The organism is Sporosalibacterium faouarense, from assembly GCF_016765695.1.
GTDB classification, from domain to species: domain Bacteria; phylum Bacillota; class Clostridia; order Tissierellales; family VENL01; genus Sporosalibacterium; species Sporosalibacterium faouarense.
Genome location: NZ_JAETGO010000061.1, coordinates 1 through 43,712, shown reverse-complemented (window position 1 = coordinate 43,712; position 43,712 = coordinate 1). Strand labels below are relative to the sequence as shown.

Genomic DNA, 43,712 nt, shown 5'->3' with positions numbered 1-43,712 from the left:
ATGAATTATCAGAAGATGTAGAAATAGAAATAGATGGTGACGAAGCAGATTTAGATGAACTAGTGATAGGAATGGATGTTCAAGTAAAATTGGAAGATAAAACAATAATAATAATTGATGGAGAAGCTAAAGAAGAGATTATAGAAATAGAAGGAATTATTGAGGAATTAGATTTAATTGGGATATACCATATAACTATCGATAATGAGGAATACTTATTATCTAGAGAGGCAAAAGTATGTGTAGATGGAGAAGAGTCACAATTAGAAGACTTAGAACTAGGTATGGAAGTATCCGTTGAGATGAAAAATGCCGAAATAATAGCTATAAATGGCAACAGTATGGAAATAGAAGTATCAGGAAGTATAACTAGTTTAGGTTTAGAAGAAGGGAATATTGATATAGATAATAGTACATTTATAATAGCTGATGAAGTAGATGTTGAAATAAATGGAGAAAAAGCAGAGCTAGAAGACTTAGAAGTTGGCATGGATATAGAAGCAGAGGTTGTAAATGATAAAGTTACTGAAATAAGTGTAACTGATGAAACTATTGAAAATCTTGAAGGTACAATTAATGGAATGGATTTAGCAGATAGAGTGATTGTAATAGATGAAGAAGAATATTCATTAGCAGATGATGTTGATGTGAAGATAAATGATGAAGATGTAGAATTGAGTGAATTAGAGGAAGGTATGGAAATAGAATTTGAAATATTAAATGATGAAATCTCAGCTATTAAAGTAAATGTGGTGGAAGTAAGTGAGCTTGAAGGAGAAATAACTGATTTAGACTTAATCGGTATCTATCATATAACAGTTGAAGGAAACGAGTATCAATTATCTAGAGAAGCTACTGTAACAGTAGATGGAGAAGAGGTGTCATTGGAGGATCTAGAAGTAGGAATGATGGCAACAATAACACTTAATGACGAACTAGTTGTTGATGTGGCAGCAGAGAATGTTACAGTTGAGAGAGTCACTGGAAAAATAGCAGATTTAGACTTGATAGGTGTATATCATATAACAATAGGTGAAAATGAATATGAACTATCCAAATATGCTGAGATAATAGTAGATGGAGAAATGGCACAGCTTGAAGACTTAGAAGTAGGAATGAAGGTAAGAATAGAGATATATGATGATGAATTAGTTAAGTTTGTAAAAGAAGTAATTGATTCAGTTATTACTGAAGAAGAGGGAAGAGTAACAGAGATAAATCTATTAACTAGATATATAGTTATAAATGATACAGAATATAGTCTGTCAGACAATGTTGAAGTGATTGTCAATGAAGAGGTATCAACTTTAGTTGATATGGAAGTAGGAATGTACCTACAGTTAGAGATTACTAATGATAAGGTTACGAAGATAAATGCTAGAAGTATAGATGAAATAGAGGCACAAGGAGTAGTAACTGAAATAAATGCAACAGATAAATATATTGATATAGATGAAGTAAGATATGCTATTGCAGATGAAGTACAAGTCAAATTAGAAGACGGAGAAGTAGAATTAGCAGACTTAGCAACAGGAATGATGGTTGAAGCTGAGATACAAAATGGTGTAATCACAAAAATAGCTGCTACAAATGTGATTAAAGAGCTTGAAGGAAATATATATGGCATGAACTACTTACTCCAGGGATTAAAACTAACAATAATGGTTGACGAAGATATTTTCAATTATTTGGTTAGTGATGAAGCAAGAGAAGAATATGTTGATGAATTGAGAATGGGAGAAAAAGCTCAGTTCACAATTATGAATGATGTAATTGTAGAAATCTTATTTGAAGATAAATAAATCAAATATCATCTCTTAGAGGTTTAATAGAAAAAATTAGAAATATTCATAAAATTAAGGCTACCGCATTCTAACTCTTATTTGTTAGGTGCAGTAGCCATTTTTTAGTATTTATAAATTTCTGATATTAAGCTATATTAAGTCAATTACATATGCACAAAGTAGTGTCAGATTTAACTTCGTTGTCTATTCTTTAGATATAATAAGAAGTACAAGAATAATAAATATCCGATAAGTGCAAGCATAGTATATAGATACATTATTGGTTGATTATTTACATAGCCTACAATAGGAATGTTAAGCACTAACATTAGAGGAAATCCAAAGGCAAGTGCAACAGCACTACCTATAACTAGATTCTCAGCAGCATCAGAATCAAAATGTGGATCAACTGCCTTTAAGAGAGCCATACCCGTTGAAATAGTACCAGTTTGCATTCCATAAAAACCAACAATATTCTCTAAGGTATTTTCTTTAAACAGCTTTTTACACATAAATATAGTATATCCAGCAGTTATTATACCTCCTAGAGTTGTTACTAGGATAATTGGAACAACGAAAACTTTTAACGTATATATTGATATAGCAGCAATTGATGCTGTAATCATAAAATCAAATGAACCACCAGCAATTCTTTGAAGTAAATAATTATTCGGATATGAGTGCATGATTATTTCTTTTTGCTTAAGTTTGTTAAATATAAATCTCATAAGAATACCGTATACAGCTCCAATATTAAAATGAAATCCCCACAATAATTGAGACAGGGTTTGACCAAATGTTCCCATAGGTTCCAAAGCTTTTGTTATTCCTGTTAAAGAAAGATAGGTTGCCAAATAAACAATACCTATAAGGGATAGTTGGATTGAGATTTTATCTAGAGATTCACTAAGAGGTATTTCTTCAGGCTCCATCTCTTCTTTTATTTTTACATGATTTTTATGAATATTCTCGTCATGCTTCTTTATCTTATTTTTCTTTACTAAATAATTCATCAGAGGAACACCTATGATAGATGCCCATAAGAAACCGAAAGTAGCAATAGTTAGTCCAATATTACCACCATCAGTCAAGCCAATTGCTTCCCAAGAACTACCAATAGAATAAGCCTGTCCAGGTCCTTGTCCAAAACCTAAAGGCAACAACAAACCAAAACTTACAAATAAATCTGGGAATACTGTATAAAATAAAATTAATGCAATACCAAAACCGACAATACCTTGAACTAAATAGGTAGTTACAATATGAATTCCTGAGTTTAAAATCGTTTTGCTTTTTTTCTTTGTGTTTCTATCCTTAAGTGAGATAGCTATAAAACCAATTGCCATAAGATGATAAACTATAGTTCCAAATCTTTCACCATCAAATGGAATTATTTTTAGTATCTCTGGACCTAGAATTAATCCTATGAATCCAGCGATAACAGAGGTTGGGATAATAAACTTTTTTAACGCCTTGATTCTACTTTTTAGAATATTAGCTATAATAATAAACAGAGCTAACCAAGTAAAATCAATTACTATAGTCCATGCATTATTCATACGCCACCTTCCCTTTCTCTTTTAAATTATTAGATAGGATATTTGCCTTAGATATTTCTAAAGCCTTCATCCATTTATATGCAGAAGTCAACCTTTGATTAAAGCCTATTCTATAAAGTATATTATTATAATAGAATTCGATTTTGTTATTAGATTGCACATTTAATCCCTGAATCTTATCAATCATAAATAGTGTGTTATCATAATGTTTGTTTAGGAAGTGCATGGCTTTAGAATCTAAAGATAGATCTCCTTCATGTAATAATTTTAATTTTTTATTATCAAATTTATATAACGAAGCATCCTTATTTGAAAGCTTTACTGAGAAAGGATCATCATCTGAAATCAAAATTGATTCTAAATTATCTAATTGCCATTTATTCCAATCTCTAGGATTATCAAAAACTAAAGAATGGGAATTAGAATCAAAAAATCCTTTTTGAGAATATGTCATTTTATATCCACATTCTTTACAGTAAAACTCGTTGGCTTTAGACTTCAAAGTATCTATTTTTTTGCAGTGAGGACAAGTGAAGAGTAATAGCTCTAGGTTTTCAGCAAGATTCTTGCCTGAGTACTTAAATCTATTATTCCTTTGAAATTCGTATTCATCGTGATACAAGCCTTTTACCAAGTTACCATAAATTTCTTCTTCACTAGAGCTTAAAATAACATCTTTATCCATAATCTTTTTAAAAGATATAAGAACTTTGCCTCTCCTGTGATTATTTGCCCACCTTGGTTGACTTAAGTGAAATCCTTTAAGATTAACAGCCACAACAGGGATTTTCAACATTTTGATTAGCTTTGCTGTTGAGAAAAGGATTTCTCCTGTTGTACCATCCCAATTTCTATTTCCTTCTGGAAATATTCCTATAACCCTTTTATTTCTTTTAGCTTTGATTATTTTTTTTACGGTGGATATATCTGCCATAAATTTGGTTTTAGGAATTGCACCTGTATATTCTAAAACTTTTTTTAAAAAAGGATTCCTGAAAAATCTATCTGAAGCAACATAGCTAATAACTGGGTCTATAAATAAGTTAATTAGAATAGGATCCCAATTATTTACATGATTACTTACAATGATGTAGGGGGGCTTTAGATTTTCTGTTTCATTTATTTCTACCTCTATATCTGAACGATATGATAGAAATGTCTTTAAAGTTGACTTTAATATTCCAGTGGCAAATTTACCAGGTATATTTTCAGACATAATAATTGTCACCCCTTTAATAAAAATTTGATTAAGTATATTATATCGTTAATTTATGTTTAAGAAAGGACTTTTATGTTAAATACATATATTTCAAGGAATAACTACTAAATAAAAACTATATTATGTCGATATATATTTTGAAAGATAAAAGCAGTTTTACTTAGCTGTTAAGGGGTGAAGCATCATGAAAATTACTAATGACCTAATGGGAAAGCTTTTAGGTAATAAGAAAACAAATGTAGAATTGAAAAATAATGATATTTATAGTGCTCAGATAAAAGAAAGATTTCCTAATAATGAGGCCTTAGTTCAGATTAGGGGAAAAGAGTTTAAGGTAAAATTCCAAGATGGCCTACCTAAAAACAATAGAGCATTAATTCAGGTTACTAAGCAGAAAAATGATATTACCTTAGTTAAGAATATAAAGACCGAAAATACAGAAAAAAAAGATGAAAGTGATGTTACAAAGGTATTAACAAAACTTGGAATTAAGCCAACAGCTGAAATGAAAAAAGTAGCTAAAGCTTTGATGGAAAAAGGAATCCCTATTACTAGGGAAACCTTGAAAAATATTGAAAGATTTATAGGCAAGGCTGATGGAAATATTTCTGAAAAAATTGATACTATCGAGAGAATGTCTCAGAAGGGAATTGAGTTGACTGAACCAAATTTACATGCAGCTCATGAAGCTCTACATGGAGATGAAATTCAAAGATTATTACTAGAAGTGGAGCAAGGATTAGAATCAGGTTCTATGGAGGATAATATCAACAAAATAGCTGAAGAAAAGCTATTATCTAAAGAAGCAATTAATGAGATACGTGAACTTATCTTTAAAGGAGAAGATTTAAATAAAATCTTAGAGATAATTAATGAAAAAATAAGTAATAAAGATATGGCAGAACAGCTTGAAAAAGCTTTGCATACTGCTAATGCATTGAAGACTATGGGTTATGAAAAAGAAGGTATAGATAGGTTGATTAAAGTGTTGGATCAATTGGAATCAACTGAAGTCAATTCTGCTGGGGTGTTGAATGAAAGCAGAGATATACAGCCATCATCAAAGGCATTTTTAATGTCTAGAGTTTCTGAGAAAATGAATAAAGCTACAAAAGACTTTACTGATGTTAAGAGAGAAGTTATTAGAAATATAGATACTATTACTCAAGTTACAAAAGAGGCAAAGACTAATGTTCATTCTCATGTTAAGGGATTAATTGAAAATAGTATAGATGTCATTGATAAAACAATATTGAAAAGTGATATAACTTTATTTGCAGACATGAAGACAGAACGAACTTTAATAGGACTTAGTAGTAAGCTAGCAGAGGCAAGAAGATATTTATCTAAGGGACAGAATAATGAGGCAACTAAAATACTTAATGAAGTTAAGAACAAATTAATGAATCTAAAATTTAAGCCTTCAGAAAACAAGATAATTCATGGAGCTACTAAAGAAAGTATGTTTTCACAGAAAAATTCCGTGCAAAGTAATTCTTTACCAGGCTTAATAGATAAAGCAGTTAATAATCTCCAGAACCAACAACCTTCAGCTAGAAATATTATGGACTTGTTTAGGGCATTGGGGTTAAATTATGAAAGTGAAGCGGCACAGAAGCTAACTGGTGGCATGGAAGAGTTAACAAAACAGGATATTCAGAAAAATATAAAAGCTATGATGTTAAAGCTTGTAGAAACAGAAGGAAAGGGATTAAAGGATAGCTCTTCCAATCAGAGTGTTGTGAAGGCAATAAATAATCTCACTGGGCAACAGCTTTTGAGTAAGCAGGATAGTAATCCTCATCACCAGAATATGTTTTTTAATATTCCATTTAAAGTAGATGGTAATATTAATAATGTAAAGTTGTTTGTAAATGGAAGAAAGCAAAATGAAAAAATAGATTGGGAAAATTCCAGCCTTTATTTTTTAATAGATACAAAAAAAATGGGGCCTACTGGAATACAAATTTCTTCAACTGAGAGAAATCTTTCGATTACCATTAAAAATGATAACAAGAATATGGAAGATAAAATAACTCCATTATCTGATAAGTTTAAAGAGAGCTTAGAGGAGATAGGGTATAACGTTGTAGGATTAAATTTCACTAAGCTAAACAGTGTAGAAAAGGATACTGAAAGTAGCAATTCATCAAAAACATTAGTTATACCTCATAGACTCAATAAGAAAGGATTTGATTTCAAAGTATGAGACGTCAAAATTTTAATCTTAAGAAAAAGAGAGAAATAAACGGACCTTCTGCTGTGGCATTACATTATGATGAGGGAAATGGTGATATACCTCAAGTTGTGGCTAGGGGTAAAGGATTTATTGCACAAAAAATAATTGAATCGGCTAAACAAAATGACGTGCCATTACAAGAAGACTCTAGCTTGATTGGAAATCTAATTGATATGGACTTAGGCGAAAATATCCCACCTCAACTTTATTCTGTAATTGCAGAGGTACTATTAATGTTAGAAGAGATGGAGAAAAGTTTATAAAAGATTTAATAAATTATGTCGATATTATAACTAGAAACTGGGGAGGTGTTAAGTAATGGCCATAGAACTTGAGAATCTTACTGAAAAGATACTTTTGGAAAAATCTCCACAGGAAATTACAAGTATCCTTTATAAAGGTTGTATAGAAAAATTAAAGATTTCAATCGAAGCTATTGAAGATAAAGATTATGAAAAGGCTAATAAGCTGCTTCAAAAGTGTAATGATATTATATATAGATTAGGTGCAGGATTAAAATATGAGGTAGGACCTATAGCTGATCAGTTAGATAATTTATATAATTATATGGCAGAAGAATTAATACAGGCTAATATAAAGAAGGATGTTGATTCTGTAAGGATAGTTTTAAGAATTATGAGAGACATATCAAAATCTTGGGATTTAGCCATGGAAAAAGGAATAGATAGAGAGAAGGTTAATAAAAATATTTTAAAATATGACCAAAACTCGATAGGTAATCCTGATAGTGATGAAGGATTTCAATATCAAAAATAATGGGGGAGAGATAAGAAATGAGAATTAATCATAATATACAGGCATTAAATACTTATAAACAGCTTACACTTAATCAAAACAAGCTTTCAAAGCATCTTGAGAGATTATCATCTGGATTAAGAATAAATCGAGCAGCCGATGATGCTGCAGGGCTAGCAATATCAGAAAAAATGCGTTCTCAAATTAGAGGGCTTAAGGTTGCCGACAGAAACTCATTAGATGGAATATCAATGGTACAAACTGCTGAGGGCTCATTAAATGAAAGTCTTAATATACTTCAAAGAATGCGTGAACTGGCAATTCAAGCTTCAAATGGACCGTTAGAACAAAAAGATAGACTTGCAATTCAAAGCGAAATAGACCAACTTACTTTTGAATTGGATAGAATATCTGATACAACTAATTTTAATGGAAAGGCCCTCTTGGCTGGGAATATACAAGCAAATTCGTATATGGTATGTTCAAGTCTAGAAGTTATCCATAATGGTGGTGGAAATTTTAGTGGAAATATAAATAACAATGAAGAGACATATTTAAGCTTTTTAGATTCTCCAGTTGCTGGCGATAATTTGAGTATAGATGATGTAACGTTTAATTTTGCATCAGGCACTTCATCAGCCTATAATATAGGAACTAAATCTGCCACAATTGACATTCAAGGTAAAAGTGTGGCTGATATATTAAATAACATTAAAACTGAAATTGATAGTGCTAAGGCTTTAGATCCAACAGCTATTGACAATATGAATGGATATTCAGTCATGGGAAATTCGTTAGTAGTACAACCAAATAATTTATATATTGAGTATAATGATTCTGATTATGCACCAAGACCTGATGAAGAGCTAGTTTTGGGTATGCAGATTGGGGCTAATGAGAATGAGGACATGTTAATTAAAATTTCCAATATGGATGCTGCCTCATTAGGAATAGCAAGACAGCTAGATCATACAACTGTAATATCTACTGCCGGAGTTAATGCTGAAGCAGGAGTAGACGTTAGTTCATCGCAGAGTATTGCTGGTGATGCTATTGATATAATAGATAGCGCTATTACTAAAGTGATTGAACAAAGATCTAAATTGGGAGCATATCAAAACAGATTAGACCATACTTTAAGGAATCTGAATACTGCTGAAGAAAATTTAACTGCTGCTGAATCAAGAATTAGAGATGCTGATATGGCATTAGAGATGACTGGATTTACTCAAGCAAATATTGTTAATCAAGCTGCTACGGCTATGCTTGCCCAAGCAAATCAAATGCCTCAAGGAGTATTGCAGCTATTACAATAAAGGGTTAGATGCTTAAAAAATTATAATATTCTTGAATGGATGGGATTTATATGAAAATTAATAGGATTGAAAGATCAAGTATAGAAAAAATCAAATCAAAGGATCAAACAGTTTCTGATAAAGTATCATTTAAAGAGTTAATGTCTGAAAAAAGAGATCAGAAGACAGTAGAGAGATTAACGGGGCTTTTAAATGATATTAAGGACCAAGGTAAAATACTATCAGAGAAAAGAACAGTAGACAATTTAATGAAATATAAGAAAATGGTTAAAGAATTTATGGACGAGGCAGTAGATCATGGGTTAAACTTAGAGAAAAGAGGAGGATTTAGACGAGGAGGACGTTCTAGAATTCTTAAGATAGTTTCTCAAGTAGATAAAAAGCTTATGGAAGTAACGGATGCTGTTATAAAGGATGAGAAAAAAGGACTGAATATTCTTAGGCTTACAGGAGAAATTGAAGGTCTACTTATCAATATCTATGCATAGTATCCGAAGGTAGATAGTAGGAATAGAGAGTTGAATTACAAAAGTTAATTACCACCCACGATTTTATGAATTGTGGGTATTATTTTTTGATATTTAGAACAGTTTTAATGTATTATATAATTGTATAGCTCGTATATTGCAATGCTAGGCATATAAATTTGGAATTTATTCAATTTTATTAAAAACAATTGTTTTAGAGTGAAAGTATTAATGGATAAACTATAGAAATGTGAGATAATATAATTAAATCTATTTTCATAGGAGGAGAAATTATGATAAACGTATATGTACTTTGCGGAGGGAAATCAGTAGAGCATGAAGTATCACTTTTGACAGCTTCTGCAATAATTAACTCTTTAGATAAAGAAAGATACAATGTTTACCCTGTTTACATAACAAAGGAAGGTCTATGGTGTAACAAGGGATTAGTCACAGATGAAATAAAAGATACTAATGAATTAAAAGGTGTTTCTAATAAAACCATATTGGGTTCTATGGCTGAAAGCTTAGACGAAATAGCAAAAAATGAAGAAAAAAGTATTATCTTTCCAGCATTACATGGAACCAATGGTGAAGATGGAACCATACAAGGATTTTTAGATCTTATAGATTTGCCTTATGTAGGGAACGGTGTGATGTCGTCGGCAGTGGGATTGGATAAAGTTATAACAAAAGAGCTATTCTCAAAAGTCAATATTCCTCAAACTAAACATATTGCATTTAGTAAAAAAGAGTGGATAGAGAATAAAGATTATCTTTATAGTAATCTAGAAGATGTGACTGGATATCCATGCTATGTGAAACCATCAAGATCAGGATCAAGTGTTGGAATTAATCGATGTGTAAATAAAGAAGAATTGGAACAAGCTATAAACGAAGCATTTTTATATGACACTAAACTCGTTATTGAAGAAGAAGTTGTTGGTAGAGAAATGCAAATATCTGTCGTTGGTAATAATGCTCCTAAAAGCTCGGTAATTGGTGAGTTTATACAAGAGCGAAATTTTATGGATTATGACGCAAAATATTTGGATGGAAAGCTCATACAAGTCATACCAGCTCGAGTTTCAGAAGAAATTACTGAGCAAATGAGAGAAGCTGCTGTAAGAGCCTTTAAAGCATTAGATTGTTCTGGACTTGTTAGGGTAGATTATTTTGTAACAAATGAAGATAAGTTTTATGTAAATGAAGTAAACACTATGCCTGGATTTACTAAATTAAGTATGACACCAGTATTATGGGAAAAGACAGATGGAACCACCTATTCTCAACTAGTTGAAAGGTTAATTAAACTTGGATTTCAACGTTATGAAGAAAGAAAAGCACTGCTATATGACAGGAGGACCAAATGATTAAACGAACATTAAAACAGATTCAAAATATGGTAAAAGGGTCTGGCCTAGATAATGAATATAATGACCGATTAATAGAAGGAGTATCAATAGATACAAGAACTATCAAAAAGAATCAATTGTATATCCCTATAATTGGGGAGAGATTTAATGGACACGATTTTATAGTAAATGCAATTGAAAATGGAGCCATAGCTGCTTTATGGGACAAAAAACAACCGATCCCAGAGGTAGACATCCCTTTGATTCTTGTAGATGATACAGTAAAAGCTATTCAAGAACTATCAAAAGAATATCGTAATCAATTAAATACTATAGTAATTGGCGTTACAGGAAGTAATGGTAAAACTTCAACAAAAGATATTCTAGCTAGTATTTTAAAAACAAAATATAAGACCCATAAAACAAGTGGTAATCTGAACAATCATTTAGGAGTACCTTTAACATTATTAAGAATGGAAGAAGATACTGAAATGGCAGTGGTTGAGATGGGAATGGAGGAATTAGGAGAGATTGAACTATTGTCTAATCTAGCATCACCAGATGTAGCAATAATAACTAATTCAACAGATGTTCATATAAATACATTAGGATCTGTAGAAAATATACTTAAAGCAAAGCTTGAGATAGTACTTGGATTGAAGGAAAATGGACTATTAGCATATTTAGGAGATAGTCCAGCATTAAGAGAAGGTGTAGAGAAGTTGAACTTAAAACAAAAGAAGATAACCTTTGGAATAGAATCAAAGAATGACTATATGGTTAAGTTCCTATATAGTAACGAGGATGGGATTTCTTTTCAGCTAGAGAAACCAACTGACAAAACATTGCATCTTTCCATGCTTGGTAGACATAACATGTACAATGCCTCTGCTGCCATAGCTGTTGCCAGGTACTTAAATGTATCATATGAAGAAATACAAGAAGGGATGGCTGTCATAGAGAGGACTGGAATGAGAAATGAACTTATCCATGCTAAAGGGTTTGACATCTTAAATGATGCGTATAAATCGAATCCAATTAGTCTAAACTCAGCTCTTGAGACAATGTATCTATTTAAGAACTATAAACAAAAGATTTTAGTTTTAGGAGATATGTTTGGAACTGGTGAAAATGAAGTGAGAATACATGAAAAAATAGGAGAAGAAATAAACACAGAAGAAATTGATTATGTTTTTACAATTGGAGAATTAGCTGAAAATATTGCAAAAAAAGCAAGGTTAAAATATAAAGAAAATAGAGTATTTTCATTCACTAGTAAAAAAGAGTTAGTAGAAAAGCTTAAGGAAGTTATTAAGGAAAAGGCTATAATATTAATTAAAGGGTCTAGAGTGATACATTTAGAAGAAGTTGTAGAAGCTTTGGAATCTTTTGAACCTAAGTTAAAATAACAAAGAGATCATTTGAAAGATGAGGAAATTGTATATTTACAAATTAAATGTGATTTTGCATAAAATTTTGATAGTTAATTTCCTCATTTTTACACTTCTTTATTTCCTATTTTAGAGTATGCCAAATTTATTGTTAGCAAATAAATGCATATAGCATATAATAGGAAAGAGAAAACTATTTTTGAATTGAGACTAAAGCAGGTAGAAAATCTCAAAGTGATAAAATCAGGTAAGAAAAAAGGCAAGATAATTGACTATAAGTAATTAATTTAATATGAATCCGAAATTCCTAAAAAAAGAATATTCATCATGAAAAAAATGGAATGAAAAATCAGAAAAAATTTTTAAAAATTAATTGACATATTATCTAAAAGCACGTATAATATACCTTGTCGATAAAAATTTTTAATAACTTTCCATGAAACTTAATTAATATTTGCGGGAGTGGCGGAATTGGCAGACGCGCTAGACTTAGGATCTAGTGCCACTAGGCGTGGGGGTTCGAGTCCCTTTTCCCGCACCATTGAAAAACCGATGGGCATCCATTGGTTTTTTTCCTATGTTTTTTTCATGCATTGTATATTTGCTTTTTCAATAGGTAAAAATTACTTAGTATATAATCATACTTTATTCCTGTTTTTAATAGATATATTATTACATTTAATTCATATATTGGATGTGAAAAAATTATATGGTATAATATAATGACTAGTTTATAAGGAATAATAGCCGTGAATATAAAGTAGGACACTTAAAGATGCATAAGAGTCCATACATAAATATAATTTTCTAAGGAGGAGCTCAAAGATGAAATCAGAAATTTTAAATAAGGAAGGTAACAAAGTATCTCTAAAGATTGAGGTAGACGCTAAGAAATTTGAAGAAGGCGTTCAAAAATCTTATATGAAGAATAGAAAAAGATTTAATCTACCAGGATTTAGAAAAGGAAAGGCACCTAGAAAAATAATTGAACTAAATTATGGTGAAGGAGTTTTCTATGAAGATGCAATTAACATGATTTTTCCAGAAGCATATGATAGTGCTATAAAGGAACATAATTTAGATCCAGTGGATAGACCAGAGATTGATATTGAAGAGCTTGAAAAGGGTAAACCAGTTGTTTTTACAGCTGAAGTTATTGTAAAGCCTGAGGTAGAGCTAGGAGAATATAAAGGTATAGAAGTTGAAGATGTAGAGTATAATGTTACAGAGGAAGATGTAGAACAAGAATTAAAGGATATACAAGATAGAAATGCAAGAGTAATTGAAGTAGAAGATAGAGCAGCAAAAGAAGGAGACATATTAACAATAGATTATGAAGGATATGTTGATGGGGAACAATTTGAAGGTGGAACTGCTGAAAATCAAAATTTAGAAATAGGTTCAGATAGATTTATTCCAGGATTTGAAGAGCAACTTGTAGGCAAAAACAAAGGGGAAGAAGTAGAAGTAAATGTTAAATTCCCAGAAGAGTATCATGCCGAGCATTTAGCTGGAAAGGATGCTAACTTTAAAGTTACTATAAATGAGATAAAAGAAAAAGAATTACCAGAGTTAGATGATGAATTCGCTAAAGATGTTAGTGAATTTGATACATTAGAAGAATATAAAAATGATATAAAAGAAAAGAAAGAAAAACAGTCTAAGGATAAGGAAAAGGCTGAAAAAGAAAATAGAGTTGTTGAGAAAGTAGTAACTAATAGTAAGGTTGATTTACCAGAGGTTATGATAGAATCACAAATAGACTCAGAAATTAATGAACTTGGCTATAGACTACAATTCCAAGGACTTAACATTGATAAGTACTTAGAACTAACAAATACAACAATGGACGACTTAAGAGAGCAAGTTAAAGATAGAGCAGAGCAAGTTGTTAGAACAGATTTAGTTCTAGAAACAATTGCAAAAAAAGAAGGAATAGAAGCAACAGAAGAAGAATTAAGTGAAGAGCTTGAAAAAATGGCTAAGCAATATAATCAAGAAGTAGATAAACTTAAGAAAAGATTAAGAGAAGAAGATTTAGAACAGATTAAGATGGGTATAATTAAAGGCAAGACTGCTGATTTATTAGTAGAAAGTGCTAAATTTGTATAAAATTATAAACGGAGGGATTAGTTTATGGCTTTAGTACCATATGTAGTGGAGCAAACTAATAGAGGAGAAAGATCCTATGATATTTATTCTAGGCTCTTAAAAGAAAGAATTATTTTTATTGGCGATGAAATAAATGATACTACTGCAAGCTTAGTTGTAGCACAGCTTTTATTTCTAGAGGCAGATGATCCAGATAAGGATATTCAAATTTATATAAACAGTCCAGGTGGCTCAATAACTGCAGGGTTTGCAATTTACGATACTATGCAATATATTAAGCCTGATGTTGCAACTATATGTATTGGAATGGCTGCTAGCATGGGAGCATTCTTACTTGTTGCAGGAGCTAAGGGTAAGAGATCTGCGCTACCAAATGCTGAAGTAATGATACATCAACCATTAGGTGGAACTAGAGGTCAGGCAGAAGATATTAGAATTCACGCAGAAAGAATTATTGAAATGCGTGAGAAAATTAATAAAATATTAAGCGATAGAACTGGGCAACCATATGAAAAGATTGCAAAAGACACTGATAGAGATAATTTTATGAGTGCTGAAAAAGCCAAAGAATATGGGTTAATAGATAAAGTTATTACATCCGGGAAATAAGGTTTGAAAGAGGTGTCAGAATGTCTAGATTTGATGATAGTCAGCTGAAATGCTCTTTTTGTGGTAAATCACAGGAGCAAGTTAAGAGACTAATAGCTGGACCGAATGTATACATTTGTGATGAATGTATAGAATTATGTCAAGAAATAATCGAAGAAGAATTTGAAGAAAACACAGAGCTAGAGATGAAGGAACTTTTAAAGCCAGCTGAAATAAAAGAAATACTGGATGAATACGTAATTAAACAAGAAAGAGCAAAGAGATCTCTATCTGTTGCAGTATATAATCATTATAAAAGAATAAGCAAAAAAGTTAAAAATAATGAGGTTGAGCTTCAAAAAAGTAATATTGTTTTACTTGGTCCAACTGGCTCAGGAAAAACTTATATGATGCAAACATTAGCTAAGATATTAAATGTACCATTTGCTATTGCAGATGCAACATCATTAACAGAAGCAGGTTATGTAGGAGAAGATGTTGAAAATATACTTCTTAAACTAATTCAGGCTGCAGACTATGATATTGAAAGAGCTGAAAGAGGTATCATATATATTGATGAGATTGATAAAATTGCGAGAAAATCAGAAAATCCTTCTATTACTAGAGATGTTAGTGGTGAAGGAGTTCAGCAAGCACTTTTAAAGATTTTAGAGGGAACTGTTGCTAGTGTACCACCTCAAGGTGGAAGAAAGCATCCTCATCAAGAATTTATTCAAATAGATACGACAAATATTCTTTTTGTTGTAGGTGGAGCATTTGATGGAATAGATAAAATTATTCAAAAAAGAATTGGTAAGAAATCAATGGGCTTTGGAGCTGAAATACAAAGTAAGAAGATTACTGATATTGGAGAGCTTCTAAAACATATCCAGCCTGAAGATTTACTTAAATATGGTTTAATTCCAGAGTTTGTAGGAAGATTACCAGTGTTAGTTACATTAAATCAATTGGATGAAGAGGCTCTTGTTGAAATTCTAACAAAACCTAAAAATGCTCTTGTGAAACAGTATACTGAATTATTCTTAATGGATGAAGTAGATTTAGATATAGATCACGAGGCTCTTAAAATGATTGCCAAGAAGGCTATAGACAGAAATACTGGTGCAAGAGGTTTAAGAGGAATATTAGAAGAAATAATGCTTGACATTATGTATGATATACCATCTAGAGAAGATATTGAAAAATGTATTGTTACAAAAGAAACAATTGAGAATGGTTCAGAACCTACTTTGGTTCTTTCTGAAAAAAGAAAAAAGAAGAAAACAAAAAAGAATAAAGAAGAAAATGCTTCTTAAATAAAGAGACCCATAATACGGGTCTTTTTATTGATTTTTCCATATCTTGAATAGGATAAAAATACTTCTTAAGTAAAAAATATTAATATAATAGTTTTTATTTAAGGAGGTATAAATGTGGGAGGTATATTAATTACAATACAGTTCTTTTTTGCAATAGTCATTGGACTGTATTTTTTTAATTTATTGAAAAAACAAAAACAAGAAAAGGATTCGATACAAAAAAATTCAAAAAAAGAAATGGAAAAATTAAATAAATTAAGAGAAATAAGATTATCAAAGCCATTATCTGAGCAAACACGTCCGTCAGATTTCAATGATATCATTGGACAGGAAGATGGTCTAAAAGCTTTGAAAGCAGCTTTATGTAGTCCAAATCCTCAGCATGTGATTATTTATGGTCCTCCCGGTGTAGGGAAAACAGCTGCAGCTAGAGTGGTACTAGAAGAAGCAAAGAAAAATATGTTTTCTCCATTTGGAAAAGTTGCTAAATTTATTGAAATGGATGCTACTACTCTAAGATTTGATGAAAGGTCAATTGCAGATCCATTGATGGGATCAGTTCATGACCCTATATATCAAGGTGCTGGAGCTTATGGTCAAGCAGGGGTACCTCAACCAAAGCCTGGGGCTGTTACTAGGGCTCATGGTGGCATACTATTTCTTGATGAAATTGGAGAGCTTCATCCTTTGCAAATGAATAAACTACTAAAGGTATTAGAGGATAGAAAAGTATTCCTAGAGAGCGCATATTACAATTCAGAGGATTCAAATACTCCTGAGCATATACATGATGTATTTAAAAATGGACTTCCTGCCGACTTTAGACTAGTTGCTGCTACTACAAGACAGCCTGAGGAATTAACACCTGCCTTAAGGTCTAGATGTGTCGAAGTTTTTTTTAGACCGCTAGAACCTGATGAAATAGGTAAAATTGCTAACAATGCAGCTGAAAAAGGTGGATTTACAATTGAAGATAAAGCTGTTGAAAAAATTAAAAGATATGCGACTAATGGTAGACAGGCTGTAAATATGGTTCAAAACTCTGGAGGATTATGCTTAACAGAAGGAAGGCATAATATTACATTAGAGGATATAGAATGGGTTATTAATAGTGGAAGGTATATTCCAAGAACTGAGAAAAAAATCCATGAAAAGCCACAGATTGGATTGATTAATGGTTTGGCTGTACTAGGAATAAGCTCGGGGACTTTAATGGAAATAGAAGCTTCTGCTATTCCAGTTATAGAGAAAGGAAAAGGTAAGCTTACAATTACAGGAATAATAAGTGAAGAGGAAATGTCTTCGTCCAATAAAAAGCTTAAAAGAAAAAGTACTGCTCAAGGTTCTGTAGAAAATGTGCTTACTGTTTTAAAAAAGAACTTTAATATAGAATATACCAACTATGATATACATGTAAATTTTCCAGGTGGTATGCCTGTAGATGGCCCATCAGCTGGTATTGCTATTGCAACAGCTATATATTCAAGCATTAAAAGACTAAAAATAGATAATAAGTTAGCACTAACTGGTGAGATATCAGTTAGGGGAAGGGTTAAACCTATTGGTGGAGTTGTTGAAAAGATTAATGCTGCTAAAAGTGCAGGCTGTAATAGAGTAATTATACCGAAGGATAATTACCAAGAAAGCTTTAAAAAAGTAGAAGGAATTGAGATAATTCCTGTATTGGAAATTGAAGAGGTTATAACTAATTCATTGTTTAAGGAAGAAAAAGACAGTTCTTCTGTGAATAATTCTGAAGTATCTGGAGAAGTGTTGATAGCCAAAGGACTAGATATGAAATAAAGTTTGAATATTTAGAGATTTTAAAATAAAATAATACTAGCATATACTTCTAAAGGGGGAAGAAGTGTAATGGAGATTTCATTCGTGTTAGAAAGTTTAATTTCCATAGTATTGTTTGGAATCATATTTAAGCAATATAGTACATTTTGGATTTTTCTTGACCAATTAAAAATGAAATCTCTGAAGTATATCTTGCCTATCTGTGAAATCATACTACTGATTTTTTTTGAAAATTTATTTTTAGCTCCTTCCGTAACATTATTTTTAATACTCATATACAAAGGTGAATTTAAAAGGGATACAAGGTATAGTTTGTATTTTAATATTAGTATAAAGAAATTTAAGATATATCCAGATAAAATACTTCATTCCATTCTAATAACACCTTCGCTAATAATCTTAGTACATTTTATAAATAGGATTATAATTAAGATTATTTCACCTATAGGCATTAGTATGGGACAAAACAATGGAACTATTTTAAGTAGTTATAATAATCTTATTGACTATGGGATTGGATTTGGGTTAATATGTATAATAGCTCCGATTGTTGAAGAGCTTACTTTCCGTGTTATGATATATGACTGTTGGCTTTCTCAAAAATTTAGCAAACGGATTTTTGCAGTTATTATTTCATCTATAATATTTACGTCAAGCCATTTTAATGGCAATACTATTTTGTTTACCTTTATAACAGGAATAGTGTTATGCTTTATATATGATAAATTAGGATACATTAGTTCAGTCATTGTACATATTATATTTAATTTTTATGCTTTTTTAGGTTTTATGGGTATAATAATTGATAAGAAGATATTTAATACTTTAGCGGCAATTTGTATAATTATAATAGTTGGGTTTAATGCTTTAGAATTAAATAATATAGGTATTTTTCGTTCAAGGAGTTGATACTATGGATAAAAAGAATGGGACACAAAAAAGTAAAGTTATGCCCTTGATACCATTAAGGGGACTATCAATTTTTCCCTATATGGTAATACACTTTGATGTAGGTAGGGATAAGTCTATAAACGCCTTGGAAAAGGCAATGATAAATGATTCAATGATTTTTTTAACTTCCCAGAAAGAAGCAAAAGTAGATATGCCTACACCAGAAGATTTTTATCATGTAGGTACAATATGTAAGATAAAACAAATGTTAAAATTACCTGGAGACACTGTAAGAGTCTTGGTAGAAGGAATAAATCGTGCTAAAATTACTGAGATTATAAAAGATGAACCATATTATGAAGCAAAGCTGGAAGAACCTTCTTATAGTACAGAGGTTGAAAAAGATAAAAAAGTAGAAGCTATTATGAGAATGGTGATAGAAAAATTTGAAGAATATACGAGTGCTGGTAATAAGGTGTCTGCCGATGTTCTTATTACTGTTTCAGAGATAGAAGAGCCTGGTCGTCTAGCTGATGTTATTGCATCATATATACAATTAAAGTCAACAAATAAGCAGCGATTACTAGAGGCCTTTGATCCATATGAGAGATTAGAAACCTTACATGCTATATTAGAAGAAGAGTTAGAAGTTATACAGATTGAAAAGCAAATAGCTCAAAGAGTTAAAAAACAAATTAATAAGGTTCAAAAAGAATACTATTTGAAAGAGCAATTAAAGGCTATACAGAAGGAGCTTGGTGAAGATGAGGGTATAGCTCAAGAGGTAGAAGAATATAAAGAAAAAATTGAAGATATTGATATGCCCGATGAAGTAAAAGAAAAAGCGTTAAAGGAAGCAGAGAGATTACTTAAAGTATCACCATCTTCAGCAGAAACAGGAGTAATTAGAACATATCTAGATTGGATAGTAGACTTGCCTTGGGACAAGGAAACTGAGGATAGAGTAGATATTAAAAAATCTAGAGATATTTTAGACCAAGATCATTATGGTTTAAAAGATGTGAAGGAAAGAATTCTTGAATACTTAGCTATAAGAGAATTAGCTAATAGCATGAAAGGTCCTATTTTATGTTTAGTTGGACCTCCAGGAGTAGGTAAAACGTCTATTGCCAAATCAATTGCTAGAGCTTTAAATAGAGAGTTTACTAGAATGTCCCTTGGAGGAGTAAGGGATGAAGCTGAGATAAGAGGACATAGAAGGACTTATGTAGGAGCTATACCAGGAAGAATAATTTCATCAATTAAAAAAGCTGGTTCTAAAAATCCTGTATTCCTTTTCGATGAGATAGATAAATTAAGTAGTGGATTTAGAGGTGATCCTGCTTCAGCACTATTAGAAGTGTTAGATCCAGAACAGAATAATACCTTTACTGACCACTTCCTTGAAGCACCATTTGATCTTTCTAAGGTATTATTTATTACTACAGCAAACTCTTTAAATACTATACCAAGGCCATTATTAGATAGAATGGAAGTAATAAGAATATCGGGGTATACAGAAGAAGAAAAGCTTCAAATAGCAAACAAATACTTAATACCTAAGCAGATTGGTGAACATGGATTAAAGGATAAAAAAGTAAACATATCTGAAAATGCAGTAAGAGAGGTTATTAACAGTTACACAAGAGAATCTGGGGTAAGAAATCTTGAAAGAATGATAGCAAATATATGCAGAAAAGTTGCAAAGAGAATGGTCGAGGAAAATATAGATTCTGCTAAGATAAATGCAGGGAATCTAAATAAATATTTAGGTATACAAAAATATCGTAGGGAAAAAGCAAAAAAAGAGAATCAAATTGGAATTGTAACTGGATTAGCTTGGACTGCTGTTGGGGGAGAGACTTTATCAATAGAAGTAACTCCTATGCCAGGGACTGGAAAGCTTCAATTAACTGGACAACTTGGAGATGTAATGAAGGAGTCGGCAAGGGCAGGAATTAGTTTCATTAGATCGAAAACTGAAGAGTTTGAAATTGATAAGGATTTCTACAAAGAAAAGGATATACATATACATATCCCAGAAGGAGCAATACCTAAAGATGGACCATCAGCAGGAATTACCATGGCAACTGCTGTAATATCTGCACTATCTAATGTGCCAGTTAATAGCAAGGTAGCAATGACAGGTGAGATAACCCTTAGAGGGAGAGTATTGCCTGTAGGTGGTATTAAAGAAAAGGTACTAGGAGCGAATAGAGCTGGAATTAAGAAAGTATTATTACCTTGGGATAATAAAAAGGATATGGAAGATATTCCAAGCAACGTAAGGAAGAAGCTAGAATTTGTGTTTGTTGAAAATATGGAAGAAGTACTAAGCCATGCCTTAGTCAAAGAGGATGAAAAAAATGAAAATTAAAAAATCTGAGCTCTTAGGTACTGTTGTAAGGCCTGACCAATATCCTGAAGAAGGTGTCCCAGAGATAGCTTTCGCTGGAAGGTCTAATGTAGGGAAGTCGTCTCTAATTAATTGCTTAATTAATAGAAAAAACTTGGCTAGGACCAGTGGACAGCCAGGAAAAACTCAAACTTTGAACTTTTACAGTATAAATGATGAGTTTAGATTTGTTGACCTTCCTGGCTATGGATATGCTCGAGTATCTAGACAGTCTAGAAATAAATGGGCTAAAATGATAGAAACATATATAACTTCGAGAAAAAGTTTGGTAGAGATAATTCAATTGGTTGATATAAGGCACACTCCTTCTGAGCTTGATGTTGGAATGTATGAATGGATTAAGTCTGTAGGATTTAATGGTATTGTTGTTGCTACAAAGGTTGATAAGATATCTAGAGGTAAAATTGATAAGCATATATCCGACATAAAAAAGACTTTAGGAGTTGAAAATAGAGACTTCATAATTCCATTTTCGGCATCTAAGAAAACTAATAGAGAAAAAGTGTTAAATACAATAGAAGAAATATTGAGAGTTAACCAGTTGTTATAGACTAAAAAAAGTGGCCTAGGCCACTTTTTTAGCTATGTAAATAGCTAGATTATTATTCTTGTTTTTCAAACATATCCTTTCCAACACCGCACATTGGGCAAACCCAATCATCTGGAAGATCTTCAAATGCTGTTCCAGGCTCTATACCTCCATCTGGGTCTCCTTCAGCAGGGTCATAAACATATCCACATGGGATGCATACATATTTGTCCATAAAAAAACTCCTTTCATTTTAAATATTGGTAAATTATTAATTCTAAGATAATTTTACCCAATAAATCTAAAGTTTAAACTTATTTCTATAATTATTTTATTACTTTTTATGTTTTTTATAACTATAAAATAAAAAAATACTTTATCCCTAGAAAATTCCTATTTTATAAAAAAAATAATTGGTATAATTTACTAAAAATAAATAAGAATTTATTTTTATAATTAGATTAAAGAAAAAAATAGTGGGTAAAATATAACTGAAAAGGGAATCAACATGATAAAAGCTTATTTTTATGATATACTACTAACTGAAATTATATGCATGATTTTTTCACGTTCAATACTATTATTTGTTTAGGTGGGTGTTTTCTTATGTGTTTTATAGTTGACGAGTCTATTTGTAGCGATTTAAATGAGATAAAAGGGTTTTTACAAGATATCCTAAATCAACTTGAGAAAAATATTGATGATGAGACACTTTTATTTGATACAAAATTAATACTTCATGAATTAGTAGCAAATGGGGCTATACATGGGAACTCAAAAGATTGTAGCAAAAATATTAAGATAAGATTAGAATTAAAAAACAATAGACTACAAATAGAAGTTACCGATGAAGGAATGGGATTTTGTTTTGATGAAGGAGCGTATGACCCTATGGAATTAAAATGTAATGGCAGGGGATTAGTTCTAGTGAACGGGTTAAGTGATGAATTCTATGTAGATAAGAATAAAGCCGTTTCCATCAAGTATATATAAAAAATCCAGTATAGGTAACTGGATTTTTTAAATGTTATCAATTATGAATTACCATTAAAAATCTTATGAGTTTTTAATATAGTTTCATAGGACAATACTACAATTTTATTTATTATATCATCTTTAATTTCATCATTATTTTTTTCAGAATTACATACACCTTTCATATATTGGAGAAAACTATCGACTTGTGGACGATAATTTTTTTCGAACTTTTCTAGATATTCATTGGGAATGTCAGCATTCTTTAATTCTTTATTCATGTCTTTCAATTCAATTTCCATTAATGACATAAACTTATAATAAATATGTTCAGAACTTGTATTATTATTATCGTCAAATATAGTTCTAATATTAAAGGCTATAGTTCTCCAGAAGTTAAATTTTATTTTTAATAATTCTCTAACATTCTTATCTTCAAATGTAGGTATTTGATAGTTAATAATATCGTCTATTTCAGTTAAATCTTTTTGTTCATTTCTACCAAGTCTTATAGCATCACTTAATCCCGGTATTTTAATATGTTTAATTAAGAAATTAATAAAATTAGCAGGCAAAGGCACTCCTAATAGAGTAAGATTTTCTAATATACTTACTGTTTCTGTAACCTGTAAAAAGGTCACTACAACCTGAGAGATAAAGATAGTTTCAACTATAGTTAGTATCCCAACCTCTAAGAGTCTAATAGTTAGAATAGCCATACTATAGGTTATTATTTTTTTTAAGAGTTTACATAGGCCCTTACTACTGAACCTATGATACTTTAGGGCTACTGACATACCTGTGAATGTATCAAGGGCAATCAATATTAATAATACGATATAGGATATATTGATCGTACCAAATAAAGACTTAAACAGAGCTAGGACTCCTGATAAACTTGTTATCTCAACATAATATATTAATCTATTCATAGCTAAAACCCCATTAATTATATATTTTATATTACATCATATGATGAAGAATTTAATTTGATAGTAAATGGATAATATTAAAAAATAAATAAAAATAATGGAACATTTTTCTGAACAATCCGTCTTATATATAAAAGATAAAAAATAAGGAGGTATTTTAATTGAAAAGAAAAGTAGCATTATTCATGGCTCTAGTTATGGTTTTAACAGTTGTTTCTACAGGATTTACTTTTGCTGACTATTCAGGCAAAAATTATTCTTCTGATTATGATGAGGATTTAAAGGTGGCAATTGTTAAAGCAAAGAATTTATTTAATATCACAGATGGTTATGACGAATTTAATTACAATGTCAATAGTTATAATGGTAAAACTGAATTTAGATTAGACTGGAATGATAGTGATGGAAAGCTGGGAAGTATAAATGTAACTATAGATACTAATGGAAAGGTTACAGATTTTTATCAACATGATGCTAATCCAGAACAGTATGGTCCAAGACTAGCAAAATTTAGTTTGAATGAAGCTAAAGAAATTGCAGAAAAATTTATTGAAAAAGTTAATCCAGAGTCCAAAGATAATATTAAACTTGAAGATAATGAAGGTATACTAAATGTAAACTCAAGATACTATAATCTGATATACATAAGAGAAGAGAATGGAATTTTGTATTCTAACAATACAATAAGAGTTAACATAGATAATGAATCAGGTGAAGTGAGAAGCTACTACTGCAATTGGGAAGATGACTTGAAATTTCCTAGTCCAGAAAAGATTTTAACTTTACAAGGTGCGGAAAAAATCTATAAAGATAAGATAGGATTACAATTAGTTTATAAATTTAACTATGAAGATAATCAAGTTAAACCATATTTAATTTATACTAATCTTACTGATAAAAATGCTATAGATGCAAAAACAGGTGAAGCAATTACTAAAGGTAATTACTATAGAATGTACGCTGGATCGGAAAAAGCGGTAGATACAGTTGCTAATCAATCATCATTAAGTCCAGCAGAAAAAGCAGCAATTGAAGATATGTCAGGATTATTAAGCGAAAAAGAAGCACAAAAAATTGCAATTGAAGAATTAAAAATTGATGATAGTCTTAAAGTATCATATATTAATCTTTTTTCTCAATGGAGAAACAAGGGAGAATTCACTTGGAGCATAAGATTTGAAGATGACAGTGAAAAAACAGTGAGAAGTGTTAGCGTTAATGTAGACGCTAGAACAGGAGAAATACAAAGTTTCAATAAATACAATAAACATGATGAAGATGACAAAGCAATTTATAATAAAGAACAATCAATGGAAATAGCTGAAGAATTTATAAAAAATCTACAGTCTGATAAATTTAAGAAGGTTGAATATGTAACATGGCAAGAACCTAGAGTATATCCATTGGATAATCAAGAATTACCTAGACAATATAGTTTAAACTATCAAAGAAAAGCAAATGGAGCATATGTATATGGAGATGGATTTAATGTTTCTGTAGACACTATAACAGGAGAAGTAACAAATTATAATTATACTTGGTTCAAAGGAGACCTTCCTACTACTGTAAATGCTATGAATATGGATGAGGCATTTAATACAGTTATGAAAGAAATTGGAATGGAGTTAAAGTATATTTCCGATTACTCTCAAAATGAAAATATAAAAATTGAAAATGAAAGTAAAACTCCGGAAATTAAATTAGTATATGCAATGAAGAAAGATAAGCCATTAACCATAGATGCAAATACTGGAGATATTTTGACATATAATGGTGATGTATATCAAGAAGAAACTGTAATCGAATATACTGACATAGATGATAGTTATGCAAAATCTCAGATTGAGGTCTTAGCTCAATATGGCATATCATTACCTGGAGATAAATTCATGCCGAAGTCAGAGATTACTCAAAGAGATTTCTTATACCTTCTTGCTAAAGCTAATAGCTATTATATAGCAAAACCATATTCTGAGGAAGATGAATTTGATAAAGCTCTTTATGATAGACTTAAAAATGCAGGAATTATAAAAGATGAAGAGATAGCACCTCAAGAAACTATAACTAATGAAGAGGCAGTTAAATTTATCATAAGATCATTAGGGTATGATAAAGTTGCAAGTATAGAAGGAATATATGTAGTTAACTTTAAAGATGCAGATAAGATATCATCTGAACTTAAAGGGCATGTAGCTATTGCCAATGGACTAGGCATCATCAATGGATATGATGGATACTTATATCCACAAGCAGAAATAAACAGAGAACAAGGGGCAGTGGTTATATATAATTACCTAAATAGTAACTCAAAATAAGGTATTAACCTAGTTACCAATGGGTTTATACACTAACCTCCATTGTTATATATAGATGTGTTAAAACAATTTGTAAAAGCAGAAATAGAGACGATATCGTCTCTATTTTTGCTTTTTTTGGCTAATTTAGCTTTTAGAACTATGCACTAATTAAGTACAAGGAAAAATAGTGCATAATTGAATATTAAATATTGATAATACCAATGTTTATAAACTATGCAATAAATTGGCATAAACTTTGCAACTTTAAATTGCTAAAGAAGAACTTTAGATAAAAAATCTAATATATAAGAGGTGTATAGAATGAATACTAGTGCAATTTCATCATTATTTGATCCAAACATGATTTTATTTAATGTAGAAGCAAAAGATTATGAAGATTTACTTAAAAAATTATCTGCACAATTAATAGAAAAAGGATATGCAAAAGAATCATTTGAAGATGCTGTTATAGAAAGGGAAAAAGTATATCCAACAGGATTGCCTACACCAGGTGTTATGGTTGCACTACCCCATACAAAGCCTGAGTATGTTATTAAACCAGCAATTTTAGTTGCAAATCTAAAAGAGCCAGTATTCTTTAAGGAGATGGGAAATGGTGTTAATGATATACCTGCAGAGCTTGTTTTTGTAATGGCTATAGATAATCCAGAGCAACAGGTGGATGTTTTAAAAAAGTTAATGGATATATTTAGTAACAAAGAAATACTAACTTCATTAAAAAGTTGCACAGAAGTAGTAGAGGTAATAGATATTCTAGAAACACAGGTCTTTTAAAAGGGGTTGAACTGGTAATGGACATTACTTTTGATGACAGAAGAGTATATAGATTATTTAACTAAGGGGGTGTGTGTATTGAAAAGAATAATAGTAGCATGTGGTTCAGGGGTGGCAACTTCGCAGACAGTAGCATCCAAGGTTGCTGACTTGTTAGAGCAAAGGGGGATAGACGCAGAAGTTGAGGCGGTAGATATCAAATCACTAGATACATATATTAAAAACTGTGACCTATATATATCAATAACACCAAATACATCTACAAAATTTGATGTCCCAGTAATAAGTGGTATCCCATTTTTAACAGGAATGGGAATGAACGAGGCGTTGGAGGAAGTAGAAAAGACACTTAAAGGGTAGATTTAATCTGTTTAATAAGGGGGAAGAAAAGTGTTAAAGCAAATTGTTAATTATATTTTGGATTTAGGACCAGCTGTGTTTTTACCAGCACTAATGATTATTATAGGTCTTATTATTAGGATGAAGCTTAAGAAAGCGTTTACATCAGCACTTACTTTAGGAGTGGCATTCTTAGGAATGAGTATGGTTTTGGACTTTATGTTTGGAGCCATAAGTCCGGCTTCCGAGGCTTTCGTAAATAATACTGGATTACAGCTAAATGCATTAGATTTAGGTTGGACACCTTTGGCAGCTATAGCATGGGCATGGCCATATGCTTTCTTTATTTTCCCAATTCAAATAGTAATAAATTTAGTAATGCTAGGCTTTGGATGGACTAATTGCTTAAACGTAGACATGTGGAATGTTTGGAATAAAATACTTACGGCAGTTTTAGTTGTAGGAGTTACAGGAAGTCTACCAGCAGCTCTTGTGGTAGCAGGAATTCAAGTTGTATTTGAACTGAAAAATGCTGACTTAACTCAAAAACAAGTTTATAAAATAACAAAAATACCTGGAATAGCGTTACCACACTCCATGGGCTTATTTGCAGTTATTTTAGCACCAATTAATAGAATTTTAGATTTTATTCCAGGATTAAAGGACTTAAATATAGATGCAGCTAAATTAAAACAAAAGATAGGTATATTTGGAGAAAATCATATTATGGGATTTATTGTAGGAATATTAATAGCTCTATTTGCTAGATATGATTTCAAATCAACTCTTACTTTAGGAGTTCAAGCAGCAACAGCTTTAATGTTGTTCCCTATGGTAGCAAAGCTATTTATGCAAGCATTGGCGCCAATTTCTGATGCTGCTGGAGAGTTTATGAAAAAGAGGTTCCCAGGTAGAGAATTCTATATTGGCTTGGACTGGCCTTTCCTTGCAGGTCAACCTGAGTTATGGGTTGCAGCTATTGTTTTAATTCCTGTTATTTTACTTATGGCAGTTATATTACCTGGAAATGGAACATTACCATTCGGTGGTATAATAAATCTTTGCTTTATAGTACCAGCTTTAATTGTAACGGGTAAAAACCTACTTAGAATGATTATATTAGGAGTAATTACTACGCCTATTTTCCTATATGTTGCAACAACCTTTGCTCCAACTATAACTAAGCTTGGTAGAGATGTTGGAACAATAGATATTCCAGCTAATCAACTAATCACATGGAACGGTATGGAGATGCCAGTATTTAGATGGGTATTTTCTCAAGGAGCAGATATCATAAATGGAAATATTGTAGGATTAGGAGTTCTAATTGCATGGTTGGCATTGTTTGTATGGTATTACAAGCATATGAGTAAGAGGGAAGAACAGGCTGAACAAGAGCTAAGCACTAATGCATAAATAATGGAATAAATGAGGGGCAGGAATGCTCCTCATAATAATTTGATAGGAGTGATAAATATGTTAAATGATTTAAAGAAAAAAGTTGTTGAAATTGCTAAAAGAGCTGATAATGAAGGGTTATGTAAGCATAAGTCTGGAAACTTCAGTATAAGGGATCATGAGACAGGATACATACTGATTACTCCATCGGCAGTTGCTCGTGAAGTACTTAAAGAAGAAGATATAGCTGTAGTAGATATAGAAGGTAATATTATAGAGCTTAAATCAGATGTAAAGCCATCAAGTGAATTGAAGGTTCATCTTGTAGCTTATAAACAAAGGGATGATGTTTTTGGAGTATGCCACACCCATTCTCATTATGCTACTGCATTTGCAGTTCAAGGATTAGAAATAAAGCCAGTAGTATTTGAAGCTGTAGCATATGGAGTAAGAACTCCTATTGCTAAATATGGACGACCAGGAACTCAAGAATTGGCTAATAGCATCATAGAACCATTAAAGGAATCTGATGCATGTCTATTAGAAAAGCATGGAGTAATTACAGTAGGGAAGGATCTAGAAGATGCATATCTTAAAGCTCAATACGTTGAAGATGTTGCTGAAATAGCTTATTGTTCAATGGTGATTGGAGGAGGAAAGCTTCCAGAAGCTATACCTCAAGAAGAATTTGATGCTGTAATGCATCCATAAACGAGGAGAAACTATGAATTTAATAGGAGATTTTCATATCCACACCATAGCTAGTGGAGATGCGTTTGGGACAATCAGAGAAGTTGTACAGGTAGCTATCGAGAAGGATTTAAAATGTATAGCTATTACTGAACACGGTCCTAAAATGGAAGCATCAGCTCATGATTATTACTTTAAAAGTTTGATTGATAATGTTCAATCTGATTCTGGGTTGATTATATATCCAGGAGTAGAGGCTAATATTGTAGATTGCGAAGGATCTATGGATTTACCAGAGTCAATTATAAATCAGCTCAAATTTGTCATTGCATCTTTCCATCCATTTTCGTGGAAAGATAAAGGAAAAATATTAAATACTAAGGCACTGAAAAAATGTTTGCTAAAATATAATGTTAAATCAATAGCTCACTTGAACTATCCATATTATTCAATAGATATAGATGAGATAATTCCTGTTTTATTAGAGAAAAAAACTGCTATTGAAATAAATAACAGGGCACTTGCCAAGGATGAAGAAAATTGGGAAAGATTTAAGGATATGGTTTTAAGCTGCAGTAAGCAGGGAGTCAAGTTTCTAGTAAATTCAGATGCCCATTATCCTCTTCAAGTAGGTGAGTTTGATAATGGATTACGCTTTGCTGAATATTGTGGACTAACAGAAGATGATATCTTAAATACTGATTTTAGAAAAATAAAGGATTATTTCAATTTAGGAGATGAAGAAATATGAAAAAAGAGGTGACAGTATTATGATTTATACAGTTACTCTCAATGCAGCATTAGATAAGGTTATCTCAGTGAATAAGCTTGTAAAAAACCACAATAATAAAGTGAAGAAATTAATTTATGATATCGGTGGAAAGGCCACTCATGTTTCTGTTGTCCTATCAAGTATGGATATCACAAATATTGCTACAGGTATATTGGCAGGAGAAAATGGCAAAAAAGTTCAAAACCTTTTAGAAGCTAAAAATGTTAAATGCGATTATGTTTGGCAACAGGGAAATGAAACTAGAGAAAGCTTTATAATAGTTCCAGAGGATGAAGAAGGAAGCTATATGATAACCCAGAGGGGTTTTGGAATAAAAGATGATACATTTAATAGAGTAAAGGATAAACTTAGTAATCTAGTAAAAAAGGACGATATAGTAGTGTTTGCTGGTGGGCCCCCTCCTAAAATTACTGTGGAGAAATATAGAGAGTTATTGAATACAGTAAAGGATAATGGTGGCAGACTTGTAGTAGATGTGAGTGGAGAATATTTAAAAGAGGCTATAGAAGCAAAGGTTGATTTAATTAAACCAAACAAAGCAGAGTTTAATGAAATGGTAAATAAATCACTAGCTGATGAAGAGGAATATATCAAGGAATTAAAAAGAATAAATGAAATTGGTGTAGAGGTTATAGCTCTATCTCTTGGTAGGGAAGGAAGTATAATCAGTACAAAGGATAAAACATTGCGAGTATATCCACCAAAGATAAGAGAAGTAAATGATACAGGATGTGGAGATGTTTTTTTAGGAGGGGCTGTAGCTATGATGGCACAAGAAAAAGAATTGGAAGAAGTTTTTAGATTTGCTACAGCTATAAGTGCATCAAAGGCTACTAAGGAAGGGAGTTCCGATTTTGATATAGATCAAGCTCTAGGATTTCTTAAGGATGTTAGAATTCAATACATATAAAGGAGTAGATATAAATGCTATATTTGAAAGAAAGAGAGCGAATTTGTGAAATAGCTAGAATAATGTTTGATAGAAATCTCACCAATGCAGCTGGAGGGAATATTTCTATAAGGATAAACGATGAACATGTTATTATGACTCCAACTTTAATGTCTCAAAGAAAGTTTTGTAGATTAAAGCCCGAGGAAATTCTTGTGCTAGACTATAATTTAAATAAAATAGAAGGAAATGGTGGTATCACTAGAGAATCAAACATGCATATAGGAGTATTGAAGGAAGTACCTAGAGCCATGACAGTTATACATGCCCATCCTAAATATGCTATGGTATATGCTTGTATGGGTAAAGATATGCCTATTTTCTATGAAGCATGTGAGAAGCTTAGAGAGATACCTACGCTTCCTTATGGTAAGGCTTGCAGTGTAGAATTGGCAGAGATAGCTACTGAATACTTCAAAAGTAGGAAAGATGAAATAGAGAAGCATGGTGTAGTTGCTCTATTAAGAAGACATGGAATACTTATTGCGGATAAAGATATTTATAAGGCTTATGATTTGTTAGAGAGAGTAGAGACAAATGCATATGTAGCTTTACAAGCAAGCTCTTTTGAAGAGCCTGCATATTTCTAAAAAGGAGTTGAGTTAAATGAAGGTTTGGGAATGGTATTTTCTCGTTGTAATGGCTACAGCTCTTTTGATTATCACTTTCTTTACAAAAAATATTTATGTGGCAATAGGTACCTTAGCATTGGTACTATATCTTAAAAGACATAGTGATAATATCCCTTTGCCAAAGCAATTTAACAAGTTTAAAATTATGTCTAAAAAAACTGATAAAATTATAGAAGTAGATGAGAGGCATAAATAATAGATTTATAAAATTATATCTACATGATAAATCTTTTGAGAAAAATTAAAAAAAGCTTCAATGAAATCTTTAAATTAGTAGAAAAAATAATGATGGAAAGGAGGGTAATATGAAGAAGATTGATGAAGTATATAATTATATAAAGGAAGAAACATCCTGTGAGAGGATTAAGAGTTGTTTGTTAAATGGAAAGGAAATAGGCGTCGAGGCAAAGGAAATAGAAGAAGAGCTAGGAATAATTAGAAATAATGCAAGTACTTTGCTAAACACACTAACTAAAGATGAGAAGCTTATAAAAATAAATAGTAGGCCAGTTAAATTTATAGCCACTGATGGCTTAGCATGTCTATTACCAAATAGTAAAATTCATCAAGAATATAGTAGTCAAGGGATATATGATTTATTAAATAGTATTAAAGAAATCCATCATTTAGAAGCTAGTGACCCATTTAAAGCGTTAGTGGGAAGTAACTCTAGCTTAAAAACACAAATCGATCAAGCCAAAGCTGCTATTATGTACCCTCCTAATGGCTTACATACTTTAATTATTGGCCCAAGTGGAGTGGGAAAAACCACATTTGCAAATACAATGTATTTATATGCTAAAAAAGCAAAAAATCTTTCTGAGGACGCCTATCCATTTATCTCATTTAACTGTTCTGACTATTACAATAACCCTCAGCTTTTATTATCACAATTATTTGGTCATGTAAAAGGAGCTTTTACTGGTGCAGATATGGATAAGGTTGGATTAGTTGAAAAAGCTAATGGAGGTATTTTATTCTTAGATGAAGTTCATAGATTGCCTCCTGATGGACAAGAAATGCTTTTCTATCTTATGGATAACGGAGAATTTCATAGATTAGGTGAAACTGAAAATGCTAGGAAAAGTGATGTCCTAATAATAGCTGCTACCACTGAAGATCCTCAAGAAGTGTTATTAAAAACCTTCTTAAGAAGGATACCTGTAATAATCTCATTAGCGCCATTATCGGAGAAGGATATCGGAGAAAGAATGAATATAATTGAAAATCTCTTTATTGAAGAAGCTATAAGAATTAATCGAAAGCTAATAGTATCTTCAGAAGTGTTAAAAGCTCTTGTGATATATGAGTGTAAAGGTAATATTGGTCAGTTAAAGTCGGATATTAAATTGATTTGTGCTAGGGCATTTTTAAGATATTTACAAAGTGAAGAGGACTTAAAAATTGAGTTTGATTTATTACCCAAGTTTATTAAAGATTCTATTTTTAATCTAAATAAATTAGATACAGATACCCAAGAATATCTAAATATATTTCATGAAGATATGAGCATTTATCCGTCGAAGAAGAAACAATATGATCGTAAAGTCTCAAGTGAGAATGTATATATTAAAATAACTGAAAGGCTTTCAGAGCTTAAGGAAAAAGGACTAAGTCAAGAGAAAATTGATATTGAGATTAGTAAAGAAATAGAAAATTATTTTAAAAATATAATAAAGAGATTTAATTACCAAAACTTTAATGTAAGAAAGCTATATAAAATATTAGACAAAGTAATAGTAGATTTTACAGTTGAGTTAATTAATTTTGCTTCTAATGAATTAAATAAGGAATTTGATAATAGAATCTTATTTAGTCTCGCTTTTCATTTAAATTCACTAATAGAAAGAGTTCAATTAAAAAAACCAATAGTAAATCATGAGTTATCTAAGATAAGAGAAATTTATAATAGAGAGTATCAGGTTGCATCATTAATGGTTAAGAAAATCGAAGAAAAATTTAGTCTATCTATTCCTATTGATGAAAATGGATTTATTGCTATTCTATTAGCAAATAGTGAAATAGAAACTACTAAGGATGATAAGATAGGTGTATTAATAATTAGCCATGGAAATAGCACTGCTTCAAGTATGGCAAGTGTATGTAATAGATTATTAAACTCTGATATTGTTAAGGCTATTGATATGCCTTTAGAGAAGGATGTAGGAGAAGTGTATCAGAAGGCATTGGCTATGGCAAAGGCAATTGATAAGGGGAAAGGGGTAATAATACTTGTTGATATGGGATCACTCAAAGATTTTGGCAGAAGAATAACAGATGAAACAGGTATTGTTACTAGGACTATTCATAAAGTCTCTACTCCCTTAGTGTTGGAGACATTAAGGAAGGTATTATATAAAGATGATAGCTTGGATGAAATTTATTTTTCTATTGCTGATCAACACGAAACCAAGAAATCCATAAAAAGACAAAAAGCTATAATGACAGTCTGTGCTACAGGTAAAGGCACAAGTATTATGTTAAAAAACATACTTTTAAACATCCTGCAAGAAAATGATAATAATGATATAAAAATAATTACAATGAATTATATGGCTATTAAAAGTAATACTGCGGAATATAAGAAGCTCCAAGAAGATTATGAAATCATTTGTTGCGTAGGAAATATTAAACCTAAAGATGACCTTCCCTTTTTTTCAATGGAAGATGTTATGAATAAGAAAACTAGATATAGATTTTATAAATTTATTGAGAGTAAGAGTGATGACGGAGATATATCTCAACCTAAATCATGCTATGATACTTCAGTAGAAATGCTTGAAGAGTATTCATTATATATAAACCCTAAAAAAGCCGTAATATATATAAGAGAATTTATTAATGATTTAAACCTTCATAGTTTAAATAAAGATAAAGCGTTAATTACTAATCTAACTATACATTTAGGATTCATGATAGAAAGGGTTATTACTGGACAACGGGCTATATTTGATGATATTGAATCGTTCATAACTAAACACAGTGAGGAATTCTCAAGAATGAGAAAATCTATCGTCAAATTAGAAAAAGTTTACAATATAGATATAGCTGATGACGAGCTATGTTATGCACTTCAAGTTATTAATGGAAATAAGAAGTATAAATAGATTTTAAATGGGGGGATAAAATGTATAAAGTAGAGCTGCAGTTAGAGAATGAGTCAGGTCTACATGCAAGACCAGCAAGTATGTTTGTGAAAGAAGCTAATAAATTTAGTTCAGAAATTAATATAATTAAAGAAGGAAATAAATACAATGCTAAGAGTATAATGAGCATCTTGAGTATGGGAGCTAAATGCGGAGATAAAATAATAATTGAAGCAGAAGGTTATGATGAAAAAGAGAGTATTCAGTCCTTAAAAGGACTGATAATAAGTAGTTTTGGAGAATAAAGATAATATCCATATTAATTTAACACATAGATTTTTCTATGTGTTTTTTCTATTTTAATATTGATATAGATGGATTCCTATAAGTTAATAACTCTAACTGACATGGTTTTAAAAACAGCGTAGAGTTCATCTCCCTTTTTTATATTCATTTCATCCATAGATTGTTTTGTAATTAAGGCTAGAATAGGGATGCCAATATCTAAGTGTAATTTTACTTTATTCTCATTAATATCTATAGATTTAACGGTTCCTTTAAACATATTTCGAGCACTGCTTGTAAAAGTATCTATGCTTATAAGGATATCTTCTGGTGGAATAGATATTTTTACACGACCGTTTAATTCTGTTGAAACTCTAATTTTTATTCCATTAGTCAAAGCGTAGGTAGAATCATCTTCAGTAATAATCTCTGCGTTATAAACATTTTCCACTTTCTTAGTTTCTATAAAATAAAGCTTAAGCTGAGATTCTGAAACACGAAGACTCCTGCCAATACGGTAAGCAGGAATATCGCCACGCTTTATCATTTCATATATAGTGTATTTAGAAAGCTTTAATTTTTCGGAAAGCTCTTCTGGAGTATACAGTTTTTCTTCCTTCATGGTAGATTCTCCTTTAAGTAATGATTTAATCTTTATAATATCATAATAAATGATTTTAAATCCATTGACAAGGTACAAGATATTGAATATAGTATAAATTAGTATTACTGAGTTTGGTTTAGTTTGGTTTAATTGGTTTTAAAATAAAAAATAAACTTAGTAATGGCATTATAAAAAAGTGGAGGGATTTTATGGGAAAAGTAAGATTGGTCTTTGTACTTATATTGATTTCTGTGATTGTTTTTATGGGGTGTAATAAAACTATTGATGATACTCAAGGGCATACTATCAGTATTTCAGCCGCAGCAAGCTTGACAGATGCTCTTACAGAAATTCAAGAGGAATATGCTAATAGAAGTGATGATGTATTACATATTAATTTTGCTGCATCAGGAACATTAAGAAAACAGATTGAAGAGGGAGCCCCATGTGATTTATTTATTTCTGCCTCTAAGTCACATATGGATAAATTAGAAGATGAGGAACTTATTTATATTGAATCTAGAAAAAATTTATTGAGAAATAAATTAGTATTAATAGCAGCGTATGAAAAAAGTGATAAAGTTACATTAGAGTCGTTAACTAACGATTCTGTAGGATCAATTTCAATAGGGACACCTGACTCTGTTCCAGCAGGGAAATATGCTCAACAGACTATAGAATACATGGGAATTTGGGAACAAATTAAGGACAAGCTGGTATTTGCAAAGGATGTAAGGCAAGTGCTTCAATATGTTGAAACAGGAAATGTTGATTGTGGTTTGGTGTACAAATCCGATGCAGTAATGCTTGAAACAGGAGAAATCATTGCTGAGGTAGCTGAAGAAAGTCATGATCCTATTGTTTATCCTGTAGCAATTATAAAAGGAAGTCAAGAAAAAGAGCAAGTTAAGGAATTTTATAAATTTCTTGATACAGATTATGCAAAAAAAACATTTGAAAAATACGGATTTACGATATACTAATGCTTTCACCTATTTTACTTTCATTAAAAATTGCTAGTATAGCTACAGTTTTTTCTTTTATTTTCGGAGTATTTTTTGCGTATATACTTAATAAAAAGAGTATTAGGGGCAAAAATATTTGGGAGAGTATACTCACTATGCCAATAATTCTGCCCCCCTCAATAACGGGATATCTTCTACTAATTGTATTGGGTAAGAGAGGTATTATTGGTAGACTTTTATTAGAGTATTTTGGAATTCAAGTCGTATTTACTTGGGTAGGAGCAGTAATTGCAGCTTGTATAGTTTCTCTTCCTCTAATGTATCAAAATGTGAAAGCAGCCTTTGCTGTCATAGATCCTGTTTATGAGAATGCAGCACGAACCTTGGGGAGTAGTGAGTGGAAGGTATTTAGAACTATTGTTTTTCCTCTTGCATGGCCAGGAATTGTAAGTGGCATAGTACTTTCCTTTGCTAGAGCCATAGGGGAGTTTGGTGCAACACTTATGGTAGCAGGAAATATTTATGGAAAGACACAAACTATACCAACTGCCATTTATTTTGCAGTAGAGTCAGGAAAAACAGAGGTTGCAAACACTTTAGTATTTGTAATGACAATATTTAGCTTTGTATTGATATTTGGATTGAATACGTGGGCAAAGAAAAGAAATTATTTAGGAAATAAAAAATAACTTATGTACCAGACATATCAGAAAAGAAGGTGCTATAAAATGCAAATATGCTTTGAAATCAGGAAAAAGTTAGATGATTTTTCAGTAGATATTAATTACAGATTTAATCAAGGAACTTTAGTTATACACGGAGAATCAGGTGCTGGAAAAACCACTATACTTAATTGTATAACTGGTATAGCTACTCCAGATGAAGGCAGAATTGTTATAGGTGACAATATAGTATTTAATAACATAATAAAAGAAGATGATAATAGCACTTTTTATTCTAAAGTTAATGTACCTATAAGAAAAAGAAATATTGGGTATTTATTTCAAGATTATGCTTTATTTCCTAATTTAACGGTTTCTCAAAATATTATGTATGGTATTAAAAATCAATCTAAGTACAAAGATAAAACTCATAGAGAAAAACTTATTAATTATTCAGAATATATAATAGAGACTTTTGGAATAAAACATTTAAAGAAGAAATACCCAAGGGACATTTCCGGTGGTGAAAAGCAAAGAGTGGCTTTGGCAAGGGCTATTGTAATAAAACCGGATCTTTTGCTTTTAGACGAGCCATTTTCTGCACTAGATGTAGATACAAAGAAGATTATTTATAAGGAGTTTAAGTTTTTTAAAGAGAAGTTTAAGATTCCAACTATCCTTATTACTCATAACTATGAGGAAAGCAAAATGTTTGGAGACGATATAATACATTTGAAAAATGGAAAAATAATATAAGCAGGATTTTATTGACAAACATATAGTTATTACCTATAATAAAGGTGACTAAAAACTTAATAAAATTGAGGTGCTCTGTAAAAGGAGCCTAAAAGGGAAAGAGGTGAAAATCCTCTACAGCCCCCGCTACTGTAAGTAGAGATGAAATCTTCTATAACCACTGGGAAACCGGGAAGGAGAAGAAAGTAAGTTGAACTACGAGTCAGGAGACCTACCTTGATGAAAATGAAAGTTGCTTCGGAGGGAAGTATGTTAGATTCATTTTGTGAATATTAGCACATAGACCTTCTCTATGTGTTTTTTTTATTTTTAAGCACTAATAGCTAGGAGATGATTATTTGTCTAAAAATATTATGTTTCAAGGAACTGCTTCATCAGTTGGAAAGAGTATTCTAGCAGCGGCTTTTTGTAGGATATTTAAAGATGAGGGATACTATACTGCTCCATTTAAGTCTCAAAATATGGCTTTAAACTCCTTTGTAACCAAGGATGGAAAGGAAATGGGGAGAGCTCAAGTAGTGCAAGCAGAAGCAGCTAGAATTGAACCAGCTGTGGAGATGAATCCTATACTATTAAAGCCTACAAGCGATGTGGGTAGTCAAGTTATAGTTAATGGACAAGTATTTAAGAATATGACAGCTAAGGATTACTTTAAAAGTAAACCTAAATTTAAAAATATAATTTTAGAATCCTATAATAGACTTGATTCTAATTTTGATGTAATTGTTTTAGAAGGAGCAGGCAGTCCCGCAGAAATCAATCTTAGAGAAAATGACATTGTTAATATGGGTATGGCAGAAATGGTTAACTCACCAGTAATATTAATTGGAGATATTGATAAGGGTGGAGTTTTTGCTTCTATTTATGGAACAATTATGCTTTTAGAGGAGAAAGAGAGAGAGAGAATTAAAGGTTTTATTATAAATAAATTCAGAGGCGATGTTGATATATTAAGACCTGGAATCAAAATGATTGAGGAAAAAATCAATAAACCTTGCTTAGGAGTAATTCCTTACACGGATGTACAAATAGACGATGAAGATAGTGTAACCACTAGATTTGATAGAGACAATTCAGGAGAAATAAATATAGGAGTAATAAAGCTTCCCTATATGTCCAATTTCACCGACTTCACTCCATTAGAAATGGAAGAAGATGTTAGAGTCAAGTACATATCTCATCCAGAGGAATTAGAGAGTTTTGACTTAATAATTATTCCCGGTAGTAAGAATACAATTAAGGATATGGAATTTATTATCAATAGTAATATTGATAAAGCCATATATAGAAATCATAGAGATGGGGTACCTATCATAGGAATTTGTGGTGGATATCAGATGCTGGGGCATGAAATCATAGACCCTGATTGTGTTGAGTCATATAGTGCTAGGATAAATGGACTATCTTTATTAGATATAAAGACGACAATGCTTAAAGATAAAAAGACAATTCAAACCAAAGGAAGATTTATAGCAGAAGTAGATTTCTTTAATAGTGGAGGAGAAGATTTCATTCATGGCTATGAAATACATATGGGTGAAACACAGATTCTAGAAGATGCTCACTATGCTATTGAGTTAGATGAAGGCAGGATGGATGGTGTTGTAAATAAGGATGGCAGTGTGTTTGGATCATATTTACATGGAATTTTTGATAATGATGGTTTTAGAAAGAATATTATTAAAAGGATTAGAGAGAAAAAAGGATTGGAAATAAAAGATTCGAATTTGAGCTATAAAGATTTGAAGGAAAGGGAATATGACAAGTTAGCTAAGATTGTAAAAGAAAATATTGATCTTAATAAGATAAAAGAAATAATGGGGTTATAGTCATGAAATATATTTTGATACTTGTCATTGCTGTTCTATTAGATTTCTTTTTGGGTGATCCTCAAAGATGGCCTCATCCAATAAGGTATATTGGCTGGATGATAAAAAAATATGAAGGAATGATTAGAAAACAGAAAATAGTGGATTTAAAGGTTGGTGGCTTTCTACTTATTTTCCTTAGTTTAGTTACAGTCTTTATTGTAATAGCTCTTATACTATTTGTTACTAATTTTATTCACCCAATTATTAAGGATATCGTCTTGGTATACCTTACATATACAGCATTGGCAGCTAAATGTTTAGCTGTAGAGACTAAAAAAGTTTATAAGGCATTGGAAAAAGAGAATGTTCATCTAGGTAGGAAGATGCTTTCATATTTAGTCGGTAGGGATACAACGCAGCTTACTAAAGAGGAAACGGTAAGAGGAGCAGTTGAAACTGTTGCAGAGAACACTGTTGACGGAGTATTAGCTCCAATATTCTATTTTGTAATTGGAATATTTTTAGGGATGCCCTTACAAATGATATTCATATATAAAACGATTAATACTCTCGATTCAATGGTAGGATATATACACGAAAAATACAGAGATATAGGCTTTGCATCGGCAAAAATAGACGATATAGCTAACTTTGTTCCTGCTAGAATAGGTAGTTTATGTATGTTATTAGGAGGATTAGTATTAGGGTTTGATATAAAAACAGGCTTTAAAATCTTAATAAGAGATAGAAAAAATCATAAAAGTCCTAATTGTGGATATCCTGAGGCGGCCGTTGCAGGACTATTAAGGATTCAACTAGGGGGGACTAATACTTATTTTGGGGAGACCATATATAAACCTACAATCGGTGACCCAATAGAAGATTTAAAACCTCAAAAAATCCTAGAAACTATTAGAGTAATGTATGCATCGGAGATTATTATGGTATTAGTAGCTGCAATGGTTTTCTTGGTTTAAGAAGTCATAGCTGCGATGGAATTTTTCTAAAATATATTTGAATTATAAACATGTGATTCTCTCAATTTAATGTATTTATTAAATGATTATTAAAACTGTTATGAAATCCCCATTTATACTTTCATTGTACAAAAGAATAGCACATAGATTTTAATTCCAACTGGAATAGAGGAGGAAGTATTATGAATAAGCATGGAGGATATTTTGGAGAAAACACAAAGGAAGTAATGGATTTTAGTGTTAATGTTAATCCTCTAGGACCCTCTGAAAAGTTAATAAAAGAACTAAAAGATAAGCTTAATACTATTATTAGGTATCCAGAAATAGATGGAGAAACCAGTAAAAATATTTTAGCTGAATATCTATCAATACATCCTGAAGAGATTATATTAGGAAATGGAGCTACTGAGCTAATCTATTTGTTTGCCAGGGCATTAAAACCTAAAAAAGTATTAATTATAGAACCTACTTTTACAGAATATAGAAGAGCCTTTGAAATGACAGAAAGTGATATATATAGCTATATTTCCCGGGAAACAAACGATTTTTGTTGGCATAAAGAAGAATTATTAAAAGAAATCAGAAAAATAAAGCCAGAAGTAATTGTTTTATGTAATCCCAATAATCCAACTGGCGTATTTATGGATAAATCAGAAATTGAAAATATTTTAATAAAGATGGAGGATATAAAGGCAACCATTTTTATAGACGAATCCTTTATAGATTTCACAGATAAGGAGTCTTCAATTTCATTAATAAGGGAATATCCTATATATATTTTAAGGTCTATGACTAAATTTTATGCTATTCCTGGGCTAAGATTAGGTTATGGAATAGGTAATAAGAATATAATCTCCAGGCTAAATGAAATGAAAGAGCCTTGGACTTTAAATGCCTTAGCACTAGGGTCTACGCCTAAGCTTCTAGAGGATAAGGAATATAGAAAAGAGGTTATGAATTGGTACACAAGGGAAAAGGAATTTTTATACAAAGAACTAAAGGGAATTAGATATTTAGATGTATTTAGCAGTGAAGGAAACTTCTTTCTTTGTAAGCTAAAGAAAAGCAATGCTAAAGAATTAAAAACAAGATTACTTAAAGAGAATATTAATATTAGAACCTGTGAGGACTTCTTGAGTTTAGATGACAGATATATTAGATTGGCAGTGAGAAGTCGAGAGGATAATATTAAGTTAATAACTGCATTAAAAGAAATTTTAATTAATGAAATTTAATTTCATGAAGGATTTTGATAAAGGTTTATCTTATAAAATGCTACTTTACTATTCAATTTAAGGAAAAAGTGACTAAATAAGTTGCAGCTCAGATGAAATCTTGCAAAAATATATTTAAATTGTAAATATGCAATTTCCTCAATAAAATATATTTCATTTTAGATTATATAATTTTTAAAATGTATAAAATTAGGAGGTAATATGATGATTAAAAAATTAAAATTAATACCTTTAGTATTATTGTTCACACTTATATTTACTATGACTGCTTCTGCGGCAGGAATAGGGTTAAGTGTAGATGGATCAGTAAAAACTGAAAACCTAGAGGTAACAGAGGGAAGGACCTTAATTAGTGGTGAAACTTTAGAATCTATGGGATTTAATGTATCAAGCTCAGGTAAAGTGGTAGAAGTTAAAAATAGCAAAGTTTCCTTTGAATTCACTTTAGACACTAATAAGGTTAAAGTCAATGATATAAATCTTGAATTAGATACAAAAATTTATACAAAGCACGGGGAAGTATATCTACCATTAAGATTTATTCTTGAAACATTAGGTTATGAAATAAGCTGGGATGGAGAAAATAGCAGAGTTTTAGCAAATAAGAAGGAAGAAATAGTATATCCAATAACTATAGAAGGGGCAGAAGGTACATACACTGTATACGACCAACCTAAGACAGTAGTGTCATTGGCACCTAGTGTTACTGAAACTATTTTCGCTTTAGGAGCAGGGGACAAACTACAAGGAAGAACTCAGTATTGCAATTATCCTCAAGAAGCTGAATCTATTCAAGTAGTTGGTAGTATGACTGAACCAAGCATTGAGATGGTAGTTGATATATCACCAGATATGATAATAGCAGCAACCCACTATAAAGAAGAGGTTTTAAATAAATTTGAAGAAGCAGGTATAGAAGTAATAGCAAAACCAAGCCCAGAAACAATTGAAGAAATGTATGAATACACCTTAAAGCTAGGAGCTATAATGAATAAAAATTATGAAGCAAGGGCTTTAGTTTCTAGCATGAAGTCAAAAGTTCAAATGACAAATATGAAGTTAAGTAATATTAAACAAAAGCCATCAGTATATTATGTTGTAGGAACTGGACAATGGGGTGAATACACTGCTGGTAGTGACACCTTTGTATCAGAAATGATTGCAATAGCAGGTGGAGAAAATGCCGCTAGTGATGTGACAGGATGGAAATATAGTATAGAAAAACTGATAGACAAAGACCCAGATGTTATATTTGGAGGAAGCTTCAATATTGACACAATGACAACTGGAGAAAACTATAGCATATTGTCAGCGATTCAGGATAAAAACTATTACACTGTGAATGAGGATATATTTAGTAGACCTTCACCAAGACTTATAGATGAAGGATTAAAACTTTTAATAGATATATTGCATCCTGAAATATCAGAAGAACTAGATTTTTAACAAAGAATAAGGACAAAAATATTTCTAAAAACATATTAAGCAATATTTTTGAAGTAAGTGTGATTTCATGTATTAAATAATATGATTTTATGCAAGATTAGATCTTAGTTACTTTTATATATAGGGATACAACCTCAATTGCAAAAATATACATAAAAAATATATACACGTCATTCCAGCAAGTTTAAATATTGTGAGTCATTCTTTAGTATATATTTTTATGGAGAGAGTTAAGGATTTAATCTTGCAAATCTATCATATCTTGTCATGAAATTTTCAAGTGAACTCGTTCTGCTAAAGCAGAACATCGGGGCTTCAGATGGAGACTCTACTCCACCTGA

Annotated in this window: 39 protein-coding genes, 1 tRNA gene and 1 riboswitch; of the genes, 35 read left to right on the top strand and 5 right to left on the bottom strand. The window is 31.2% G+C overall.

Annotation, left to right across the window (positions count from 1 at the left end):
• Positions 1-1,802, top strand: a 1,802-nt coding sequence (locus tag JMO20_RS11895; protein WP_202709893.1) for a hypothetical protein, incomplete at its 5' end; no start/stop codon positions are given.
• Positions 1,803-1,975: 173 nt separating this feature from the next.
• Here JMO20_RS11895 and JMO20_RS11890 read toward each other — a convergent pair.
• Positions 1,976-3,343 carry a sodium/glutamate symporter gene (locus JMO20_RS11890; protein ID WP_202709892.1) on the bottom strand — a complete coding sequence of 456 codons (1,368 nt, stop codon included), beginning with the start codon at positions 3,341-3,343 and terminating at the stop codon, positions 1,976-1,978.
• Positions 3,336-4,559, bottom strand: coding sequence for a lysophospholipid acyltransferase family protein (locus tag JMO20_RS11885; RefSeq protein WP_202709891.1), 1,224 nt, complete (start codon positions 4,557-4,559; stop codon positions 3,336-3,338). The genes JMO20_RS11890 and JMO20_RS11885 overlap by 8 nt, the downstream gene beginning before the upstream one ends.
• Before the next feature lie 187 nt (positions 4,560-4,746).
• Here JMO20_RS11885 and JMO20_RS11880 point away from each other — a divergent pair, with 187 nt between their 5' ends.
• From JMO20_RS11880 to yihA, 15 genes are all read left to right on the top strand, one after another.
• On the top strand, positions 4,747-6,771 hold the full coding sequence (locus JMO20_RS11880; protein WP_202709890.1) for a hypothetical protein: 2,025 nt from the start codon (positions 4,747-4,749) through the stop codon (positions 6,769-6,771).
• Positions 6,768-7,064, top strand: a complete 297-nt coding sequence (locus tag JMO20_RS11875) for an EscU/YscU/HrcU family type III secretion system export apparatus switch protein (protein WP_202709889.1) — start codon at positions 6,768-6,770, stop codon at positions 7,062-7,064. Before JMO20_RS11880 ends, JMO20_RS11875 begins: the two co-directional genes overlap by 4 nt.
• Before the next feature lie 55 nt (positions 7,065-7,119).
• Positions 7,120-7,578, top strand: coding sequence for a flagellar export chaperone FliS (fliS, locus tag JMO20_RS11870; protein ID WP_202709888.1), 459 nt, complete (start codon positions 7,120-7,122; stop codon positions 7,576-7,578).
• Positions 7,579-7,595: 17 nt separating this feature from the next.
• Positions 7,596-8,873 (top strand): flagellin N-terminal helical domain-containing protein, encoded by a 1,278-nt coding sequence (locus JMO20_RS20395; RefSeq protein ID WP_202709887.1) that lies wholly within the window; start codon positions 7,596-7,598, stop codon positions 8,871-8,873.
• A 50-nt stretch (positions 8,874-8,923) separates the two neighbouring features.
• Positions 8,924-9,361, top strand: a complete 438-nt coding sequence (locus tag JMO20_RS11860; protein WP_202709886.1) for a YaaR family protein — start codon at positions 8,924-8,926, stop codon at positions 9,359-9,361.
• Between the two features lie 272 nt (positions 9,362-9,633).
• On the top strand, positions 9,634-10,713 hold the full coding sequence (locus tag JMO20_RS11855) for a D-alanine--D-alanine ligase (RefSeq protein WP_207753493.1): 1,080 nt from the start codon (positions 9,634-9,636) through the stop codon (positions 10,711-10,713).
• Positions 10,710-12,104 (top strand): UDP-N-acetylmuramoyl-tripeptide--D-alanyl-D-alanine ligase, encoded by a 1,395-nt coding sequence (locus tag JMO20_RS11850; RefSeq protein WP_202709885.1) that lies wholly within the window; start codon positions 10,710-10,712, stop codon positions 12,102-12,104. Before JMO20_RS11855 ends, JMO20_RS11850 begins: the two co-directional genes overlap by 4 nt.
• Before the next feature lie 438 nt (positions 12,105-12,542).
• Positions 12,543-12,627 (top strand) — tRNA-Leu (locus tag JMO20_RS11845).
• A 284-nt stretch (positions 12,628-12,911) separates the two neighbouring features.
• Positions 12,912-14,198, top strand: a complete 1,287-nt coding sequence (tig, locus tag JMO20_RS11840) for a trigger factor (RefSeq protein WP_202709884.1) — start codon at positions 12,912-12,914, stop codon at positions 14,196-14,198.
• A gap of 24 nt (positions 14,199-14,222) precedes the next feature.
• A complete protein-coding gene (gene clpP, locus JMO20_RS11835) occupies positions 14,223-14,807 on the top strand; it encodes an ATP-dependent Clp endopeptidase proteolytic subunit ClpP (RefSeq protein WP_202709883.1) in 585 nt (194 codons plus the stop codon).
• Between the two features lie 20 nt (positions 14,808-14,827).
• Entirely contained in the window at positions 14,828-16,102 is a 1,275-nt protein-coding gene (gene clpX / locus JMO20_RS11830; protein ID WP_202709882.1) for an ATP-dependent Clp protease ATP-binding subunit ClpX, read from the top strand.
• 117 nt (positions 16,103-16,219) lie between these two features.
• Positions 16,220-17,908, top strand: a complete 1,689-nt coding sequence (gene lonB, locus JMO20_RS11825; RefSeq protein WP_341534025.1) for an ATP-dependent protease LonB — start codon at positions 16,220-16,222, stop codon at positions 17,906-17,908.
• A 69-nt stretch (positions 17,909-17,977) separates the two neighbouring features.
• A complete protein-coding gene (locus JMO20_RS11820) occupies positions 17,978-18,817 on the top strand; it encodes a CPBP family intramembrane glutamic endopeptidase (RefSeq protein ID WP_202709881.1) in 840 nt (279 codons plus the stop codon).
• 4 nt (positions 18,818-18,821) lie between these two features.
• Positions 18,822-21,176: an endopeptidase La gene (lon, locus tag JMO20_RS11815; protein WP_202709880.1), complete on the top strand. Its 2,355-nt coding sequence runs from the start codon at positions 18,822-18,824 to the stop codon at positions 21,174-21,176.
• Entirely contained in the window at positions 21,166-21,765 is a 600-nt protein-coding gene (gene yihA, locus JMO20_RS11810) for a ribosome biogenesis GTP-binding protein YihA/YsxC (protein ID WP_202709879.1), read from the top strand. The genes lon and yihA overlap by 11 nt, the downstream gene beginning before the upstream one ends.
• Before the next feature lie 52 nt (positions 21,766-21,817).
• Here the strand turns inward: yihA and rd are convergent, their stop codons facing one another.
• Entirely contained in the window at positions 21,818-21,979 is a 162-nt protein-coding gene (gene rd / locus JMO20_RS11805; protein ID WP_202709878.1) for a rubredoxin, read from the bottom strand.
• Positions 21,980-22,350: 371 nt separating this feature from the next.
• Here rd and JMO20_RS11800 point away from each other — a divergent pair, with 371 nt between their 5' ends.
• Complete coding sequence (locus JMO20_RS11800; RefSeq protein WP_202709877.1) at positions 22,351-22,737, top strand: ATP-binding protein; 387 nt, start codon at positions 22,351-22,353, stop codon at positions 22,735-22,737.
• 41 nt (positions 22,738-22,778) lie between these two features.
• On the opposite strand, the gene JMO20_RS11795 is transcribed toward JMO20_RS11800, so the two are convergent.
• The gene (locus tag JMO20_RS11795; protein ID WP_202709876.1) at positions 22,779-23,651 is read right to left on the bottom strand and encodes a phage holin family protein; all 873 of its coding nucleotides are present in this window, start codon (positions 23,649-23,651) and stop codon (positions 22,779-22,781) included.
• Between the two features lie 161 nt (positions 23,652-23,812).
• Between JMO20_RS11795 and JMO20_RS11790 the strand changes: the two genes are divergently transcribed.
• The 11 genes from JMO20_RS11790 to JMO20_RS11740 all read left to right on the top strand — a co-directional run bounded on the left by JMO20_RS11790 (position 23,813) and on the right by JMO20_RS11740 (position 34,935).
• Positions 23,813-25,966, top strand: coding sequence for an S-layer homology domain-containing protein (locus JMO20_RS11790; protein WP_202709875.1), 2,154 nt, complete (start codon positions 23,813-23,815; stop codon positions 25,964-25,966).
• Between the two features lie 303 nt (positions 25,967-26,269).
• Positions 26,270-26,743, top strand: a complete 474-nt coding sequence (locus JMO20_RS11785) for a PTS sugar transporter subunit IIA (protein ID WP_202709874.1) — start codon at positions 26,270-26,272, stop codon at positions 26,741-26,743.
• Between the two features lie 33 nt (positions 26,744-26,776).
• Entirely contained in the window at positions 26,777-27,103 is a 327-nt protein-coding gene (locus tag JMO20_RS11780; RefSeq protein WP_279380116.1) for a PTS sugar transporter subunit IIB, read from the top strand.
• 30 nt (positions 27,104-27,133) lie between these two features.
• Positions 27,134-28,498 (top strand): PTS galactitol transporter subunit IIC, encoded by a 1,365-nt coding sequence (locus JMO20_RS11775; RefSeq protein ID WP_341534024.1) that lies wholly within the window; start codon positions 27,134-27,136, stop codon positions 28,496-28,498.
• Between the two features lie 60 nt (positions 28,499-28,558).
• Entirely contained in the window at positions 28,559-29,191 is a 633-nt protein-coding gene (locus tag JMO20_RS11770) for a class II aldolase/adducin family protein (protein ID WP_202709873.1), read from the top strand.
• Positions 29,192-29,204: 13 nt separating this feature from the next.
• Positions 29,205-29,921: a PHP domain-containing protein gene (locus JMO20_RS11765; protein WP_202709872.1), complete on the top strand. Its 717-nt coding sequence runs from the start codon at positions 29,205-29,207 to the stop codon at positions 29,919-29,921.
• Positions 29,908-30,873 carry a 1-phosphofructokinase family hexose kinase gene (locus tag JMO20_RS11760; protein WP_207753492.1) on the top strand — a complete coding sequence of 322 codons (966 nt, stop codon included), beginning with the start codon at positions 29,908-29,910 and terminating at the stop codon, positions 30,871-30,873. Before JMO20_RS11765 ends, JMO20_RS11760 begins: the two co-directional genes overlap by 14 nt.
• A 14-nt stretch (positions 30,874-30,887) precedes the next feature.
• Positions 30,888-31,502 carry a class II aldolase/adducin family protein gene (locus JMO20_RS11755; RefSeq protein WP_202709870.1) on the top strand — a complete coding sequence of 205 codons (615 nt, stop codon included), beginning with the start codon at positions 30,888-30,890 and terminating at the stop codon, positions 31,500-31,502.
• 16 nt (positions 31,503-31,518) lie between these two features.
• The gene (locus JMO20_RS11750; protein WP_202709869.1) at positions 31,519-31,740 is read left to right on the top strand and encodes a hypothetical protein; all 222 of its coding nucleotides are present in this window, start codon (positions 31,519-31,521) and stop codon (positions 31,738-31,740) included.
• Between the two features lie 109 nt (positions 31,741-31,849).
• Positions 31,850-34,651, top strand: coding sequence for a sigma-54-dependent transcriptional regulator (locus JMO20_RS11745; protein WP_202709868.1), 2,802 nt, complete (start codon positions 31,850-31,852; stop codon positions 34,649-34,651).
• Between the two features lie 20 nt (positions 34,652-34,671).
• Positions 34,672-34,935: an HPr family phosphocarrier protein gene (locus JMO20_RS11740; protein ID WP_202709867.1), complete on the top strand. Its 264-nt coding sequence runs from the start codon at positions 34,672-34,674 to the stop codon at positions 34,933-34,935.
• A gap of 77 nt (positions 34,936-35,012) precedes the next feature.
• Here the strand turns inward: JMO20_RS11740 and JMO20_RS11735 are convergent, their stop codons facing one another.
• Complete coding sequence (locus JMO20_RS11735) at positions 35,013-35,537, bottom strand: helix-turn-helix domain-containing protein (protein ID WP_202709866.1); 525 nt, start codon at positions 35,535-35,537, stop codon at positions 35,013-35,015.
• A 191-nt stretch (positions 35,538-35,728) separates the two neighbouring features.
• On the opposite strand from JMO20_RS11735, the gene modA reads away from it, so the two are divergent.
• The 7 genes from modA to JMO20_RS11700 all read left to right on the top strand — a co-directional run bounded on the left by modA (position 35,729) and on the right by JMO20_RS11700 (position 43,371).
• A complete protein-coding gene (modA, locus tag JMO20_RS11730) occupies positions 35,729-36,502 on the top strand; it encodes a molybdate ABC transporter substrate-binding protein (RefSeq protein WP_202709865.1) in 774 nt (257 codons plus the stop codon).
• Positions 36,502-37,173: a molybdate ABC transporter permease subunit gene (gene modB, locus JMO20_RS11725; protein ID WP_202709864.1), complete on the top strand. Its 672-nt coding sequence runs from the start codon at positions 36,502-36,504 to the stop codon at positions 37,171-37,173. Before modA ends, modB begins: the two co-directional genes overlap by 1 nt.
• Before the next feature lie 39 nt (positions 37,174-37,212).
• Entirely contained in the window at positions 37,213-37,902 is a 690-nt protein-coding gene (locus tag JMO20_RS11720) for an ATP-binding cassette domain-containing protein (RefSeq protein ID WP_202709863.1), read from the top strand.
• 51 nt (positions 37,903-37,953) lie between these two features.
• A riboswitch (cobalamin riboswitch) is annotated at positions 37,954-38,135 on the top strand.
• A gap of 105 nt (positions 38,136-38,240) precedes the next feature.
• Complete coding sequence (locus JMO20_RS11715) at positions 38,241-39,731, top strand: cobyric acid synthase (protein WP_279380115.1); 1,491 nt, start codon at positions 38,241-38,243, stop codon at positions 39,729-39,731.
• A 2-nt stretch (positions 39,732-39,733) separates the two neighbouring features.
• Positions 39,734-40,690, top strand: a complete 957-nt coding sequence (cbiB, locus tag JMO20_RS11710) for an adenosylcobinamide-phosphate synthase CbiB (protein WP_202709862.1) — start codon at positions 39,734-39,736, stop codon at positions 40,688-40,690.
• Positions 40,691-40,872: 182 nt separating this feature from the next.
• Positions 40,873-41,925 (top strand): threonine-phosphate decarboxylase CobD, encoded by a 1,053-nt coding sequence (cobD, locus tag JMO20_RS11705; protein WP_202709861.1) that lies wholly within the window; start codon positions 40,873-40,875, stop codon positions 41,923-41,925.
• A 204-nt stretch (positions 41,926-42,129) separates the two neighbouring features.
• Positions 42,130-43,371 carry a helical backbone metal receptor gene (locus JMO20_RS11700; protein ID WP_202709860.1) on the top strand — a complete coding sequence of 414 codons (1,242 nt, stop codon included), beginning with the start codon at positions 42,130-42,132 and terminating at the stop codon, positions 43,369-43,371.
• The last annotated feature ends 341 nt before the right edge of the window (positions 43,372-43,712 follow it).

Excerpts from the sequence above, each read along its gene's own strand:
- JMO20_RS11770 (WP_202709873.1), top strand. The coding sequence starts at position 28,559 with ATGTTAAATGATTTAAAGAAAAAAGTTGTTGAAATTGCTAAAAGAGCT.
- yihA (WP_202709879.1), top strand. The coding sequence starts at position 21,166 with ATGAAAATTAAAAAATCTGAGCTCTTAGGTACTGTTGTAAGGCCTGAC.
- JMO20_RS11880 (WP_202709890.1), top strand. The coding sequence starts at position 4,747 with ATGAAAATTACTAATGACCTAATGGGAAAGCTTTTAGGTAATAAGAAA.
- JMO20_RS11820 (WP_202709881.1), top strand. The coding sequence starts at position 17,978 with ATGGAGATTTCATTCGTGTTAGAAAGTTTAATTTCCATAGTATTGTTT.
- JMO20_RS11755 (WP_202709870.1), top strand. The coding sequence starts at position 30,888 with ATGCTATATTTGAAAGAAAGAGAGCGAATTTGTGAAATAGCTAGAATA.
- modB (WP_202709864.1), top strand. The coding sequence starts at position 36,502 with ATGCTTTCACCTATTTTACTTTCATTAAAAATTGCTAGTATAGCTACA.
- JMO20_RS11795 (WP_202709876.1), bottom strand. The coding sequence starts at position 23,651 with ATGAATAGATTAATATATTATGTTGAGATAACAAGTTTATCAGGAGTC.
- JMO20_RS11750 (WP_202709869.1), top strand. The coding sequence starts at position 31,519 with ATGAAGGTTTGGGAATGGTATTTTCTCGTTGTAATGGCTACAGCTCTT.
- clpX (WP_202709882.1), top strand. The coding sequence starts at position 14,828 with ATGTCTAGATTTGATGATAGTCAGCTGAAATGCTCTTTTTGTGGTAAA.
- JMO20_RS20395 (WP_202709887.1), top strand. The coding sequence starts at position 7,596 with ATGAGAATTAATCATAATATACAGGCATTAAATACTTATAAACAGCTT.
- modA (WP_202709865.1), top strand. The coding sequence starts at position 35,729 with ATGGGAAAAGTAAGATTGGTCTTTGTACTTATATTGATTTCTGTGATT.
- JMO20_RS11760 (WP_207753492.1), top strand. The coding sequence starts at position 29,908 with ATGAAGAAATATGAAAAAAGAGGTGACAGTATTATGATTTATACAGTT.
- lon (WP_202709880.1), top strand. The coding sequence starts at position 18,822 with ATGGATAAAAAGAATGGGACACAAAAAAGTAAAGTTATGCCCTTGATA.
- tig (WP_202709884.1), top strand. The coding sequence starts at position 12,912 with ATGAAATCAGAAATTTTAAATAAGGAAGGTAACAAAGTATCTCTAAAG.
- JMO20_RS11885 (WP_202709891.1), bottom strand. The coding sequence starts at position 4,559 with ATGTCTGAAAATATACCTGGTAAATTTGCCACTGGAATATTAAAGTCA.
- cbiB (WP_202709862.1), top strand. The coding sequence starts at position 39,734 with ATGAAATATATTTTGATACTTGTCATTGCTGTTCTATTAGATTTCTTT.
- JMO20_RS11765 (WP_202709872.1), top strand. The coding sequence starts at position 29,205 with ATGAATTTAATAGGAGATTTTCATATCCACACCATAGCTAGTGGAGAT.
- JMO20_RS11785 (WP_202709874.1), top strand. The coding sequence starts at position 26,270 with ATGAATACTAGTGCAATTTCATCATTATTTGATCCAAACATGATTTTA.
- fliS (WP_202709888.1), top strand. The coding sequence starts at position 7,120 with ATGGCCATAGAACTTGAGAATCTTACTGAAAAGATACTTTTGGAAAAA.
- rd (WP_202709878.1), bottom strand. The coding sequence starts at position 21,979 with ATGGACAAATATGTATGCATCCCATGTGGATATGTTTATGACCCTGCT.
- JMO20_RS11780 (WP_279380116.1), top strand. The coding sequence starts at position 26,777 with ATGACAGAAGAGTATATAGATTATTTAACTAAGGGGGTGTGTGTATTG.
- JMO20_RS11860 (WP_202709886.1), top strand. The coding sequence starts at position 8,924 with ATGAAAATTAATAGGATTGAAAGATCAAGTATAGAAAAAATCAAATCA.
- JMO20_RS11800 (WP_202709877.1), top strand. The coding sequence starts at position 22,351 with ATGTGTTTTATAGTTGACGAGTCTATTTGTAGCGATTTAAATGAGATA.
- JMO20_RS11700 (WP_202709860.1), top strand. The coding sequence starts at position 42,130 with ATGATTAAAAAATTAAAATTAATACCTTTAGTATTATTGTTCACACTT.
- JMO20_RS11875 (WP_202709889.1), top strand. The coding sequence starts at position 6,768 with ATGAGACGTCAAAATTTTAATCTTAAGAAAAAGAGAGAAATAAACGGA.
- JMO20_RS11735 (WP_202709866.1), bottom strand. The coding sequence starts at position 35,537 with ATGAAGGAAGAAAAACTGTATACTCCAGAAGAGCTTTCCGAAAAATTA.
- JMO20_RS11740 (WP_202709867.1), top strand. The coding sequence starts at position 34,672 with ATGTATAAAGTAGAGCTGCAGTTAGAGAATGAGTCAGGTCTACATGCA.
- JMO20_RS11745 (WP_202709868.1), top strand. The coding sequence starts at position 31,850 with ATGAAGAAGATTGATGAAGTATATAATTATATAAAGGAAGAAACATCC.
- JMO20_RS11720 (WP_202709863.1), top strand. The coding sequence starts at position 37,213 with ATGCAAATATGCTTTGAAATCAGGAAAAAGTTAGATGATTTTTCAGTA.
- JMO20_RS11850 (WP_202709885.1), top strand. The coding sequence starts at position 10,710 with ATGATTAAACGAACATTAAAACAGATTCAAAATATGGTAAAAGGGTCT.
- clpP (WP_202709883.1), top strand. The coding sequence starts at position 14,223 with ATGGCTTTAGTACCATATGTAGTGGAGCAAACTAATAGAGGAGAAAGA.
- JMO20_RS11890 (WP_202709892.1), bottom strand. The coding sequence starts at position 3,343 with ATGAATAATGCATGGACTATAGTAATTGATTTTACTTGGTTAGCTCTG.
- JMO20_RS11855 (WP_207753493.1), top strand. The coding sequence starts at position 9,634 with ATGATAAACGTATATGTACTTTGCGGAGGGAAATCAGTAGAGCATGAA.
- cobD (WP_202709861.1), top strand. The coding sequence starts at position 40,873 with ATGAATAAGCATGGAGGATATTTTGGAGAAAACACAAAGGAAGTAATG.